Raw genomic sequence first — 57,671 nt, 5'->3', positions numbered from 1 at the left:
TGCTACATAGCCACCTACTACACCAATAGCTTTTGATAATGTACCAATTTGGAAATCAATTTCTTTTTCTAATCCAAAATGCTTCACAGTTCCTTTTCCTTTACCTGTTACACCCGAACCATGTGCATCATCCACATACGTAATTAAATCAAACTCTTTAGCTATTTCCACAATTTCAGGTAATTTAGCAATATCACCATCCATTGAAAAGACACCATCTGTGATAACCATGATTTTATTGTATAAACCTGATTCCTTTGCCGCTTTTGCCTTTGCACGTAAATCCTCCATATCAGAGTGATTAAACGCGATGATTTTTGCCTTCGATAAGCGACATCCATCAATAATAGAGGCATGGTTTAATTGATCAGATAGAATGGCATCATTTTTATCCATTACAGCAGAAATAGCTGCCATATTACAATTAAATCCAGATTGATAAGAAATAGCCGCTTCTGTTCCTTTAAATTCAGCAAGCTTTTCTTCTAATTTTACGTGCAAGTCAAGTGTCCCGTTGATTGTACGAACAGCACCTGCTCCAACACCGTATTTATCAATTGTCTCTTTGGCAATACGCTTTAATTCTTCATTTGTTGCTAAACCAAGATAGTTGTTAGAGGATAAGTTAACAAGATTTTTGCCACGGACCTGAATAATTGGACCATTTGCTCCCTCTACTGGATCGATTTCATTGTATAAGCCTTGTTCATGTAGGGCTTGTAGGTTTTCATCTAAAAATGCATTCAATACTTTTGACAAGCGTATCATCCTTTCCTAGGAAAACTGTTCTCGCTCCTAGTTTAGCACATGCAAGCCATTAGCTACATTACTTTGTTAATCTTTCGAATAGTGGCGCTGTTTTTTCGCGCCATAAAGAAGCCGACAGACAATTATCTAATAAACGACGAACAGTATATTCAGCTTCTGCATATCGTTTAGAATGGCCCATTGCATCCTGTATAGCCTCTTTGTATTGTGCTCGCACTGCCTCGATTGCAGTTTCTGCTTCCTCTGAAAGCGTACAATGTTGACCAATATCAAATATCTTATCCCCTAACCTACCATCCTCTGGATTAAAGATATGAGGCTCTGTGCTATCAAAAATACAGAAATTGAGCTCTGGGATAATGACCATATCCACAGATCCTGCATCTAAGCCACACCAAACAATTTGTGCATCAAGCCCTCTTGCATTTGCTTCATCTGCTAAGCTTTTCATTAGTGAAGATTTGCCTGTACCTGGCTTACCTTTAATCATAAAGCGAGTCGTGATACTTTTGGTGATACTATCCACTGTATTTTCCGCACCTCTAGGAGTTAACGTTCCCAGTAAACGATGTGTCCGCATACCTGTTTTATTTAGAACAATGGATTGGAACACATCCGACTTTAAATTTTCCACCTGTTCATTTAATGCCTGCCAGTCCATACAGCTTTGTGTAACAACCTCCCAGTCATCATGTAGCTTAATTGCTTGATTCAGTTTCGCTATGCATTTTTCACGCCATGTTACACGCTCTTGCATGGCCTCTGCAAGCTGTTCTCCAATCTTTTTAAGCTGTAGGTCCTCTAAACAATCGTAGAAAGACATGACACGATGCTTTGTACCGAGTAAAGTTGGCTCAATATTCCACTCAGATGCCCATACAAAAAGTCTGTTACAGCCTTTTATATAAACGGCCTCAACAACCTCCTCTAATAAAGCATGCTTAAACCACTCGACAGCAAAACCCTGTTTTACATAGAAGTATCCAAGTTCTTTTAACAGTTCTGAACCTTTAAATGTGGCAGGCCCTTGCAAAAAATAAACGAGAGACGCCTCTTCCATCATTTCTTTATATAAATGCTTCACACCTTGGCCAGTCAATGCGTGTCCAAAATAATACGTTACATTTCCGTTCAAATGTTGTTCCTCCTTTAGCTTGTGCCCTGCATTATATGAAAGAACGCTAAAAAAAATGAAAAGCTACTTCTATCCTTTACAGATCTAAGTAGCTTCTTGGTTTAATAGAATGGCTTTATGCCCTCCATATTTCCAATACATTTCATCAATATTTTACGACAATACGGTAATGAATATTGCACAATATAGCCTGAAGTTAAGGCAATCAATACTGTCCCTACTCCAACTGGTCCTCCTAGAAGCCAGCCCACAATGGTTACAAGTACTTCAATTCCCATTCTCGCTGTTTTAATAGATCCACCAAACTTTTCGACAAGTATCATCATTAAGGTATCCCTTGGTCCTGCGCCCATATTCGGTGCAATATACATCCCACAGCCAAAGCTCAAAACAAATAAGCCAATAATAAAATATGTAATTTGTAAGCCATATACATCCGTCGAGGGTAACATCCAGTTAAATACATCAATGAACGAGCCAATTAACAGCATATTGAGCCAAGTACCTATCTTTGGCCATTGACGCAATACAATGGATGTTGAAGCAACTATAAAGAGTCCTGTTACAATAGACCATGTGCCAATACTTAACCCAAAATTTTGAAATAGACCTACATGTAAAACATCCCACGGGCTTGTTCCAACAATTTTCCCCTTTATCGACATCGTGATGCCAAGTGACATCACCATTAAGCCACCAATAAAAAAGGTCCAACGCCACCCCATTATTCTACGCATTCCTTATCCTTCTCTCTATGAATAATATTGCTATTACTGTATCATACTTTCAACCAAAATTAAGATAAGTGTTTGAACTAAACCGTTTATCTTACCACATAAAAAACTACCCATTCTCTCACTCATGGGTAGTTGTAATTGAGGCAAGTTGTGCCTTTGTTATATTCTTCAGATCTTCTATTTGTACATGAATTTGCATACCAATTTTCCCGGCACTAACGATTATACTACCTTGTTCTTGAGCAGATACATCGATGACCGTTGGATATAACTTCTTCATCCCTACTGGTGAACATCCACCGCGAACATAACCAGTATGGCTAAGTAGATCTTTTACCGCTAACATTTCAATTTTCTTTTCCCCAACTACCTTCGCGGCTGCTTTTAAGTCTAGCTCTTCAGCTACTGGAATTACAAATACAAATAACCTTTGGGCACTTGCTTTTGCTACTAATGTTTTAAATACCCGAGCAACAGGCTGCCCTATTTTCTCAGCTACAGAAACACCATCTACTTGACCATCCCCTGTTTCATATTCCATCACATCAAAATGAATTTTTTGTTGTTCTAATAAACGAATCGCATTCGTTTTCGCATACTTTGCCTTTGCCATGTCAACAATCTCCTATCTACAGCATCAGGCTATCAAAGAGAACATAGAATCCTTGTCTGGACGATAGCCATTTTTCGTCATTTGAACGTGAGCCGCATATCTTTCCGATGCCTGTTTAAATACTCTTAACTTGAATGCAGTCTCATAGTTCTTACCGAAAATTGTATCTGCAAATGGGTCCAATTTCAATTCCTTCGAGTAACGTTTAGGAACCTTTACTTCAATGATGTCACGTACAAAAGATGGTTCGCTTTCATTTGTGGCAACCTCATCAAAATTTGAATTATTTAACATATGCTGTATTTGAGCATCAACACTTTGCGCCACACGTAAATCTAGAGGAGAGGGCTCTGCTGATGACAATGCTGCATTACGTACCTGCTCTAAAATGTGCAGTGTGTCACCTTGTTCTGAATCGGATATATTCGAGGAATCAGCGTTATCATTCATTCCTACTTTATAAGTTTGCTCATGGGCCCGTACATTCTTTTCTGTTTGCTGTAAATCTTCCATAATGGCTTTCTGCTGAGGAGTTACTTCTTTTGACTCTTCTTGCTGTTGATCATACAAATCTTGGTCAGTACGTCCTAATAATAAATTTTCAAGTTCAATCAATAATGGATTTTTCTTTGGTTGAAAATACATCGCATTTTTTCTATAGGCATCTCCTGCCTCTTTACGCTGAAGTATTTTTTTACGATTATGCTGGGATGAAATTCTTTCTTGCTCCATTAAATTTGATATTTTCATTGTTTTCACCTCGTCCTTCTATCTTCATATGCTAATAAGTTAATAGATATGAACATTCTTCCTCACACTCTATCTATACCATTTTAATAGTTTCTGTACACTCATTATCGGAATTTTCACTATTAAATTCAAGCACTAATTACTACTAAGCTCCTAAAGAGATACTAATTATTTTCAGAAATAGGCAGAAAGAACCTCATTCAGCTAATATTTTCATATTCATTTATTAGCTCCATACACTTTTCAATAAAATTTATTACCATATACACTAAACAAATGGTGTTAATCAATATAAAATAAAAAAACAGCCCCTTCATACTGGACTGCTTTTCTCATTTTTTGGGTCTAATCAATATACCTTTATAGGCTAAGTAACCAAGCCATGCACCAATTGTATTTAAAATTAAATCATCAATATCTGCAGAACCAACGGTAAAAATAAATTGAACGGTTTCAACAGCAAGACTAGAAATAAAGCCTAAACAAATAATAACCCACGCTTTTCGGAATTTCTTCGATAGTAATGGCAGTAAAAAGCCCATTGGAGTAAAAATTAATAAGTTGCCAAGTAAGTTAACGATTATAATTTCCCAATTAAAATACTGAGAGTAGTTTATATAACGGAGAATCGTTTCGAAGGGCATAAAATTAGTAGTTAATCGCCAGCTACTATAATCAAACAATCCTAAGTCACCTATAGAGTAATCTCCCTTTAATAAAATGACGACTACATCTACTAAGCGATCAATAACCAATTTATAAAAAGCCATAAATGAATAGATACTAAATAAAATCCAACCTGCAACCTTTAGCGGCAAATAATATGTATCAATGACATCCCGATATGGTAATGGGAGCTTGGCATTATTTTGAACATCCGCTATGTTGTTTTTAGACAAGCTTAACACCCACTTCCCTTTTATTCCTTCCCATATTTTAATATGCTCAACTATAGCTTGCAAGTAGCTGAAAAAATTATCACCCAAAAAGGCTGTCTCCTACCAGCAGAGACAGCCTTATAATAAGTATGTTTAAACTGGGTTTACCCCATGCTTACGTTGTGAGAATAATAAGTATTTTGACATATAAAGTTCTAAGCGATTTTCTAGTACCTTACGCAGCTCATTAGGCTCAATCACATCATCAATGATAAGCTCTGAAGCTAAGCGATACACATCAATTTCCTCTTGATATTCTTTACGTTTCTCGGCAATGAAGCTTGCTTGCTCTTCTTTTGGAAGTTCTGCAATTTTATTGGCATAGACTGCATTGACAGCAGCTTCTGGTCCCATTACGGCAATTTGTGCATTTGATAAGGCAATACAGCAGTCTGGTTCAAACGCAGGGCCAGCCATTGCATATAATCCTGCACCATACGCTTTACGCACAATGACTGTTAGCTTAGGAACAGTTGCCTCACTCATGGCAAAAATCATTTTAGCACCATGACGGATGATTCCTGCTTTTTCTACCTGAGTACCAATCATAAAGCCTGGAACGTCTGCTAGGAATAACAGTGGGATATTGAATGCATCACAAAGTGAAATAAATTTCGCCGCTTTATCAGCAGAATCATGGAATAGCACGCCTCCCTTAACGCGTGGTTGGTTAGCGATAATGCCGACTGATTGACCATTAATTCGGGCAAGGCCTGTAATTAATTCTGGTGCAAATAATTTCTTAACCTCACAAAACGAATCTTCATCGATAATACGATCAATTAGCTTATACATATCAAATGGAACATTTTGATTTTGAGGGATTAATTCTTCAATAGATTTATCAAATGAAGCCGGTGGTTTAGGAGCCTCTACCTTGCTACGCTCTGCATAGTTATTAGGGAAGTATCCTAAATATTTGCGCGCATAAGTAATAGCCTCCTGTTCGGATTTAACAAGCACATCTCCACAACCCGAAACGGAACAGTGCATTTTTGCGCCACCCATTGTTTCTAAATCTACTTTCTCACCGATAACCATTTCGGCCATACGAGGAGATCCTAAATACATAGAAGCATTTCCTTCTACCATCACCACGATATCGCAAAATGCAGGAATATAGGCACCACCCGCTGCGGAAGGACCAAATAATAAGCAAATTTGCGGAACTTTTCCTGACAGCTTGACTTGATTGTAGAAAATGCGTCCTGCACCTCTGCGTCCTGGGAACATTTCAAGTTGATCTGTAATACGGGCACCCGCTGAATCCACTAAATAGAGTAATGGACAATTCAACTTTTCAGCAGTTTCTTGAATGCGAATCATTTTTTCAACTGTGCGTTTTCCCCAAGAACCAGCTTTAATTGTTGAATCGTTAGCTAGCACACAAACCGTACGACCATGAATTTTACCAATACCAGTGATAACGCCATCTGCTGGTAAATCCCCTGCTAAACAGTTTGCATAGAGCCCATCCTCCGATTGAAGACCATCATCAAGTAAAAGTTCAAGACGCTCACGTACAAATAGCTTGCCTTGTTGTGCATTTTTATCATGATATTTTGGTAATCCACCTGCTAAAATTTTATCTTTCATTGTAGGTGGTGTATTTTCTGTCGAGATATTGCTCATGTTTATTTCCTCCCTTTGCCCAATCGATTACACCAAAATGATTTCTTGGCGTTTTATTTCCCTGAATATTGTGGCGCTCGCTTCTCTTGGAAGGCAAGTAAGCCCTCTAATCGGTCTTCTGTTGGGATCAGTGCACTATATGCAAGTGATTCAATTTTTAACCCGGTAGCTAAATCTACCTCAACACCTTGATTGATCGCAACTTTGGCTTGCACTAAAGAGAGTGGTGCATTTTTTGCCATTTCCAGTGCAAGCTGTTGTGCCTTATCTAATACCTCATGTCCTTCATAAACATATTCGATAATGCCATAATTTTCAGCTTCTTCGGCATTGAGCCTACGTGCTGTATAAATTAATTCCTTTGCTTTACCAAGACCAATTAAACGTGGAAGTCGCTGTGTCCCCCCAGCACCTGGAATAATACCGAGCGAAGTTTCTGTTAAGCCAAGCTTTACATGTGTAGCAGCAATTCGTAAATCACAAGCTAGTGCCAACTCCAAGCCTCCACCAAAGGCTACACCATTTAGGACAGCAATGACAGGCTGTGCAAGTGTTTCAACTTTTGCCACAGTGGCACCAATCAGCTGCACGATCTTCTTCACTTGTTGATCAGACATTCCTTTACGTTCCTTTAAATCAGCACCTGCACAAAATGCCTTTTCGCCCGCACCTGTTAGAAGGACTACACGCACTGCTGGATCTCCATTGATTTGATCAAGCGTGTCAGACAGCTCATGCAGTAATTGAACCGACATAGCGTTAGCAGCTTCTGGTCTTGAAAGTGTAATAAGTCCAATACTATCCTCTAGTAATTCAAAACGAACGAGTTGTGTCATCCCTGATTTGCACTCCTTTCATTGCGGACAATAGCCATTTGCTTTGATGCAACAGCCTTGCCTAACTTCTCTTCAATAAAGAGTGCCGCCTCTAGCACCTTTTGTCGATCTACGCCTGTTTCAATGCCCATCTCATCAAATAAATACAATAAATCTTCTGTGGCTACATTACCTGAGGCACCCTTTGCATATGGGCAGCCCCCTAGCCCACCAAGCGCACTATCAAATTTGCTAATACCCATCTCTAAGGATTTCATAATATTGGCTAATGCGGTCCCACGTGTATCATGAAAATGCATGGCAAATTTTTCAGCAGGATACCTTTTTAGTAATTCCTCTAAAAGAAACTCAACCTGCGTCGGTACACCAACACCAATTGTGTCACCAAGCGATATTTCAGTCACACCCATCTCTAATAATTTTTCCGTTACTCGTAATACCTTGTCAGGGTGCATATACCCCTCATAGGGACAACCAATAACCGTTGAGATATAACCTCGAACATGTTTCTTTGCAGCCTGAGCTCCTACTACAACTTCCTCTAATATGGGAAATGTATCATCTATGGTTTTATTAATATTACTTTGGTTATGACTTTCACTAGCAGACATAAAAATACTTACTTCATCTACTTCAACCTGCAATGCGCGTTCTAAGCCCCGCATATTGGGTACAAGTGCCGCATAGGTAATATCCTTATGTCTTTTAATGGCTTGCAGAACCTCGACTGCATCTGCCAATTGAGGAATCCATTTGGGATGCACAAAAGATGTCACTTCAATATAATTTAATCCTGTTTGACCTAATAAATTTACTAATTGCACTTTATCAGCTGTTGAAATATGCGTTTTTTCATTTTGTAAGCCATCACGGGGACCAACTTCTTTGATTGTGACTTGCTTAGGTAGCTGCATAAACAAGCCTCCTCTTATTCAATTTCTAAAATATCATCATCAACGTTAATAAAGTCTCCCTCATTGGCAATGATTTTCGTCACTACGCCATCCTCTTCTGCTGCAATTGGAATTTCCATTTTCATCGATTCTAAAATGGCTACATCTTGACCTGCTGTCACTTTCTCGCCCTCTGTTACGACGATTTTCCATACTGTTCCTGCCATGCTTGCTTTTACTGTTGCCATAATCATTCACTCCTAATTTTTTTATCATGTATTCGTCCCTCTATGGAGGCACGAATACATGATCATTGTTATTTTGTTTCTGCTAATTGCGGTAAATAATATTGCTCTACAAATTTTGTTGTCGTATGCCCTTTTAAAAATTGCTCATGTGTGATGGTATTTAAAAGCATCGGGATATTCGTTTGAATCCCCTCCACTTTATACGCCTTTAGCGCTTGTGCTAATCTTTCACAGGCAATTTCTCTTGTTTCCCCCCACACTACCAATTTACTAATCATCGGATCATAGAATGGTGTTACCACTGAACCAGACTCTACGCCACATTCATGTCGAATTCCTTCACCGGTCGGTAATTCAAGAGTCGTAATGGTACCTGGAGACGGGAAAAATGTCGAAGGATTTTCAGCGTATATGCGCACTTCAATCGCGTGCCCTTCTTTAGTAATATTTTCTCTAGTAAATGTAAGAGGTTGTTTTGCCGCAATTTTTAATTGCTCTTCTACTAAATCAAGCTTCGTAATTTCCTCCGTAACGGGATGCTCTACCTGTAGTCTTGTATTCATTTCTAAAAAATAAAAGTTTTGATCTTCATCAACCAAGTATTCGATTGTTCCAGCATTGACATAACCAATATGCATTGCCGCCTTAACTGACGCTTCTAGCATTTTTTCTCTTGTCTCTTGTGAGATGAACGGGGATGGTGCTTCTTCTACTACTTTTTGATTTCTTCGTTGAATAGAGCACTCACGTTCAAATAATGGAACAACATTGCCTTGATGATCTGCAATAATTTGCACCTCGACATGGTGAGGGTTAGCAATGAACCGCTCCATATACATCGTGCCATCACCAAAGAATGATTGTGCACGCTTTTGATTGCCCTCAAAAGCTTTGGCTAGTTCCTCGGCATTTTCAACTAGTTGCATACCGATACCGCCACCGCCTGCAGATGCCTTTAACATAATAGGATAGCCTAAACGCTCCGCTATGCTAGTGGCTTCTTCTACATCCTTCACAGGCGCTTCTACACCCTCTACAATCGGTACACCTGCAGCTTTCATTGTTTTACGTGCCTCTAATTTACTGCCCATTGAAGCAATCACATCAGCACTTGGCCCGATAAACACTAAACCCGCCTCTGCACAACGTTTCGCAAAATTTGCATTCTCTGATAGTAAACCATAGCCAGGATGAACAGCCTCTGCGCCACTTTCTAGTGCAATTTCAAGAATGCGGTCGATATTTAAATAGCTCTGTGCAACCGGTGGCTTCCCCACACAGAAAGCTTCATCTGCATCTTTCACATGTAAGCTTTCTGCATCTGCCTCTGAATAGATAGCAACCGTATGAATATTTAGGCGCTTGCATGTTCTGATCACACGTCTAGCAATCTCCCCACGATTTGCAATTAATACCTTGTTGAACATATTCACTGCCCCTCCTTACTTTACGGTCATAACGAAATCTTCTCGTAATTTATATTTTTGAACTTTTCCAGATGCAGTCATTGGATAGTTATCAATAAAGAAAATATGTCGCGGAATTTTATGTCTAGAAATTTTATCTCGACAATAATCTCGGATTTCATCCGCTGTAGCCTGCTCCCCTTCTTTTAAAACAATCCAAGCTGCCGCCTCCTCGCCATAAACAGGATCAGGGACACCTGCAACCTGAACATCTGAAATTTTCGGATGTGTATAAAGGAACTCCTCAATTTCACGAGGATATAGGTTTTCGCCACCACGGATAATCATATCCTTTAAACGACCTGTTACACGGACATAACCTGCTTCATCCATTGTTGCTAAATCACCTGTATGCAACCAACCATCCTCGTCAATAGCCAGATCTGTTTCCTCCTGGTTTTTATAATAGCCCTTCATCACATGATAGCCCCTTGTACACAGCTCTCCCTGTTCATTTGTCAGAGCTTCCTCGGTAGTTCCAGGAACAACAATCTTTACTTCTAGGTTAGGTAAAGCACGGCCAACCGTCTCCACCTTTAACACTAGCGGGTCATCCGTTCTTGTCTGTGTAATAACAGGTGATGATTCTGTTTGACCGTAGCATATTGTTATATCTTTCATGCCCATCTTCTCAATGACCGCTTTCATAACCTCAATTGGACAGTTTGATCCTGCCATGACGCCTGTACGTAAAGTTGAAAGATCGAAAGATGCAAAATTTGATAAATTAAGTTCACTAATGAACATCGTTGGCACGCCATGTAAGGCAGTGCATTGCTCTTGTTGAACGGTTCTTAGTACCTCTTCAGGTGAGAACTCCTGTACTGGTACCATCGTTCCACCACTCGTTGTGATGGCTAATGTGCCTATGACACAACCAAAGCAATGGAAGAATGGAACTGGGATACATAGACGATCCTCTGCCGTTAAACGCATACATTCAGCAATATTGACAGCATTATTGACTAAGTTAAAATGCGTTAGCATTACTCCCTTAGGAAAGCCTGTTGTACCAGAAGTATATTGAATATTAATGACATCATCATAATGGAGAGATTGCTCTCTCTGATCTAACTGTTCCTCGGTTACTTGCTCGGCAGCTGTTAAAACATCTGACCAATTAAGTACGCCGGGGTATTTGGTTTCACCGATTAAAATAACATTTTTTAATAAAGGTAGTCGCTTTGATTGCAAATTACCTGGTTCACAATGTTCAAGCTCTGGACATAACTCTTGCAGTGTATTGATAAAAGAATGGTCTCGATAATTTTCAATTAAAAAAATCGTTTTAGCATCAGATTGCTTCAATAAATACTCCAACTCACTCGCACGGTAATTCGTATTTACCGTTACAATTGGAGCACCCATCTTCCCTGTACCAAATTGAAGCTGTACCCACTCAGGAACATTCGTCGTCCATACTGCGATATGATCTCCCTTTTCAATTCCAAGAGCCATTAAACCTCTCGCTACGTATCGCGCTTGACGATTTAGCTGTTCATAAGTCATGCGTAAATTTCTGTCAGCATAGACCAGTGCTTCATTCTGCGGGTACTTTTTTGATTGTTCATCTAGCAATTGACCAATTGTTTGATACACAAGTTCTGCCATGAAGATCCCCCTTATTTATGCTATTTAACTTAACTAATGATGATTAACAGCCAATTAGACGAGAAATAACAAGACGTTGAATTTCAGATGTCCCTTCACCGATTTCCATTAATTTAATATCACGTAAATGACGTTCTACATCGTATTCTTTCATATATCCAGAACCACCATGAATTTGGATTGCTTGATTACATGTACGGAAGCCCATTTCAGAAGCAAATAGTTTAGCCATCGCAGCTTCTTTGCCAAATGGCTTCTTTTGATCTTTTAACCATGCCGCTTTATGTACTAACGTACGAGCTAGCTCTATTTCCATCGCCATGTCAGCTAATTTAAATTGGATCGCCTGTAACTTCGAAATAGGTGCACCAAATTGCTCACGTTCCTTCGCGAATTTTAGTGCCTTTTCATAAGCAGCCTGGGCAATTCCAACAGAAAGAGCAGCGATGGAAATACGACCACCGTCCAATGTATTTAAAAACTGGCTAAAGCCACGTTTTTCATCCCCTAATAGATTTGTTCTTGGGACACGAACATTTTCTAACACAATCTCACATGTATTGGAGCCACGTACACCCATTTTGTCATAATTACAGTTGATTGTTACACCTGGTGTGTTTGTTGGCACAATAATAGAAGAAATAATCTTTTTACCATCCTCACGTTTACCTGTTACCGCCGTTACAATAATTTGTCGAGCATATCCTGCATTGGTGATCCAGCATTTCTCTCCGTTAATGATGTAGTCATCACCATCAATAATAGCTGTAGTACGTGTGCCCCCTGCATCTGAACCAGCATTTGGCTCTGTTAAACCGAATGATCCTAATGTCTCACCCTTAGCTAATGGAACTAGCCACTCTTGCTTTTGTTCCTCTGTGCCGAAGTTGTAAATTGGTGAGGCTCCTAAGCTAACAGCAGCTGCATAGCTTAACCCTGTGCCCCCACATGCTCGACCAATCTCCTCTACAGCTAAAGCATAGGACACCGTATCACCACCTGATCCACCATATTCCTCAGGAAACGGGATACCCAATAAGCCTAGTTCTGCCATCTTCTTAAAGCTCTCTATTCTCATTGTTGATGTCTCATCAACCTCACGAGCATACGGTTTAATCTCCTTCTCAGCAAAATCACGCACCATGTCTCGAATCATTTCTTGCTCTTTTGTTAATTCAAAATTCATCCCTAGTCCCCCTAATGTCGAATTTGCCATAGTAAATGTAGCTTAAGAATAATTGCTTACAGTTAATACCGACTAGTCGGTTTGTAAAAACAAATAATAAAACCAGTGTTTCCTACTGGCTACCCCTTTATTATAAATTGCTTCGCTTCTTCCATGGCTTGTTTTGTCACAATTGCCCGTAATACCATATCGGTAAAAACATCTGTGATTTGCTCCATCGTTAATGGTCCTGATTGCTTAAACCATTTGTATGTCCAGTTAATCATCCCGACAATTGCCATTGTCACAATTGTACAAGGTAATTCGGTACGAAAAACCTTTGCTTCCTGACCCTCTGCTATCACTCTTTGTAAAATATCACGATAGTGATCTCGCTTTTTATGGATGATGTCACTATATTCATCTGAGAGTGAACGACTTTCTTCATAAAAAATCGTAATATGTGCTTGATACATATCAAATACTTGTGTCAGTGTTTGCAGCATGGCACACAAACGTGTGATAGGTGTATCGAATTTGTCATATGCAGCTTGCGATTGTTGAATGACATATGAAATAAAGACATCATGAATTTCATACAACAGTTCATCTTTTGATTTAAAATTATGATAAAATCCACCCTTTGATGCCCCAATGTATTCCACAATACGATCCACTGTTACATTGTGATAACCATCTTGTTGAAACAATTCAACGGAAGCGTCTACAATTCTTTGTTTTAACGTTTTCTTTACCATAGGCACCTATCATCCTTCATCTAGCTCTATACTTCATCACTCCTTATAATCAGGAAAAATCATTCAAACCCATAAAGTATTCTATTTTTTCCTAATTATAAAAATACTATGACAACATAAATATAGCATTCTCAAAATTTGGTGTCTAGCAACAAAATAGATTTTTCTCAAAATTACGAGCATAATTTTTACATAGAACAGAAATTAAAAGGCTAAAATCACATATACACCATATGAAGTTTCTTTGCTCTTCATGACAATTTTTCTTCCCTTTCTTTTCTTTGCCTATTAAATGCATTTTACATTGCAGTTAAACTGCGAACCCACTCAACCTATGCTATATTTAAAACCATGGAACTATGAAAGGGTGTTAACAATGGCAAAGAGCGTAGTAATTGCTGAAAAACCTTCTGTAGCACGTGATATTGCACGTGTACTGAAATGTAATAAAAAAGGAAATGGCTTCCTTGAGGGAGATAAATACATTGTGACTTGGGCGCTTGGACATCTTGTAACACTAGCTGACCCAGAAAGCTATGATGTGAAATATAAAACATGGAATCTTGAAGATCTACCCATGTTACCTGAACGCTTAAAACTAACGGTTATAAAGCAAACTGGAAAGCAATTTAATGCGGTCAAAAGTCAGCTTACACGTAATGATGTTAATGAAATCATCATTGCTACAGATGCTGGACGTGAAGGTGAATTAGTAGCACGCTGGATACTCGATAAAGTGAAAATTAAAAAGCCTTTGAAACGCCTATGGATTTCCTCTGTTACAGATAAGGCAATTAAAGATGGGTTTGCCAATCTCAAGCCAGGTAATGCATATGATAATCTATATGCCTCTGCTGTAGCTCGCTCAGAAGCAGATTGGTATATTGGGCTGAATGCTACTCGTGCTTTAACTACCCGCTTTAACGCACAGTTGAATTGCGGACGTGTACAAACACCAACAGTAGCGATAATTGCTGCACGTGAAGATGAGATTAAAAACTTTAAGGCACAAACTTATTATGGTATTGAAGCGCAAACAGCTGACAACTTAAAGCTCACATGGCAAGACCAAAATGGTAATAGTCGTAGCTTTGATAAAGATAAAATCGATACACTGGTGAAAAAAATAGGAAATAGCAATGCCATCGTTGCGGACATTGAAAAGAAACCTAAAAAATCATTTGCACCTGGCCTTTATGATTTAACTGAATTGCAGCGTGATGCCAATAAAATCTTCGGCTACTCAGCGAAGGAAACATTGAATATCATGCAAAAACTTTATGAGCAACATAAAGTGTTAACTTATCCACGTACGGATTCTCGCTTTATTTCACAGGATATCGTTGCTACACTACCAGAACGCTTAAAGGCCTGTGGTATTGGTGAATATCGCTCCATCGCCAATAAACTGCTCACTAAACCAATCAAGCCAACAAAGGCCTTTGTCGACGATAGTAAAGTATCCGATCATCATGCGATAATTCCAACAGAGGGCTATGTAAATTATTCAGCTTTCACAGATAAAGAACGTAAAATTTATGATCTTGTTGTAAAGCGTTTCCTAGCTGTTCTACTTCCTGCTTTTGAATATGAACAATTAACATTACGTGCAAAAATTGGCGATGAAAGCTTTATTGCTCGTGGAAAAACGATTTTATCATCTGGCTGGAAAGAAGTTTATGAACATCGCTTTGATGATGAGGACACAGCAGATGACGTAAAGGAACAAATATTACCACGCATTGATAAGGGCGATATGTTAAAAGTAAAGCTTCTTGCCCAAACTTCTGGTCAAACAAAGCCACCTGCTAGATTTAACGAAGCTACTCTTTTATCAGCCATGGAAAACCCAACAAAATATATGGCAACGAATGATAAAAAATTAGCCGACACATTAAAATCTACGGGTGGTCTTGGCACAGTCGCAACACGTGCAGATATTATTGAAAAGCTTTTCAATTCCTTCTTAATAGAAAAACGTGGTGGCAAAGATATTTATATTACCTCTAAAGGTCGTCAACTACTCGACCTAGTGCCAGAGGAATTAAAATCCCCTGCCCTGACAGCAGATTGGGAGCAAAAGCTTGAGCTTATTGCAAAGGGTAAGCTAAAAAAAGATGTATTTATTAGCGAGATGAAAAATTACACAAAGGAAATTGTTACAGAGATTAAGGGTAGTGACAAAAAGTATAAGCATGATAATATCTCTACCAAATCATGTCCTGATTGCGGTAAACCGATGCTTGAAGTGAATGGCAAGAAAGGAAAAATGCTTGTCTGTCAAGATCGCGAATGTGGTCATCGTAAAAATGTCTCACGTACCACAAATGCACGTTGTCCACAATGTCATAAAAAATTGGAGCTTCGCGGAGAAGGCGATGGTCAAATTTTTGTTTGTAAATGTGGCTATCGTGAAAAATTATCTGCCTTTGAAGCAAGACGCAAAAAAGAAGGCGGAGGCAAGGTCGACAAGCGCTCAGTACAAAAGTACTTAAAGCAACAAAACAAAGAGGAACCTGTGAACAATGCACTTGCTGAAGCGTTGAAGGGGTTAAAGTTCGATTAAAAATAAAATATAAAAGAAGAGCATGTTTTGAAAGAAATCGTCAAAACATGCTCTTCTTTTATATTAATAGAACTAGTTACCAAAAATTAAATTGATTATCGTACATAATTTTAAACGTTATAGCCAGCAAACCTATTTACTGCGCTTTCTTAAAAGTAAGTGATTTTCCTTTTGTTTCCTTCACCAGCATGATACATGAAATAGAAATGATACTTGATATAACCAAGTAAATTGAAATTGGGATGGAGCTATTAAATTTATTTAAAAGACTTAATGAAATTAATGGAGCCAATGAGCCTGCTAAAATTGGTGCTACTTGATAACATAAGGACAATGCTGTATATCTGATATGAGTTGGGAATAACTCTGTCATTAATGCTGAGTATGGAGAATACGTCATCGATTGAATGAATAAACCAAGAGTAATAGCAGACATAATGATCCAATCATTTCCTGTATCCATCATCGGAAACCCAACAAATCCCCAAAACGCTGTTAAAATGGCTCCTGTAATATAGATAGACTTTCTCCCCCAAATATCACTTAAGTGACCCATTAATGGTATGAAGAAAAAGTGAATAGCATGAGCACCAAACATTAATAATAAGATTTGGGTAGTGTCTTTATTGACGACAAGTTTTAAATAACTAATGGAGAAAGTAACCACCATATAGTATAAGATATTTTCTGCAAAACGAGCTCCAATACCTGCAATTATCGCTTTTTTGTGGTATTTAACCACTTCTATAATACCTAATTGTTGTTTTTCTAATTGCGCTTGTTTTTCTTGTGCTTCTTTGAAAACAGGGGCATCATCTACACTTTTGCGAATCCAAAGTCCAATCAGTACAACAACTGCTGAGAACCAAAATGCTACACGCCAACCCCAATCCATAAATTGCTCAGGGCTTAAGTTTTTAGATAAAAGTAAAAGGATAATTGTAGCTATTAAATTTCCCAGTGGCACACCCGCCTGTGGCCAACTTGCCCAATAACCACGACGATTGTTTGGGCTGTGCTCAGATACTAAAATAACAGCACCACCCCATTCTCCACCAAAAGCAAATCCTTGAATTAAACGTAAAGTAACAAGTAAGATAGGAGCCCAATAACCAATACTATTGAATGTGGGAATACACCCCATTAAGAAAGTCGTAATTCCAACGATGATCAAGCTAATTTGTAATAAATTTTTACGTCCGATTTTATCACCATAATGACCAAAAACAAGTCCTCCGATAGGTCTGGCTAGAAATCCTACTGCATAGAGTGCAAATGCAGCTAAGATGCCATCAATAGCATTCCCTGTTTTCTGGAAAAACAATTCTCCAAAAACGAGAGCAGATGCGGTACCATATAAGAAAAATTCATACCATTCAGCTACAGATCCAATCATTGATGCAGCAACAACTTTTTTTAGTTGCTTATTGTCTGTTTTCTCCATATACACTCCCCCATAAAAGCCGATTCAAATTATTATGACTGAACGTACCAAATTACTTTTGTTTGCACATATTGCTCAAGTGCTTCCAAGCCATTGTCTTTACCACCAAAACCTGATTGTTTAAAGCCTCCAAACGGGGTGGTGATATCGCCCTCGCTAAAGCCATTCACAGAAACAGTTCCTGCTTTTATCTCACGTGCCACACGCATCGTTCGCTGAACGTTTTGGCTATAAAAAGATGCAGCCAGACCATAGGTAGTGTTATTGGCAAGTGCAATGGCCTCTTCTTCCGTTTCAAATGTACTAACTGCTAAAATCGGACCAAATACTTCATTTTGGAACAAGGTCATGTTAGCGGTTACATTGTCAAATATAGTGGGTTCAATGTACCAACCACTGCCTATCTCACAGTGAATATTACCACCAGTAACTAAGCGACCACCTTCTTGAATAGTAATGTCGAGGAATGATTTTACTTTATTAAAGTGCGCTTCTTCAATCATGGGACCAATGGCGACCGACTCATCCATTGGATTTCCTACTTTCCAGCTCTTTAAGCCTTCCTTTAATTTTTCTAATAACACCTCTTTAATAGATTCATGTACAATCAATCGAGAACCACAGCTACAGTTTTCACTCATATTCCAGAAAGCGGCTGATAAAATATGTGGAACTGCCGCATCCAAATCTGCATCTTCAAACAATACTTGTGGACTCTTACCACCGCACTCTAAAATGATTTCTTTAAGATTACTTTCTGCTGAATATTTTAAGAAATATCTACCCACTTCTGTTGAACCAGTGAACGAGACAACATCCACATCCATATGTCTTCCCAAAGGTTCACCTACTTTTTCTCCCAAACCACACACCAAACTTAATGCTCCTTTAGGCACCCCCGCTTCATAAGCAAGTTCAATCATACGGAATGCGCTAAGTGACGTTAATTCCGCCGGTTTTACAATCACAGAATTACCTACTGCCAAAGCAGGTGCTACTTTCCAAGCAAACATTTGCGCGGGGAAATTCCAAGGTAATACTGCACCAACTACGCCAATGGGCTCAGTGACAATCAAACCCAGAGCATCTTTACCTGTAGGAGCAACTTTGCCAAAGACTTTATCAATGGCTTCAGCATACCAATAAAATGTATCAATGGTTGCTGGCATATCAGTATTCAAACATTCTGTAATAGGTTTACCTGCATCTACGCAATCCAAGGCGGCCAATTCTTCACTGTGTTTTTCTAGTAATTGTGCCCATCTAATCATTACTTTTTTTCTCTCACTCGGGGATAATTTACTCCAAGTACCTGTTTCAAATGTTTCTCTAGCTACCTTAACAGCCGCCTCTACATCCTGTGAATTACCATCGGCTATATAGCCAATTATGCTGTTGTCGATTGGAGTACGATTTTCTATTTTACAGTCTGTAGTCGAAAAACCATCAATTAAGTTACCAGCCCAAAGCTTCCCTTCTTTAGCAAGGGCAAAGATTTGTTCTTTTGATACGGTCATTTTATCTTTCCTCCAATTTATTTATTAAAAAAAGCCAAAAACTCCTCTTTTTCCTCTTCTGACAAATCAGATAAAGGTAGGCGCACTGTACCAACTTTGATTTCACCTTTCAGGCAACCTAACTTGGCCTTTTGGTTGTAGTTACCAGATTCCATCGAGTGGATAGCAGGATAGATATCCCTCATGATTTGCCGTGCTTTGTCCCAATCCCCTGCTATGGAAGCATTGAACATAGCTACTTGCTCCTCTGGGAACACATTACCTGCTCCAGCAATCCAACTTTTTGCGCCCCAAAAGAAAAAGTCAATTGGCTGATCGTCACAACCACAAATCACTTCAAAATTCTCAAATGGAGTTTGTAGCAAACGTAATGCACGGCTAAAATCACCACTACTCTCTTTAATAGCAACAATATTCTGATTTTTAGACAAATGCACCACCGTTTCATACTCAATTTCAATGCCGATACGAGCAGGGAAATTATACATGATAATAGGTAAATCAGTTGAAGCCGCCACTGTTTCGTAATGGGCAATCAAACCACTTTGGTCAGGCAAGCTATAAGGTGTGGGTGATAACATTAAACCTTCATACCCTAAATCTTTAGCCTGTTTGGCACGGTTAACTGCCCCATTAGTTGATAAATCATTAATACCTGCAATTAAGGATATTCGACCTTTAGCAACTTCCGACACCGTTCTTAAAACGGTTTCACGTTCCACTTCATTCAAGGCGTAATATTCACCAGTTGTGCCACACACCACTAAACCATTAACACCTTTGTCAATAAATGTGTTTGTCAATTGCTTTAAAGTTTCTAAATCTAGGCTTAAATCCTGTTTAAATGGAGTCACTATAGGAACCAAAATACCATGAAAATTCATCTTCATTCTCCTTTATTATTTAATAGAATACTTGATTCAACAAATACAATATTGAAGTACAGCTTCAATTATTGAAGATAATAGCACACCGAATTTTCTATGTAAACTAAATTTTCCGAATATTTTTAAATGAAATCTTCTTTTATTTATATATTACACATATTTATTTAAGTGACACTTAAACTCGAATGATCAATCTTTATTGATGATTTAGATTGATTTACACCCAAATTTTGTAACCGTTCTGAAATTAAAGCTTTTGTGTTATCCTTATCAACGTGGCTTCTTCTATTTGGTGAAATATGTAGATAAACGAACACTGCAATAAGAATCATGAGAAGGTAACTACTATTGTATGGTTACTTTAGGGTCTAATTAGTTCTCGGAGTTATTGTGGCTAGTCAAATTACAAAATAATAAAATAACCCTTAACATACACCTATGAAATAAATTTACTTAATGAATTTCACCCAAAGATATTTTTCTTGAATAGTAAATAGAACTAATATTTGTACAGGAGTGGAGAACAGTGACTGATATAATTGGAGCAAAAATAAAAAGTTTACGAAAAGAACGGAAGTTAACATTAAAACAAATAGCTGATCAAACGAATCTTTCAATTAGCTTTTTGTCCCAGGTTGAACGATCAAAATCATCCATAACGCTAGAATCATTGAAAAAAATATCTGAAGCACTTGGTGTTAATCCGAGCTATTTTTTTTCAGAGTCTGATGAAAAAATCGCACCTACAGTTATGCGTAATATTATTAGTAAAACGAACACCATGAATAACCAATTTTTTTATAGAGATTTAGCAGGAAACATTGAAAATCCACTCTTTAATCCCATCTTAGTATTATTGAATCCAGGTGCAAATCGAGAGGATTCTTATTCTCATTCTGGCCAAGAATTTCTTTATGTTTTGGAAGGCATACTAACCATTGTCATTGACAAAGAGGAGCATGATTTACATCCTTATGATTGTGTTTTCTTAGATTCAACCACCCCTCATAATTGGATAAATAAAACAGATTCAATTGTAAAGTTCCTTTGTATTTCAAGTATTCCGATATAATGTTTAGCAGGTTCATAATACACTTTGCTTGATTAAAAAAATACTCACAGCGCATTGCACACTGTGAGTATTTTTCATGTATACAGTTAATTGCAGACAGTTAGTAATAGGCAAATTCACAATTAAAGTGAATTTGCTCTTTTATTATGCATACTCATCCCTTCGAAACATATCTTGAATTGACTGAATATTCTATATCGAGGGAGGTTTTTAATGGAAGCAAAAAATTTTAGGCCACGTAATGTGATTTTTATGACGGTTGTTGTAGGTGTTTCATTGTTAATTGGCCAAGCTATTTATGTCTTGTTTATTGATGTACCTTTTCCATAAGAAAGATTTATATCTTTAACTGACTAAGTAAATATTTTTCATTATTGATTATTTCTTGATGATTCGGTTTCCATTTTTGTGCCTCTAGATTATGCTGAAAGGCATTTTCAAATAACCGTAACTCCCTGTACAAAAGGCTTAATTGTAGATGTGGAATCCATGTTGAATAAGCACGCTTTTGGATAGTCATTGTATCGGCAGGAGCTTGTTGCAAGGCTTGAGAGTACCAGTAAATAGCCTCTTTATGTTTTAATTGCTCCATAAAAAATTGGCCCATTCGGCAACATGCTTCTGACTTTGGTCGATCATATAAGAAAGATTGCAAAACAGCTTGCTGTGCTTGTTGATCATCATGTAAACGTCGATAGCATTCCCCTACATGTAAACAAGCCTCAATGCGATTATCTGTAGTGCCTAAGTTGCTATCCAAAAATAGGTTGTATTGATTAATAGCTTCTAGGTAACGGTGATGTAATTTTAGTTCATTCGCATAATGAAATGTCTCAATTGCTGAAAGAGAATGTCCATTCTTTATTAATCCCTCATAAATATTTATATTGCGATGAATATCTTTCGTTAACGGTAAATGTGTGACAGCAATATCACTATGATAGAGCTGCCCTGACACCCTTAAATTCTCATGAACAGCACCCTCCCATTGAAAATGATTCGCCCTTTTTACTAGACGAAACTTTCGTTCACTACACTCCACTTCCCCATCACAATCAAGCGTCAAATAATAATCCATTGTTACAGCATCAATAGAGGGAAATAACGATTGCTTTAGTTGGCTGAACTTGTGCTGATTTTCCTTTGTCATAACATCATCAGCATCAAGCCATAAAATATAGTCTTTTGTTGCCTGCTGAAAGGAAAAATTTCTAGCTTTAGCAAAATGATCACACCAGGAAAAGTCATAAATTCGAGAGGTAAAATTTTGGACAATCTCTTTTGTACGATCAGTTGAACCAGTATCAATAATATTAATCTCATCCACGAGGTGCTGAACCGAATCTAAGCATCTTTCAATCGTACATTGTGCATTTCTAACAATCATACATAAACTAATCGTTAACATCTGTCCCCTCCTTAGCGATGGTTTAATTTGTGCTAATGCAGTATTTTATCGAAAAAATTTTTCGATTATCACCTAACTCTGTAAATTTATAATTAAAATAAAAAAACGAACGCGATTTACGTTCGTTTTTTCTAGCAATTGAAATTGAATCAAGATAAATATTGCTCACGCCATGTTAATTGTTCTTCGTCTGTAAGTTGTTGCTCTAAATGATAATCCCATTGATTGAGTAATGTATTCCAAACTCGTACAAATACTATATCCTGTTCCTTATCATAAAGAACAAACTCTAAACATGGGCTATCATTTATTTGCTGAGCTGCTGTTTGAACAATTTTTGCGATGACTTTCTGAGAGCTCCCTTCCTCTTCTTCATCCGATTCCTGTAAAGCTGCAATCACCATGGACTCCTCAAATTGTTCCTGTTGTTCTGCCTCTTTGTCAATATAACGATAAAGCTCTGGCAATTCATCATATTCATCATTCCTCGTATCGATAGTGAGAAACGATTGATGGCAGGGACTAAAGTAAAGCGTAGAGGTTTCTTCCTCTAGTTCTTCTTCAAAAATACCTCGTTCTAGCTGCTTCTGTCCTTTTTCAGTTAGCCTATAGAAATCATCTTCATTCTTCACAAGGTTTACTCGAATCATTAAAGAAACCAAGTCTTCAATAAATAATGAGTCTACCAGCAATAGCTCGCTCAATTCCTGTGCATTGCTAAAATCCGCCTCTTGAATACTAAGCAGAAGCATTGTCATTAAGACATCCATTGTTGAACGACGAACAGGCTCATAGGTCACATCAACTGTTCGAATGGGAATACACCATTCAGCCATTTTGACAATCTTAATATTACGATTCTGCTGAAGCTCACGCATTAGTCGTTGTTGTAATTTTGACAATCTATATCACCAATCCTTCATGATTACGTAAGCCATCGTAGGATTTTACTGTTTTTAATAAATTCGCATACATCTCTCTTGTTTCTTGATGTTTTGCACGTTTTGCAAACATTTCTGCACTTCCAACAAGCAGTAGTAACTCACGTGCACGAGATAGCGCGACATTTAAACGACGATAATCTCTGGCAAAGCCAATATCCCCGCCCTTGGGTGTATTACGAACCATGCTCACTAAAATGACATCCATTTCCATCCCTTGGAATTTATCAACAGTCCCTGTTCTAAATTGCAGATGTGGTAGCTGTAATTCTTGCTGAAGAAGGCGATTAATTTTCTTTACTTGCTCACCGTAGAAACTGATGACACCAACGCTTTTTTGAGCATCCTGCGGCATACGCCCTGCTTCTTTTGCTGCCTTCACCGCTTCATTGAGATCTAGTAAAATACGTCGAATTGTGAGCAATTCTCCTTCATTAAAACGACTCGTTCCGCCTTTTACTTGCTCCTCTAAATAAGGTTTTTCTGTTGGAATATCAATCCACAGTAAATGGTCATCACGTTTTATAAACTGCCCTTCTAAGCCGTGATCTCTTGCTGCATCCGAATCTGGTAAGCCACATTGCAAGCCATTTTCTTCTTCCGCATAAAATGGTGTGATACTTTGCATGATTTTCTCATGCATGCGGTATTGCAATGCTAGCATTTGCTTATGCGTTGGTGGCAAATTATTAAATAAACGCTCAAATAATGATTCACGCAACAGATTTTTTAATTCCTGTGCGCCTTCAAAGTTTGGATTTTCTTCTAGCATTGCCTTCAATGTTTCCTCCAGCGTATCATCCCCAAGTAATGGTGGTAGCTGATGATGATCACCTACTAAAATAACTTTTTTCCCCTTTAGCATTGGTAAGAGCAATTCTGGTGGTGTTGCTTTTGAAACTTCATCAATAATAACCACATCAAAGGTCGGATAATTTTCCATAAACTCCTTACTGGCAGAAGCTACGCATGTTGTACCAATAACGTTCGCATGACGTACATACAGTTTTCGAATTTCATCTAAATCATACTCTGTTGCGTTTTGTAATTTTTCACGCCATTGTTCTTGTAGTTTTTTGTGAAGGGGTAGCTGTTTTTCCTGACGTTGGAATGCTTCGATTGCATGCTTTGCAGTTTGAATAGCTTCCTTCACCTCTTCAGCCGTTCGTTCTGGCATAGATTGTAAAAGCTTTGTATAGGTAGCTAGTTGCTTTTCTTTCTTCAATCCAGCTATATTAATATCTTTTATCTGTTCTTCTATAAGCTTTAGCTGCTGTTCTACTTCCTGCATGTTTGTTTGGACAGTCTGTAAAGAGGCTTGTTTAGGAACGAGTTGTACTTTAGCCTGCTCCACTGCCTCAAGCTGCTGCTTTGCTTGTAGAAGAGACTCTCTAGCTTGGGAGGCAAGAATTTTTAAATAGTCTACAGATTCTTCTGGTTCTTCAGTAATCTGAAAGGCGTTTGCTAATTGTTGTAACCGCTCTGTATGCTGTAAAAATGGTTGGAGCTGCCGCTGGTAACTTTGCACATCAAAGCTAGTTATTGCACACTCCTGATGAATTAAAGTTACAAGATTTTTACGAAAAGTTTCGTATTCCTGATCTTTATGCTCTTGCTGTTGCTTTAGTGCTATCCCCTTTTGCCAAACAAAATCACGACGCATATATAACCCGAGCAAATAACTTTCAATAACATCACTTGCGGGTGCTTGACCATCTTGAAAAGCCGTGTTTAATTGTGCGAATACACCAGTAAGGTTTTGCAAAGAAAACGATTGTACTGGTTGTAGTCTACTTTTAGCAAGGGCACGCTCCTTGACTTCATGCGTGACCAAAGCCTCTAGCTTCACAATTGCTTTTTGTAAACGAGCATTAATCGTTGACCATGCCTCTAAATCTTTCGCATCCTCTAAATGCTGCAAGCGACCTATTTGTTGCGAAAGTACATGAGAAGGGCGAATTTGATAATGTTGTAAAAAACGCTGAATAAGGTCAAATGAGGTTAAGGTGTATATATATTTTTGCGCTTCCTTCATGATTACTAGACGATTGCTTTCGATTTCATATTTCTGCTGTATCTCTTCAAATTGCTGTGTTAACTGGTGCTTTTGTTCTTGTAGTTCTTTATATTGAGCAGCAGCCTCTAGATGTTTCACTTTTTCAGTAGTTTTCTGAATCGTACCCTGTAGTTTCTCGACTGAAGGGTAATCAGCAAGTGTCTGTTCAAGCTGCTGTACAATTGGCTCAATTTGTGCGAGCTGTTTTTCATAATGCTCTTTTTGAGTCTCACATGTTTGTTGCTCTGTTTTAGCAACCTTCAATTCTTTTTTTAATGCTTGAATCTCCTGCTGTAAAATGGGTTCTTCAATAGCTGCCTGCTCTTTTGCAGCCATTTCCTGTGTTAATTGCTCAAGCCATTGCTCTAATTTCTCTAGCTCATCTTTTGCTTTTACAAGGTTTGCTTCTAGCTCTTGCTGACGTTCTGGAAATATTGTAATTGCTTCTTCAATCGCAGCAAGTGTCTGCGCACGCCACTGAAGCGCCACATTTTCCTCTATAAATTTTTTACCCTCTTCCTCAATACTTTCCGTTCTACCATAGCGTAAAATTCGAATTTCTTGATTGGACAGTAAGCGTCCTAATGCATTATCTACAGCTAAATTAGACTGTGAGGCAACAAGTGTTTTTAAGCCTGCTTTAACATTTTGCTGACAAATCTCTGAAATGACAGTTGTTTTCCCCGTACCAGGTGGACCCTGAATGACATACAAATCCTCAACTGATAGTGCACCTAAAACGGCTCGTCGTTGATATTCATTTAAATTATTATGAAATTCAATATCTTCGCGTAGCTTGGATGCACGAACTGTAGGGCGTCTCTCAAACAGTATTGTTTCTAAATTAGGGTTTACTGCCTCACCCTTTTCTAGCTTTGTAAAACCATTACGTAGTCGTCGAATTTGGCTTAATGTTGCAAAATTACTAAAGCTCGCTTGTTTTGAACGAAGATTCAGTCCGTCCTTACGAGCCAAATCCTGTATAAAAGGCTTTACATCAATTTCTACCGTTTGCTTTCCTGCATTAGCCTTTATAACCTGTCCTATTTCGCCTCGAATTCCTTGAATGCTAACACTTAACCCCTCTAGCTTTTTCCATTCTTTACTCTTTATGTAGGGACATACAATGGTTAAGCGTGTAAAGTCTTCATTGAAATAGCTTTGCTTAAATTCTGTATGAATATCATCGATGGTTGCATCTCGTTCTTGTATTTTTAAATAGCCTTCCCAGCTGGCTATACGTTTTTTTACATACTCTGTACGTTCTTCTGCAATCGGTAGCTGTCTTATTTTGGTGTGCAGCTCAAGTGGAATACCTGCTCCATTATTAGGCTTCGTCACAAACTGTAATCCAGCTGCTAAGCGACGATTTGTGTTAATAGGTCCACGCATATGGACAAATCGAATATTGGTTGCCAGCAATCCTTCCACCTTTAGCACACAATCCATAATAACCGTTTTCTCAGCAAGAAGATCGCTTAATTTTTCATTGTCCTCCGCATTAAAATAGATGGATAAAAAGGTTTCACCAACTGTTTTTGCTTTTCGTTTTTCAATATAGACAGTAAAAGATCTTTGTAACGCAAAAAAGGCATGCTCGTTTGCTGAGCATTCCTCTACCGCTTCCTTCGCCTTATTGGTCAAAATAAGATTACAGCGTTGTTTTTCTAGTAAAGCGATGTCCTGCATGAGCAGCCCTCCTTCCTGAGTCACTAAAGTTTTATTTTATCACATACTAAAACAATACTTACAAAGAAAAATCCCCTGCACAGTGATTTCTTACCACCGTACAAGGGCTATCTTAATGTTGGTCAATTGTTTCTTTGGGCAAGTTCTTGCTCATTTCACAGTATTGAACAAATACACGAGCTAATTCACGTAAACGACTATGAACGTCTGCGTCTACAATATTATTATCTGCATCAAAATGTGATGTATGTGTATACACATAGTTTGGCGTAACAAGCGCTCGGAAGTAGTCTAAAATAGGTTTTAGCTGATTTTCGACTACAAGGTGATGCTGATATGTGCCTCCATTTGCAACAATGGATACGGGCTTATAGCGCATTGTTTTAGGGTGTAAGAAGTCAAAGGCATTTTTCAAAACGCCTGGAATAGACGCTTGGAAAATAGGCGTTGCAATAATGTAAGCGTCTGCCTCCTCAAATTGTTGAATCATTTTTTTCATATCATCATTTAATGGAGAACCATCCACAATTTGATGCTTATATTGACTAAAATGCATCATTTCTAACTCGAAACTAGCATCTAATTCTTTAATATATTGCTCCACTTGCTCTAAAATAGCACCAGTTTTACGACCAAACATCGTGCCATCTACGAGTAAAATTTTCATCTTTACTTTGCCTCCACATTCATCTTCTACAATAATATTGTAACAAATGAAAAGTGGCTCGGAAAGGATTGTCATGACAATTGATATAAATTCAGTCTTTAGACGGAACGAGAATTTAATCCCTAAATTAATTATCCTGATCACGTTGTCGGAAATGGACTTCCTTATCAATGACCGTTTCCTCAAGTTTATATTTATCTCGATTAATGACAACCTCCCGATTAACTTTCTCGCCTTCATTCAGCTTATCCCAATTAAATAATGTTTCTCTTGAAATGTCCTCTTCTGGTACTTCCGGATAATCTAATGTTGCTAACTCATCTGATGGATAAATAGTGACTGGCTGTTGTTTACCATATAGGGCAATAATAATCATAGCCTTTGCCACTTGTGTAGCTTCAATTGCTCTAGAACGTTTTAAAGGTCCAATTAATAAAGGCTGTGCAAGCTTTAATAATTTTTCTCCTGCCTTTTCTCCTAATCGAAATTCATCACGGTTCCCTACTAAGAGTGAGGGGCGAATAATGGAAAGTCTTTGTAAGCCTAGTTCCTCTAAATCACGCTCAAGTTTGCCTTTAACTCGATTATAGTAAAATGGAGAATTCTCATTAGCTCCCATTGCCGTAATCACAAGAAAATGAGGGATTCCCCGTTTTTTTGCTAAAGATGCAATTGCTAACGGGTATTCAAAATCTACCTTTTCAAACATTTCACGAGAGCCTGCCTTTTTAATGGTTGTACCTAAGCAACAATACAATTCATGAGCAAATCCTATATCGTTTTCTTCTATTCTATCAAAATCACGAATTTTCACTTCTAACTTTGGATGCATATAAGTTAGCTTTCTTCGTGCAATAACTGTTACTGAAATATACTCATCATTTTCACATAATTGTTCAACTAGAGCGGAGCCGGTTAAACCAGTCGCCCCTACAACAATCGCTGCACGCATACTCATTTTTTCTCCCGTCCTTCTACTTATTGGTAGTATATCAATTACGGCTCACTCTAAAAGCTCGCCTTCAAATTCTTGACACCCTGCGTAGACCTTATCTTGACACATCGGAGTTAAGCAAAACATGCCATCATCTCCATTTGTAAAGAGATTTTTCTGAACCAAGATAAAGACCTTCCAGTTGTTATGTATATTTCTACAATTCGCCTTTCTATATATATCGACCATTTTTGGGTGATTAAAACTGTTTAAAGATAGCTATTTTAGAAGATTCCTCTAGAGACATTCATGAGCAAATCCTAAATTTTACACATACTTGCTCTTTCTTCGCCATAATTTAAAGAGACAGAGGAAAGGATGGGATACATTTGCAAAACGAAACACACGCAATTGAACCAAAAAAAACGATTGTTTTCATTATTGAAAGCTGTATTGATAAAGGGCTGTATCCTTTTGAACGGGTTTCAACATTAGCTAAACTACTTTCGAATGAGAAGGTTTTTATCTTTGTAAAGACTCCTTCAAATGACGGAATCCAAATTTTAATGAATGAAGGAGTTTCTCCTATTCTATTTGATCACTTTAACGAATTACCTAAGCAAATCAAAGGACTTCAACCTGATTTAATTGTTAGAGATGGGCGAAATTCTGAAGGCTGGCAAGTAGAAGAATTACGACCTTTCTGCAAAACAATTATTCATTTTGATGATTTTGGTGAAGGTGGCCAAGCCTGTGATTGTGTACTACTAGCACTCTATCAAGAAGTGAAAGATTATTTACCAGCACATTATATTGGTGGAAGCTTTGTTTTTGCCCTGCCAGATGCTTATCAGCATTTCGATAATATATCTGATAGTAAAACACCTGAAAATCCGCCTCATATCGTTGTCGCTTTCGAGGATGGGGACGAGCATAATTTAACGTATCGAACACTTCGACACCTAACTCAACTACAAATACCACTACAAATTACAGTTATGATTGACGAAAGCTATCGCCATGCAACGGATGACTTGCAAATGATGGTACTTAGTCGTCGCAATACTGCTATTCTTCGAGATAAAAATGCACTCCTCAAACTACTACCTAAAGCAGATGTCATTATTTGTAATGCTAACTATACACCTTATAAAATTGCCTCTTTTGGTGTGCCATGCATTACACTTGCGCAAACTGAAGCTGAGCTTTTACATGCTTTCCCTCGTGAGCATAATGGCTTTATCCATCTAGGACTTGGTCGAAAAATGAAGCAATCACAAATCCAAAATGCTGTCATGGAATTTCTTTTACACGAAGCTCGCAGTGAACGAGCAGTGAGAAAACAGCGACAACTCAATCTCGCTGATAATAATGAAACACTTCAAGCATTACTCTTAGATTTTGCTTATGATCGTCATAATATCGCTTCTACTTAGTGCTACTTCCAAGATGATTATGATACAATATATAAGAATTTTTCACTCCAACACCTCTTACAGAAGTTGGACATAAGTAAATTCAACAAGTACCCGATTGATTTTAAAGAATAAGCGGTGGGGGATTCTTAAAACCTCCATCGCTTTTACACGCATTCACTATAAAAATAGTCTCAAAAGGAGTAGTCTTCATGCCAACAAAAAGTGATATTGAATACCAAATTAGAGAGTTAAAAATGGACTATATGAATTTACAAGGTGATATAGAAAAGTTGGAGTCTACTGGGCACAACGATCAGGTAGCTAAGGCAGAGCAACGTCTTGCGAATATGGAAGCTCAATTAGCAGAACTTAACAAGCAGCTTGCAGAACTATAAAATGTAAACAAGAAAGATAGTTGGAGGAACAGAAATGGCAATATTAACAGTAGAAAATTTAGGTCATTCTTTCGGTGATCGTACACTCTTTAAAGATGTATCGTTTCGCTTAGTGGAAGGTGATCATATTGGACTTGTAGGAGCTAATGGTGTTGGTAAGTCTACATTAATGGGCATCATTACAGGTCAAACGATCCACGATACAGGAAAAGTTGAGTGGTTGCCTGGTACGCACTATGGTTATCTAGACCAACATACCGTACTAACGGCTGGTAGAACAATGCGTGAAGTGTTACGCGATGCCTTTTTACCATTATATAAAAAAGAAGAAGAGCTGAATGAAATTACAGGCAAGATGGCAGACGCAACGCCTGAAGAATTAGAAGTACTTTTAGAACAAATGGCAGAAGTACAAGATGCATTAGATGCAGGAGATTTTTATACATTAGATATGAAAATTGAAGAGGTGGCACGTGGACTTGGACTTGATGCCATTGGCTTAGAGCGTGATGTAGCTGCTCTTTCTGGTGGACAGCGCACAAAGGTACTCCTCGCTAAGCTTTTATTAGAAAAACCTAAAGTACTTTTACTAGATGAGCCGACGAACTATCTTGATGAGGAACATATTACTTGGTTGAAAATTTATTTAAAGAACTATCCATACGCTTTCCTTCTAATCTCACATGATACAGAATTTATGAACGAAACAGTGGATGTCATCTTCCAATTGGAATTTTCAAAATTAACTCGTTATACTGCAACATACGAAAAATTCCTTGAACTTGCTGAAATCAATAAACGTCAGCATATTGAAGCCTATGAAAAGCAACAGGAATTCATCAAGAAGCAAGAAGATTTTATAGCTAAAAACAAGGCACGTTACTCCACTACTGGTCGTGCAAAATCACGTGCTAAGCAACTTGATCGTTTAGAGCGAATTGATCGCCCAGAAACAGCTGTAAAACCAGAATTCGGTTTTAAAGAAGCCCGTTCATCTAGCCGCTACGTTGTAGAGGCTGAGAACTTAGTGATTGGTTACGATAAAGACAAGCCATTACTTCCTCCACTATCTTTTGCGATTGAACGAGGAGAAAAAATTGCTTTAGTCGGTATGAATGGTGTGGGTAAATCCACATTATTAAAAACAATGTTAGGTAAAATTAATGCGCTTGGTGGGAAAGTAGTCCGCGGAGACTACCTATATCCTTCCTATTTTGAACAGGAAGTAAAAGCTGAGAAAATCACGCCAATTGATGATGTTTGGAATGCTTTCCCTTCTATGGAACAAGCCCAAGTACGCGCAGCTTTAGCAAGAGCTGGCCTAAAAACTGACCATATTACACGTCCGCTTAATTCATTATCTGGTGGCGAGCAAGCCAAAGTGCGTTTATGTAAATTAATGATGGAGGAAGCTAACTGGCTTCTCTTCGACGAACCGACAAACCATTTAGATGTAGATGCAAAAAATGAATTAAAACGTGCCATGAAAGAATTTAAAGGTACCATTGTGCTAGTAAGTCACGAACCTGATTTCTATGAAGGACTCGTAACAAAAGTCTGGAATGTTCAAGATTGGTTTACTTCTGGACAACAAGGCCAAGACTAATTATTTCAAGGGCAGCCCCAACATGTTATGGGGCTGCTCTTTTAAATTTTTTAACTTCGATGTATAAATAGCCTCATATAAACATACTATAATCAGTGGACTAACAATTTTACTCCTACTTCCAACTAACTCTCTCCTACGAGACAATTTAGAATTCTAGTAGTCCCTATTAACTCATCATCGATTTTATGCTTAAAAAGACAAATTCTAAAGAGTTAACATAAACTTACATCATTGTAAGCTGAATAAACGAAACTTTTTACGCTTATCTTCGTATATTTTAATATAACTGAAAAAATAATAATACGATTGAGAAATTTTTTCAATTAACTATTGATTTATATATAGCTTACTAGTAAGATATATATATATAAACTATTAACTTACTAATAAGCTATTTGTAAAATATAATCTAAAAAAGAAAGCGAGGAATGAAGAATGACAGTTACAATTTACTCACAAGCGAGCTGTTCTTCATCCAGAAAAGCACTTAAATGGTTAAAAGATCACAACATAGAATATAAAGAAAAACGTATTACATCTCACCCACTTACACTTGCAGAATTCAAAGAAATTCTAAGCATGACTGAAGATGGCACAGATGAAATCATTGCAACAAACTCAAATGACTTTAAAAACTTAAATATCGACATCGACCAACTTTCTATTCAAGAGCTATTTGCTATCATTCAGGCACACCCAAGAATGTTGCGAAGCCCTATTATAATAGATGAAAAACGTATTCAAGTTGGTTACAATGAGATGGACATCCGTCGTTTTATCCCACGTAAAGTACGTGCTTACGAATTAAATGCGATGACAAGATTGGCACAAGAAAGTTAAAACAGTTTTGGAGATGACCTTCTATGGACCAAGAAAAACAAAAAGCCATTACCTCGTTGTTTGAAGTCGTTTCATCTATTGAGCGTAAGTGGGCAAACGAGTGGAATAATCATAATGTACTCGGCTTTTCAAAATCCCATATTTTAATTTTAGACTACTTATCGCAGGAGGGCCCAAAACGCCCTTCTGCTATTGCTGAGCGGTTAAAAGTAACTACTGGTGGCGTCACTGTTTTAACAACCAAGCTGATAAATGGTGGCTTTATTGAAAAAACACAGCATGCCACAGACCGCCGTGCTTCTCAACTAGTCATTACGGCTGACGGTGAAAACATATTAAAGGAATCTCGTCAACAAGTGAGTGAAATCATTAATAATATGTTTGGTATGCTAACAGCGGAGGAACTGCAAACCTTACGAACTATTTTTTCTAAATGTTTATTGGATGTGGAGACAAATCGGCCAGATTGAAGCACAATAAAAAGATGCATTTGCAATTATTTGCGAATGCATCTTTTTTGATTAGTCGACCAAATACTTCCGTCTAAGTACCGTGATGTGCGACCAATCTGCTTTATTAAGCTGGTAGCACAGATTCCACTATAGCTGTATCTGACATGAGCATTTCTTTTAATCGAGCCTTTGCACGGAATAAACGAGATTTCACAGTACCAATGGAAACTTTCATAATTGTAGAGATTTCTGCAAGTGAATATTGGTCTATGTAGAAATACCATAAAGTCTTTCTATAAATGGCATCTAATTGCTCCATTTTATCTTGGACTAGTTTTGTCACAATGTCCTTTTCAATTTTTTCTTCTGTAGAAATATCGTTATTGGGAACCAAATCTAGAATCGGTACGTCTAATGTTTCAGGTTGGTTCATCATATACTTGCTACGTCGTACTTTTTTACGATAGCGATCTCTAAATGTATTCATTGTAATAGTTGTCAGCCAAGCTTTAATATGCTCTACTTCGGCCACGCTATCTTCATAGCGTACAACCTTAACCCAAACTTCTTGCATTAAGTCTTCCGCTTCTATATTATTGCGAGTTAGTTTTAAACATAAATGATATATATAACGATTGTATTCCTCGTATACGCCTTCTAATTTTTCATTCATTGTGTATGCCTCCGCTTCTTGTTCTTGCTTCTATACACATTCTCGCAAAATAATGTATTACACTCTATCGCATTGGCTTTCAATTTCATTACAATCGTGTAAGCTTAATCGCTTTCACTTGTAATATTCGTAAAAATTGTTTTACTACTATACTGCTTTCCCTTCAAAAAAGCTTTTGATGACAATAGTTATCTATTAATTAAACTATATTTTTAATAGTATTTATTGTCTGAATATTAATTAGCATTTGAAGAAACAAAAAATGCACTCCTAATAGAAGTGCATTGGGGTGTTAGCTTAGCAGCCCTAGACGAAAGGCTGAGGCAACGACCTGTGTTCGATTCTTTGCTTTGAGCTTTGTCATCAGACTGCTTACATAATCCCTGACAGTATGCTCACTTAAAAATAATAAACCAGCAATTTTTTTATTATCATATCCTTCGGCAAGCAGGCCAAGTATCATCGATTCCCTGTCAGTTAAATGAAGCACTGTATTCTTTTCTACCTTCTCGCCCTTACGTGATAAAAATAAACCTAAACGCTTCCCTACTTCCTCAAGGAGTGTTAATTCTTCCTTTGTACAATCAAATTCCTCCCCTAGCTGATCAAATGTTAGCCATCCAAATAATTGATCTTCACACAAAATGGGAATAAAAATAATCGAGGATAAATTAAATAATTGGATATGCTCTTCTTTCACGTAATTTTTAGGATTTTTTAAATAAATGGGTTTTCTTGAACTAAGTATCGTGTTTTCTCCAGTCAACTCCCCTTTCATGCTTTGCACCTTAGGTAGCTCTGCGCCAATAACTCCATAAAATTGATTGGACCATGGGACATATGCGTAAAATACACATCTTTTATAACTAAAATACTCTTCACATTTTTTTAAAATAAGGGCTAAATCCTGATAACCTGAAGAACTAATGAGCAATTTATCAAGCCTATCTAATAGCTGTAGATGCCTAATTTTTTGATTTTCAGTAGTTATGTTACCAGTTTGGTTATCTCCCTCACAGCCATAGTATAGCTCTACAAGTAACGTAAATGTCGATAATATATACATGAAGATGGCGTTCGTTCGACTACTCTTCTGTTGAATCATAAAAGTAATCAATGATTTCTCAAAAATTAATTGAAATAAATTAAAGCTCTTCCTATCAATAATGGACAACTGTGATTGAAGCCATGTGTTAAAAAAATACTTATCATCATTATTTAGTTCATCGATATTTGCATGTGTCATTAAACGCAAAAATGAATCTAATAGCATTGCTGCTCTTTTTCGATCTGCCCCAGTTATAGAAGGTTCTAGATTAAGGTAAATAATTGTATTCTCTTCAATTTGCTTATGATGAATTTTAATAAACAACACAAACTCTTGAATTGTTACTTCTTCAATTGATTGAAATGGATGCGTCATAGGAAATTCTTCTCCTTCACACTAAAAATACCCCTATAAATGGAGGATATTCATTCACTATATTATACAGCATCTTATAGGATAGTATTTCAAATTGAAAGGAGTAAGATGAAGGTATCGCTAGACAATGCGAATACTTTTGAATCCTCAGGCAACCATATAACCAGAAAAAATGAAAGGTGCGTGCTTGAAATAAGATTAGAAAACAAAGTGGCCATTATTACAGGTGGAGGTACAGGAATCGGGAAAGAAACTGCATTATTATTTGCTAAAGAGGGAGCAAAAATAGTTATACTGATATAAATGAACAATCTGGGAACGAAACAGTCCGTGATATTCAAACTATCGGCGGTGAGGCAGTATTTTTCCACCACGATGTAAGTAATGAAGAAGACTGGAAAAAGGGAGCAGATGAATCAATAAAAACATTTAATAAAGTGGATATTCTTTTCAATAATGCAGGTATCTATATCATAAAACCTCTTGCAGAAATCGAGCTTTCTGACTGGAACCGCTTAATGTCCATCAATGTGACAGGTGTGTTCTTAGGTATGAAGCATATTATGCCGCTTATGACAAAGCAACATAATGGTTCTGTTATTATGCTTCCTCTATTGCAGGCTTAACAGGGGCAGCTGGTCACGTATTATACGGCGCGAGTAAAGGGGCTGTTCGTATTATGACAAAAGATGCTGCTATGGAGTATGCTCCATACGGCGTACGTGTCAACTCCATTCATCCCGGCTACATTGATACAGGTATGGCAGACTATGCATCAGCAACAACAGGAAGCTCAAAAGTTGAATTAGGTAAAAACTTATTCCCATTAGGACGTTTAGGCTCTGTAAAGGAAGTAGCGCAAACTGTATTATTTTTAGCTTCTGATGAATCTTCCTTTTCAACAGGTGCAGAATTCGTTATTGATGGCGGTGCAACAGCAAAATAACATTACTAAAGGTGGTCATTTATATGAAACTAAAAGATAAAGTAGCAATTGTTACAGGTGGAGCTAGTGGGATTGGTGAAGCCACAGTTCGTCTCTTTGTTGAAGAAGGAGCTAAAGTCGTTATTGCCGATTTTTCTGATCGTGGACAAAGCGTTTCTGAAGAATTAAATAACAATGGTTTTGATACACTCTTCGTGAAAACAGATGTAACAAATGAAGCGGACATTCAAAACATGATAAAGGAAACCGTTACTAAATACGGTAAACTTGATATTATGTATGCAAATGCAGGCGTAGCTGACGATGCACCAGCACACGAGCTTTCTTTTGAAAAATGGAAAAGAACAATTGATATTAATTTATCAGGTGTATTTCTTTCTGATAAATACGCCATTGAACAATTCCTTGCTCAAGGAACAGGCGGCGTCATTGTTAACGCTGGTTCCATTCATAGCTTCGTTGCCTTACCAAACCCTACAGCCTACTCATCTGCAAAAGGTGGCGTTAAATTATTAACACAAAACCTATGTACTGCTTACGCTAAACACGGTATTCGTGTAAATGCAGTGTGTCCTGGCTATATCGACACTCCCCTATTAGCTGAGGTCGATGCTCAGAAGAAAGAATATTTAGCTTCCCTTCACCCACAAGGTCGACTTGGTAAACCAGAAGAAATAGCTAAAGCCGTTCTCTTCTTAGCTAGCGATGACGCAAGCTTTGTTAATGGTACAACCCTTCTTGTTGATGGTGGTTATACTGCTCACTAATGAGGCTTTGAATAGACTTGCCTGATAGCTAGCGCATTTTAGTGATGCATTCTAGCTGTTAATAGTACGAAGCGATCTGGCTGTTGTATCTGAACACTTCACTGAAAAAATTTATAACCCACTCAAGTAATACTCAACCACAATTGCTATTTAGCACTTGTGGTTTATTTTGTAGGTGCTATGTGTAATCTTTCAAGACAATTTAAGTTTCCTAAAAGCAAATTATGCTATACTATTTCTATTATCGAAATATTAGAAAGAAGGATGCTAAATGACTAATTTACAGCAAATTGATGCTTATTTTGCAGAACATCGTGAGGCACATTTAAATGAACTGAATGAATTTTTACGTATTCCAAGTATCAGTTCTTTATCCGAGCATAAAGAGGATATTCAACATGCAGCTGAGTGGCTAGCCAGTGCGTTTGAAAAACTAAATCTTGAAAATATCTCCATTACACAAACAGCTGGGCACCCTGTTGTTTATGCAGACTGGCTACATGCTGAAGGTAAACCAACTATTTTATTTTATGGTCATTATGATGTTCAACCTGTTGATCCATTAAATTTATGGGACAGTGAGCCTTTCAATCCTACAATTCGAGACAATAAATTATTTGCTCGTGGTGCAAGTGATGATAAAGGACAAGTCTTTATGCACTTAAAAATGATTGAGGCATTGTTTGCTACAACAGGGACATTACCAGTTAATGTTAAATTCATTTATGAAGGTGAAGAAGAAATTGGTAGTCCACATCTACCTGCCTATGTTGAGCAAAATAAAGAAAAACTAGCCGCCGATTTAATTTTAATTTCCGATACAGGTCTTTATGGTCCTGGGAAGCCTGCGGTATGCTATGGTTTACGAGGCTTAACGGGCATTCAAATTGATGTGCGTGGAGCTAAGGGAGATTTACACTCCGGTCTTTATGGTGGTGGCGTACAAAATGCTATTCATGCATTAGCTGAAATTTTAGCATCCTTCCGTGATGAGCATGGTACGATTCAAGTTGAAGGTTTCTACGACAAAGTGTTGCCATTAACAGAAGAGGAACGTGAGGCTTATCTTGCGCTTGGCTTCGATGAAGAATCTGTTAAACAGGAAGTTGGCGTAAAAGAATTATTCGGTGAACAAGGATATTCTTATTTAGAACGTACTTGGGCACGCCCAACCCTAGAGGTTAACGGTGTATTTGGTGGTTTCTCAGGTGAAGGCATCAAAACAGTACTACCCGCTGAAGCTGGCGCTAAAATCACATGCCGCCTTGTACCAAATCAAGAGCCAGATGAAATTGTAGCACTTTTAAAAGCACATGTTGAAAAGCACAAACCTGCTGGTGTGGAAATCAGCATTTCTGAATTCGATAAAGGCCGTCCATTCCTAACGCCTTTCGATCATCCATTTATCCAGGCTGCTGGACGCTCTTATGAAAAAGTGTATAATGTACCAACAGCATACACACGAGGCGGTGGATCCATCCCTATCGTCGCTGCGTTTGATGAAATTTTAGAATTACCTGTAGTGTTAATGGGCTTCGGTCTATCAAGTGAAAACTTCCATGCCCCAAATGAACACTTCCATTTAGAAAACTTTGATAAAGGCTTACGTGTTCTGAGTGATTATTTATATGAGGTTTCAGAATTACAAAAATAAATATCGATTAATAAAAAAATCCCCTCACTTTTAAAGTGAAGGGATTTTTTGTTTGATTACTCACCAAAAATTGTAACGATATCAGCTGCTTGTTTGCGTTCTTTGCCTTTTGGCACCTCATCAAAATAACCAACTTGTAGCATAGCAATGACACGCTCACCTGGCTGTACCTTTAAAGCTTCACGGAATTTTGGGTTATCTAGGAAGCCTGGTGTTTTCCAGCAAGAGCCTATGCCCCTATCCCATGCCAGTAACTGCATGTTTTGAATAAATGTACTTGCCGCTGCATAATCTTCTAAACGTTCTTTTTGACGCGCATCCTCTGGAACGATAACAAAGGCATAGCCACCTGGTAATGTAAATTTCAACATCTGCTTCGCTAAATCTTCGCTTGAAAGCTCCTGCCATTTAGGAATTGTTAAGTCCCGTAATAGCTGATGAAGGCTTGTTAATTCCTTTCCACAGGCAATAACTAATCGCCACGGCTCGCGATTACCATGGTTGGGAGCCCATACTGCATCGTCAATAATAGCCATTAAATCCTCACGTTCTACTGGCTGGCCATTAAACTTTTTAATGGAACGGCGTTGAATAATTGCATCTCTAACAGATAAAATTTGTTCGCTCATATATCAATTCTCCTTCTACCATAAGACAACATATTAGAGTTTATCTCTTCTATCTTTCACATTATCATATATTTGTATGCTTTAAAACTACCTGTTCCTAAGCAAAACTGTCATCTATATGATAGAAAAAGTAGGTCATGCTTGGTGTATAGGCGGTGGAATCCTCGTAAAAATAAGGTCTATTAATACTATCTGAGGTATGGGCATTCACATAAGGAATACCATTTTGAATACTTGTAACAATAACGGAGTGGTCAATTCTCCCATTCCCTTGAAAATCATAAAAAATGACATCTCCAAGCTCTAGTTCCTCTGCATATTGAACACGTCTTCCCTTCAATCCAGTTGTAGATCCTTCTAAATACCATCGTAATGAATGGGCAACAGACCAGCTAAAGCTCCAATTCCCTTGCTGAATCCACCAGCCTTTCTCTCTACTTGGTGCACCTCGCATCGGTGCCCCCCCTGCAAGTAAACACTGAGATATATAGTTTGTGCAATCTACATCAAAATTTGGAAAAGCAGGATTGCGTCTGTTCCACCACAAATTAGCATATTGAACTGCAGCCTGCCTATTATACATTTTTGCCATACCATAACCTCCTCATGCCATCATATGTCTATTTAAGCATTTCTATTAGTTAGGTCCTTCCTCATAATTCTTATTGAAATCCATTATATTCAGCATGTTCCTTTCCAATTTCAAGAACATTTTTGCTACAATAGGGTTTAAAGATATGTCAATTTTATTTTATGACCAGAAGGGATGTTGAATGTGAGGCAGCATGCTGAGAAAGAGATTTTACAGCCAACTCTTTTATGCGACAAAAAAGGTAATTTAAATCCAGCAGCCATCGGATTTGCACGCAAACCACTTATTAATAGCAATTTAAGCGGCCATCTCATGCGCAAAAAGAAATGGAACTATTGGTGTGTCTACGGTGATGAAATCTTGTTTTCAGCTACGATTAGTCATCTAGATTACGCAGCAGTCTGCTTCGTTTATTTCCTTGAATATGAAACACAGCGCTATTTTGAAAAAACGATCACAATCCCCTTCGGTGGTAAACTAAAAATGCCTACACAGGTTTTAGAATCTGTTTCATTTAAAAATAGTGAAATGATGATTGATTTATTATATATACAAAATGAAACACATCTATCTGTTTCCATACCAAACTTTGACGGAGATGTTTTACGAGCAAAGCTTATCATTCAGCACCCACCAGCTGACGAAACCCTAAATGTAGTCATTCCTTGGAATCGGAAAACATTTCAGTTCACAGGCAAGCATCACATATTGCCAACATCAGGTGTTGTCACAATTGGTACTCGACGGTTTAATTTCTCAGCTGAGGAGAATTTTGCTGTGTTGGATTATGGACGAGGTGTATGGCCACGTGAAGCATTATGGAATTGGGGAATGGCCTCTCAACGAGTACGCGGACGACGGATCGGGCTTAATTTAGGAGGTAAATGGACAGATGGCACAGGCATGACTGAAAATGCTGTTTTTGTTGATGGTAAAATGACAAAAATACATGAGGATTTATTATTTCACTATGATTCCGAAGATTATATGCAGCGTTGGAAAGTAAAAACTAAATTTTCCAATCAGGTCTCCTTAACCTTTTCACCCTTTTTTGAGCGTATAGCCCAAACGAATGCCAAACTAGTTAAATCAGAGGTACATCAGCTATTTGGCTATTACGATGGTTCTATTTTACTCGACAATGGTGAAACACTGGTTATTCAACAAATGCTCGGATGTATTGAGGAGCATCGTGCAAAATGGTAAAAACCCTCTAGAAGACGTTGCTTTCCGTGGGTATTTTGAAAATGCAAATGATTCCACGGAAGCTTTTGTCTCTTAGCTGTCCACTTCTTCTCTAACTAAGGGCTCTTACTATTTTTTCTGGATCATCTGTAAATATCGCCTGTACACCGAGCTCTTGTAAACGTCGAGCATCACGTTGTTCATTGACTGTATACACACGGACAGTTGCGCCTTCAGCGAGAGCTAGTTTAACTGATTTACGAAAGGAAGTTGGCAAACTTACATGTAACGCCTTAGCGGGTATAAGAGCAATGTAAGTTGGGAAATCCACCAGCACCTCTGCAAACAATGCTGCACTTTCTATATAGGGCGCTATTTTTGATATTGTTTGCAATGATTCATGATTGAAAGATGAAATGATCACTCGCTCTGTCATTTGCTGTGCTGCTACTTCTTTGAGCACGAGCGCTTCTATTCCTTCATAGGCAATAATGTCTGTTTTCAGTTCAATGTTGATACGGTGATTGGTACCTGCAAATAACTCCAACACTTCCCCTAACGTAGGAATTACTTCATCTCCGAACTCCCGTGAAAACCACGAACCAAAATCAAATGTACGTAATTGCTGTAATGTAAAGTCTTTTACATAGCCTGAGCCATTGGAGGTACGATCAATGGTCTCATCATGAATCACCACTACCTCTTTATCTGCGGTTAAATGAACATCTAGCTCTATCCCTGCTATAGGGAGCTTTGATGCTGCTTGAAAGGCAGCCATCGTATTTTCTGGATAGTTTATCGAAACACCTCTATGTGCAAATATGTCCAAATTCAATAACCTCCTCTATTATTATCAAAGAAAAACCTTCCAGCCCCATGTAATAGTAGCACAATTAACTTTTTGCTTTCACTTGCTGGTAAATATTATATATAGTAGTATGATAATCTACTTTGAAATTGTAAGTACCTAGGAGGTGCTAAAAAATGACTGTACAACATCCAGATTTTCAGGCTGAAGTAGAGCGGTTAGCGTATACCCAGGGCTATATGCAACAAATATTAGACGAATCACAACGAGATTTAAAATCTGCTCAAGAAAATATCCGTAAATCTATGGCCGATCTTGATTACTTAGATTCGAGTTTAAGTTATTTAAATATCTTAACAAATGCCAGATTTTTTGAAATGGCACGTAATCAAAAAGAAGGTCTAGAGGCCGTTCGCAAGAAGCCCTATTTCGCTAGAATCCATTTCCAAAAAACCGGTGACCCAGAAGAATTCCTTTATATTGGGAAGACATCACTATTTCATCGTGAAACCCATGAGCCCATTATTGTTGATTGGCGCTCACCCGTAGCTAATGTTTATTATGATGGACGTCTTGGTGACATGGAGTATGATGTCCGTGGTGAAGTTCATAAGGGACATCTCTATGCTAAAAGGCAATACAAGATCGAAAATGGCGAATTACTCGATATAAGAGATATTGATCTAACAACAAATGATGAACTACTCCAAGAAGCATTGGCTGGAAAAGCTGATGTTCGTCTAACTGAAATTGTTTCAACAATTCAAAAGGAACAAAATGAAATTATTCGAGCACATCTTCGTCAACCAATTATTGTGCAAGGTGCTGCTGGCAGTGGAAAAACAACCATTGCTCTACACAGAATATCCTATTTCCTTTATACAATGGGTGAACATTTTAATCCTGAACAGCTCATGATTTTAGCACCGAATAAGCTATTTATTGATTATATAGGCGATGTTTTACCAGAGCTTGGCGTCGATAAAATATGCCAAACTACTTTTACAGACTACGTTCTTTCTGCCACAAAGTTAAAGCTTAAGCTTCAAAATCCAAATGAGCAATTAGAGTTACTCGTTGCTGGAAGTAGTCATCAGCCTACTGCCTGGATTGCTGAAATGAAAGGCTCACTTTACTATCGCGATGTCATCGAACGCTACGTACAAAAGCTGGAACAAAAGTTCGCAGAGCAATTCGAAGATGTCTATATTGAAAAATACTGTATCATGCGTGCTTCCCACCTGAAGAAGCTGTTTTTATATGAATTTTCATATATGCCTATCGAAAAGCGACTTGAGCATATTAAAAAGGTCTTAGCAAGCCATGTACGTCAAAAAAAACAGGCTGTTTTAGCTACACTCCATAAAAAGTATGATGAGGCATTGGGTAAAGCCTTAAATGGAATTCGAGATGATGAAAAACGGCGACGTGTTGTCACAAAATTCATTGATGAGCGTGATGAACGAATTCCTGCCATTGAAAAAGAAACGAAGACAACGGCATCAGCTTATATGCGTCGCTTTCCAAAACATAATATTAAAACACTCTATCGTTCCCTTCTCACCGATGCAGAACTATTAGCAGAACTCGCCCCTGAATGGCATTACCTTGAACAGCAACAATTTTTGCAGGCACATCGTAAAGAACAATGGGCACTCGAAGATTTAGCTGCACTATACTATTTACAAGCACGTTTAAAAGGCATTGCAGATGAATGGAAGATGCGTGTTGTCTTTATCGATGAGGTCCAAGATTACAGTTTATTTCAGCTTGCTGCTTTAAAAGCAGGTCTTGATACAGATATGTTTACTATGGTCGGTGATTTAGCACAAGGTATCCATAGCTATCGCTCATTAACAGCCTGGGAGCCTGTCCAAAGCTTATTTCCTCGTGCAAGCTTCCGCACTTTGCAAAAAAGCTATCGAACAACAATTGAAATTATGGAAGTCGCGAATCAAATTCTAGCGCAAATGAATGAACAGCTACCTTTAGTAGAACCCGTTGTGCGTCACGGTAACGTACCAAGTTTTATTCAAGAGGAGCAATTCGATGCCTTCAAAATTAAAGAGATCTTTGAAGCCATTCGTCAAAATGGTCACCGATCCATCGCTTTAATTTGCAAAACTACTGCAGAAGCCATTACTATGCAACAGGCATTAAAAGATAATGACATTGCTTCACAACTACTAACAGAAAATGAATCTATTAATCAAGAAATGTTACTTGTTGTCCCAAGTCACTTAGCTAAGGGACTTGAATTTGATGCCGTCATTGTAGCTGCCTACGATACACCATTTTACGATACACCAATTGATCGAAAGCTACTTTATGTAGCTCTTACACGAGCTATGCACGAGCTATACTTAATCGGGCCATCCCAAAAGACATTTTTATTAGAAAATTAAAAAGTCGCTAAAAGGCGACTTTTTTCTTTGCATTATTAATTTCTTGGTGGTAACTTATAAAATTTTCCTTTGGATAAATAAGCTTTAACAACTTTCCACCATGAACTAGGGGCTTCCTTTGGAGGCGACTTCTTTTTTGGCAATGCTGGCATGCGCATGATCACGACTCCTTTCTTAAAGCTTATTAATATTATATGAAGATAGTAGGTGATTATGATAAAAAAGGGCGATGAGTTAATATTAAATACCACTCATCACCCTTTTTCTATTGTTTTACATAATAATCAATTTGCTGTGCTTTCATAAAGCCTGCTTTCTCATAGACAGAAAGTGCTTTTTTATTGTCTACTTCTACATCTAGCATGACAAACGCTGCACCAACCTTACTCGCATAATCCTTTGAAAAGGAAAGAAGGGCTGTCCCAATACCTTGTCCTTCACAATTTGGATGTACAGCAAGTGCTGTTACCCACTGGATTTCATTTTCCTTAGCTGTAGTCACTGTTCCAACAACTGCACCATCTCTGTAAGCAATCCAAAGCTCTCTTCCATTTGTTGATGTATTAAAAGCAATAAGCTCTTCTGATTCTTCAGGTAGATCCCCAAAAGCCTCACAATAAATAGTAATCAGTTCAGCTTGCTCTCCGTTATAGGCTTGAATATTTATATCATCTCGCAATGTAACGGGCTCTGCTTTTGTTTCTAGAGTCGTTTCTGAAAAACTATAGGTAAACCCTTTGTTTTCAATAAATGTGTGCCCATAAGGGGAACCATCAATTACTACAGCTAATTGACCCTCTGCCCCTCTTTCTTTTAGCCCTACTTGTATACCCTCAACTAACACAGTTCCAATACCCTTTTGTCGATATGCAGGTGTCACCACTAATGACCACTCATATGTATGAAGCCCCATTAAGTCGATAGCACTAGCAGCACCAACTAGTAAATCCTTATCATCCTCATATGCTAGTACCATAAAGCCTTTATTCTCGAAAGAGCTAGCCATTGGTACATTCATAATGGTTTCATATACTCGATAATCTTGAACTGTTGCTTCTTCACATAATAACTTTACTTCTTTCAATGTTTCTCCATCTAATGGAAAAGACACTGTCATCACTGAAATATTCATCATTTACTCCGTTCCTGTAACAGACTATTGCCCTATTGTAGCAAGAATGAAAATAAGCTGGCAACAAAATATATTAATACCCGCTATTAATCAGAATTTTACTTCAAATATTGGAAAAATAAAAGGATTTATACTATAAAAATTCAGTAAAATGACTGAAATTTACTAGAAATAATAGCTAAAAAATAATATACTAATTTTTCGAAAATAGAGATATTTATTCTGTTGCAACCTGTTACTTTTAAACTATATACCACTTCCTGATTTAATAAAAATTTTACTATCTATTCAAATTAATAACATTTTAATTCAATAAAAAAGAGCAACTTCAAATGAAATTACTCTTTTTCCATCTATTCCTCAAGATGGTGTGAGGATGAATGCAGCATTTGTGCATAAAGACCACCTGATTCGATTAGCTTTTGCTGAGGTCCAGCCTCCACTAATTCCCCTTTATGCATCACTAAGACCATATCGGCATTATGGACAGTATTTAAACGATGTGCGATCACAAAGCTGGTGCGCCCTTGCATTAACGTATCGAGTGCCTCTTGTATCGCCAGTTCTGTCACAGTATCGATACTGCTTGTCGCTTCATCCAATAGTAAAATTTTCGGATCAGCAATAAGTGCCCTTGCTATAGAAAGTAATTGCTTTTGGCCTTGGGAAATCTCGCGTCCATCCGCAGCAAGAATAGTATCATACCCATCCTTTAGTTTCATAATGAAATCATGTGCATTAGCTCGCTTGGCCGCTTCCTCAATCTCTGCATCACTCGCATCAAGTCTACCATATCGGATATTCTCGCGAACAGAAGCCTCAAACAAAAATGGATCCTGTAAGACAAAAGCCATCTGTGAACGAAGGGATTGTCGATCAATTTGCTGTACATTTATACCATCAAATAATACCTCTCCCTTTGAGACGTCATAAAATCTTGCAATAAGTTGAAGGATTGTCGTTTTACCAGCCCCAGTTGCACCAACAAGGGCTACCGTTTGACCAGGTTCCACTTTAAAGTTTACATTTTTTAGTGTGTACCCTTCTTCTTCTAGTTCATATTTAAAGTACACCTGTTTAAACGTTACATGTCCCAATAGTTGATGCTTTTGTGCTGACACATTTTCTGCCTCTGGTTGTTCATCAAGCAAGGCAAATACACGTTCTGCACCAGCAATAGCTGACAGTACCGTATTAAACTGGTTTGCTAAATCATTTAAAGGACGTGTAAATTGTCGTGCATATTCAGTGAATATAACAATTACCCCTATCGATACATGTCCATATAACGCAAGGACTCCTCCTACACCTGCTACAATGGTAAAGCTCATATTATTTAAGAAGTTCATAACTTTAGGAATATAACCTGAGTATGTCTGTGCCCAAAAACCAGTTCTTTTTAAGCGCAAACTTTTTTCACGAAATTCTGTTTTCATTCGCTCCTCTTGTGAAAATGCCTTCACAATCCGCTGTCCTGAAATTGTTTCTTCTATCATCCCATTTAAAGCGCCAATAGCTGCCTGCTGTTCTTTAAACAGCGGTGCTGTACGACGTGTAATCCATCGCATCGCCCAAAACATCATTGGAATAATGATCATCGTCAGAACTGTCAGCAATGGGCTTAAACTGAGCATAATAATGACGGTTCCCCCAAGCGTAAGTACACTTGAAAATACCTGAATAAAGGAACTGTTCAATGTTGAGCTGACAGCTTCAATATCATTCGTCATTCTACTCATCAATTCGCCATGCTGACGACGATCAAAGAATGCCACTGGCAGTCTTTGAAAATGAGTGAATACACTTGTCCTTAATCTATAGATCGTTTGCTGGGCGATGCCAATCATCCAATAGTTTTGTAGGAAAAGTGAAACGGCTAATAACACATAAATACCAATTAATAAGCCAATCCCCTTACCTAAGCCTGAAAGCTTGCCATGCATAACATAGTGATCAATCATTTGACCGATTACATAAGGGCCAACTAAAGCTAGTATGGAGCTAATCATCACTAATAAGAGCACCACAATGAGCAGTGCACGTTGTTCGTCGACAATTTTCCATAACCGCAGCAATGTACTTTTCCAATCAGCTGCACGTGGCCCCTTCTTTTTCTTCACAGCCTGTTTCAGATCATCTTTTGTCAAAAGCGGTTCATAGCCAAAAGGTTTCTGGAAAAATCCCATTTTAATCCTCCACCTCCTGTTGAGAGATAGCTATTTTTTTATAAAGCGAGGAAGTCTCTAATAGCTCTTCATGTGTACCATAAGCAACTACTTTTCCAGCATCAATCAGTAGAATGCGATCCGCACCTTTAGCTGTACGTATTTTTTGCGTCACAACAAGCATCGTTGCTTTTTCGTCACTCAGTGCCTCCCACAAAGACTGTTCAGTTTTAACATCTAAAGCACTGGTGCTATCATCAAGCATTAAAATATGTCCTTTTCTCAAAAGAGCTCTAGCTATAGATAACCTCTGTTTTTGCCCCCCCGATAAATTAACACCTTTTTGCCCAACCTTTGTATCATAACCATTTGGAAAATCTTCAACAGATGCATGAATTTGCGCTTGCATTGTAGCCTGTAATACAGCATCCATTTTAGCCTGTGTATCTCCCCAACGCACATTATCTGCAATACTTCCTGTAAATAACAATGACTGCTGAGGGACATAGCCAATCACTTCCCGCAACTCTTGTAAATCCCAATGTTGAACATCCTGACCTTCCACAAGTATTCGGCCTTGCGTTACTTCATAGAACCGAGGAATGAGCTGTAATAATGTTGATTTCCCTGCACCAGTTGCCCCCATGATCGCTAGTTTCTCGCCAGACTTAACTTGAAAGCTTACATCTGACAGAACAGGAACATCTCCTCCTGGATAAGTAAAACTAACATGGTCAAAGGTTAATTCTCCATATTGTGTTGCATGATCTACTTCTTCTAAAAGGGACGTATCTTCAACCTCATTTTCAATGGAAAGGATTTCAGCCATACGTTCTGCAGATGCCTTCGCACGTGCATAGAAGATAATAATAAAAGCGAACATTGAAAATGAGCCTGTCATACGCATTGCATAATTCACAATAGCCACAATATCACCAAGTGGCGTTGTTCCTGTAGCAATTTGTTTTGTACCAAACCATAAAACTGCTAGCAGGCTCATATTCATAATGAACAAAAGAACAGGCATAATATATTCCATTATGCGTAAGGCCTTCACAGTATCAACCTTTAACCGTGATGCAACTTCATCAAAGCGTGTAGCTTCATATGCCCCTCTTAAGTAAGCCTTTACTAATCGTATCGCCTGTAAATTCTCCTGTAAAACTCTGTTTAAACGATCCACCCTCTTTTGTACACGCCCAAAATAAGTCACACCTTTTGCCACCATAAAAAGAAGAAAAATAAAAATGATGGGTGCACCTATAACTAAAAATAATGCTAATTTCGGATTTACGACAAAAGCCATAATAATGCTTCCTATCACAGCAAGTGGCGCTCGAAGCATTATACGCAAGCTCATAAACAGCACCGTTTGTACTTGTGTGACATCATTTGTTAATCGAGTAATAAGCGATGCAGTGGAGAATTTTTGATAGGTTGCTAGCGTAAAGGATTGAATCCTAGCAAACATGGCATTTCGAAGATCATACGAAAAGCTTTGAGCTGTATGGGAAGAAAAATAAGAATTGATAATGCCCGCCAGAAAGGCAACGAAAGATAGCCCAAGTAAAACAGCCCCCCATTGCAAAACCATTCCTTGATTTTGTGCCCTTACTCCCTCGTCGATTATTTTTGCCATAATGAGTGGCTGCACAAGCTCAACAAATAACTCTAAAAGCATTAAACATAAAGCAAAAATAGCTGTCCATTTATATGGCTTTACATAGGAAAAAACTTCTTTCATATTCTTTCCCCCTTGTTGGTAGATAAAATTTAAAGATAGTCAAAAACTACTAACACTATAGTATATTTATGCTTTCTCTCCCGCTATTGAAAGCCACGTTACACAAACAAGCATAACGAATACTCCTATTAGTTGCCAAAAACCTAAAGAAGTACCGAAAATAATAACAGAAATAACCATTGCTGTTAATGGCTCAATACTAGAAAGAATGCTCGTTTCAACTGCTGTAATGTATTTCATGCTACTTAAAAATAATATAAAAGCTACTGTTCCAAAAAATATTAAAGCAACTAATAACATTAAAATTTTAAAATCTACTAGAACAACCCATTGAGTGGACTGCTGCCAAACACGGCTTACTAAGCCTAAAGTGAAGCCACCCACCAGCATCCCCCAGCCCACTACTAAAAGCACACTCCACTCCTTCATTAAGCGTGCAGGATACAAGGTGTAAAATGCAAATGTTAAGCCTACTCCTATTCCCCATAACAAGGCTTTTGAACTAATAAGCAAACTTTCAAATGATGCATTCGTTAGTAACAGAAATAACCCTATAAGGGTACCAATAATACCTAACACTTGATATTTTGGTGGCCATTTCTTTAAACTAAGAGAGACATACGCGACAACAAATATTGGCGCTAAAAACTGTAGTAAGGTAGCAAGCACAGCATTACTTTCATTAATTGCAGCAACAAATGCAAATTGTACACCAAGCATACCTGCAATACCAAAAACGATGAGTTGCCTCCCCCATAGCTTGTGCTGCCAAATTCCAAAAATATTTTTTCCTGTTAACAATAAATATGTAAGTAGTAATATACCTGCAACCGATAAACGAATTGTTAACATAAAGGATACTGTCAAAGGTGTATGATTAAGCAACCACTCCATTAAAGGGCCAGTTGCTCCCCATAACATAGCACCTGAGACGATAAATATTATTCCTTTTAAACGTTTCATACCAATCCTGCTTCCTATATACGTACTAAAAATTGTTACTTTTCTTCAAATCATTTCTTGTATTTCACTAGAAAAGTCCTATTATTTTTTACTATCAAATATTTACAAATATATTCATAATGACTAATTCCCGATTATTATCTATAATATTAGTATATATTGATTACCCAAGGAGATCGAATAATCATGAGTCATATGCATAAATCATTTACGATTGATGAACATTATTTAAATTCACTTCCTTTTCCTGCAATTATCATTAATCAAGATGGACAAGCAACAGTCTGGGGAAAGAATGCTGAACATCTGATTGGCTTATTAGCTAATGATATTAAAGGAAATACTACTCCATCTATACACGAAAATCTACTGCGTCAGCTTCCTGTCGAAACATTTCAATCTATTTTACAAAATGAGGACAGTACGTATCTAGAAAAAATTCAAGTACACACAACTTCAAATGTAGAAATAACAACCGCTCTGCTAGCTAAACCTTTTACAGATGAGGGAGAGCGTTTTATTCTATTGATTTTTATGCTACCAGAATTAATGACGCAGGCTATCTCTCAATGCAATACCTTTGTAAATCTTAAGCAAGGTTTAGATGCGACCTTTATGACTGTTACACTCGATCACGATGGATTTATCTTGGAATGTAATAATGAATTTCTAAAAACAAGCCAATGGACACCAAAGCGTGTTATCGGCAAAACCTTTTGGCAACTGTTCCCTGATAATGAAGTGAGTGAAAAAATAACACATACGATCTGGCGTAATTTAAATAATGGTCATACATGGCAGGGAGAAGTTGAAAAAATCACAAAAACGGGGCAATCCTATTGGGTGCTACTAACGGCTATCCCCCTCGTTAATCTTGAAACAAATGAACAACAATTTATCCTAATTGAAAAGGATGTAACGAAATCAAAAACGATTCAACACCAACTTGAAAAAATTGCTTACATCGATACAGAAACTGGTTTGATGAATGCACATCGACTTGAAAAAGTAATCACCAATATGATTGACGATGAGAGACACTTTTCATTTGTTTATCTAAGTATTGATAAATTTTATACACTTAAAGAATTACATGATCAACAAATCGATCAAAGCCTGATTGTTGAATTTACAAATCGTATAAAAATGTATTTCCAAGATAGCACGATGGCTCGTATAAATGAAAATGATTTTGTTGTCATCACGCCTTTAAGTGAATGGTTTATTCAAGGCTTTTTATCTTACTTACAACAACATCCGATTTATAGCGACAATATTGCTGTACCAATTTCTATTAGTGGCGGCATAACTAGATATCCTGAGGATCAATCAACATTCTCACAGCTTATGAAGGCATCCATTGCTACTATTTCAACAGTACGTGAGGCTGGCGGAGATAAAATTGTTTCTTTATCAACAGCAACACATAAAGCTTTAAATCGTAAAGCATTAATTGAAAAGCGCTTACTCCAAGCACTTGACCAAAAGAACTTGAAGGTACTCTATCAGCCACAAATCGACGTGTATTCTGGAAAAGTTACTGCTGTTGAAGCACTTGTACGTTGGGAAGATGAGGTAATAGGTGTCGTAACGCCTGATGAGTTAATTCCTATCGCTGAAGAAACAGGTTTAATTAATAATATTGGGTCCTTCATGCTGGAAAAGGCTTGTGAACAAGCCTTACTTTGGAAAAAGGCAGGCTATGATTTAAAAGTATCTATTAACTCTTCTGTACGCGAATTCCGTGATAAGAATATGGCAAAATCTATACTTGAAATGATTACAAAAACAGGTTGTCCAGCGAACCTATTACAAATTGAGATTACTGAAAAATTTGCTTTAGAAGCTGAAGCCGCAACGTCTATTGCACAGCAAATGCGTAAGCTTGAAAACGAAGGCATTTCCTTTGTTTTAGATGATTTCGGTACTGGCTACGGCTCATTTAGATATATGCAAATTTTACCAATAAGTACATTAAAAATCGATCAAACGTTTACAAATTCACTCTTGAAATCCGAAAAGAGCCAAAAGCTTATGAATGGTATGGTACAACTAGGTAAATCCATGGAATTGAAAGTAGTCGCTGAAGGTGTAGAAACAGCTGAACAAGCAGATCTATTAATCACTTACGGCTGCGATGCCATTCAGGGCTATTATATTAGCAAACCTGTTACACCTGAAGAGATTGAACTATTACTGACTAAACAATAATAAATGAAGAAGGAGGCTGCGTTTATTTTACACGCAGCCTCCTTCTATTTTTTATAAACCTTTTGTAATTTTACTTTACTTGAACGAACTGAGCGGAATATGAGTTGAATAATTACTTCTGCAAAAACTAGTCCAATCACAATAGCACCTGTAATTAAAAATGCCTTTAAGCCATATTGCAGGCCTTGTAAGTAATCATCTTCTACCACATTTCTCATTGCATTATAAGCCATGCCCCCTGGCACTAATGGTATAATTCCACCAACAATGAAAATAATCATGGGTATTTTAAAGCGTCGGGCATATAAATGAGCAACAATGGCAATAACAAATGAGCCAAAGAAAGAAGCTTTGACAACATCCATCCCTTGCTCTGTTAGAACATAGTATATAATCCAGCCAATTACTCCAACGAGTCCGCAATGAAGTAGTGTTTTTCTAGGAACATTAAAAATAATGGCAATCCCAGCTGTCGCAAAAAAACTAACTATTAATTGTATAATAATGTCCATCATCTGCATTTTGTCCGCCTCCTAAAATCCTAGTGTGACGGCAATTGCTGCACCAATAGCAAAGGCTGTTAAAAAGGCCTCTGCTCCCTTTGCCATCCCTGACATAAAATGACCTGCCATTAAATCACGAACAGCATTTGTAATCAAGATACCTGGTACGAGTGGCATGACGGAACTAATAATAATTTTATCAAGTTCAGTACCATAACCATACTTTACTGCAAAGAAGGCAACAAAGCCGAGGACGAGTGATGCTGTAAATTCAGAAAAAAACTTTACCCTTGTTAAATGATTAATGATTACAAGTACTAGGAAACCTAGCCCGCCTGCTAAAAAAGCTATCGGAAAATCCGACCATCCACCCTTAAACATAATAAGGAAACAACCACTAGCAAGCGCAGCTGCCAAAACTTGCAAATAAGTTGGTAAAAAATAATTTGTTTTTTGTATCGACTTTAACTCGTCATAAGCTTCTTCTAATGTTATGATTTGAGATGTGAGTCTACGAGATACTGAATTTACCAAGGCGATTTTTTGCAAATCTGTAACCCTACTGGGAATTGATGTAATTCTTGTTGGCTGTGTCTTGCCTAACGAAAAAATGATGCCAGTTGGTGTGGCATAACATTGAGCATTTGGCATATTTTGAGAATGTGCCATACGCAGCATCGTATCCTCTACGCGGTATGTTTCTGCACCACTTTCAATCATAATGCGTCCTGCAAGCAACAAACAGTCAATCGTAAGTTCATTATCCGCATCTTGTAAGACCATTGCAGCTATCTGCCTCCTTCAAAAGGTTCCTTGCCAATATTAACGAACTGCCAATAAAAACTCAACTGAAAATTTTTCATAAGCAATGGATTATCTTTCAATTTATTTTTACAGTTACACTAATATTACGCATGTGTTTTTTCTATTTTAGTAGGTATTTTACAACCTCTTAAATAGAAGTACAACTACAATTAATTCGCTGATTCTTGAAGAAAAAGTGATCTTAATAAATTTCCACAAAGATACATAAAAAGATTCTAGATTTGTATAACTTTTTTAATGACTGGCACGTCTGATTGTATAGAAAATAAAAAAGAGGGGAGCGTATCCAAAACCATGCAGGAACGCAGAAAAAGACGCGGTCCAATAATTGATTTCTTATTACTAAGCCTTATTGTGACCTTAACAACTATTATACTTTTTATTATCCTTTCAAAGGATGACTTCAAGTTTCAAAAGATTAGTGCTTCAAAAGAATCCGAGACGGAATCGGTGAATAGTCATTTATCGACCGAAAGTTCTGCGTTTCCAGGCATACGTATTGTTACAGACGTTTCAAATGACAAACGAACACCATTTGCTATTCATTACCCGCAAACAGATAACGAGGTTTTTAATGATGCCGTATTACAGTACATATCGGATTCAAAAGAAAACTATCTAACATCGATGAAGAAAAATAAAGATAAAGAAGCTATGGGTGAATTAAATATTAGTCTTGAAACTTTTCCATACCGAGAGCATTACTATTCCTTTGTGCTAACAAAAATGCTATATGTAGGTGGAGCAAATCACGAAGTCTCCACAAAAACATTCTTCATTAACAACGAAACGGGCGAACAAGTTACGATCCAAACGCTCTTACAAAATGATGAGAATAACTTATCTACGTTGGCTGTAAACGTCCGAAAAGATTTGCAAAAAAACCTCCAATTAAAGGATGAGCTTTTCAACGATGAATTATTAAAAGCTACAGAACCAAAATGGTCTAACTTCAATCGCTTTGCTATTGTTGACGATTCATTACAAATCTATTTCGATGAATATGAGATTGCTAGTGGAGCAGCAGGTACCCCAATAGTGAAACTACCCCTTTCGCTTATTAACCCATTGTTAGCCTCCGAATTTCAAATCGCAATGGAAAATGTAAAACCCATTAATCCACCACCAACTGGTGATCCGAATAAAAAACGTATTGCTTTAACATTTGATGATGGTCCACATCCAAAAGTGACGGAGCAAATTTTAAATATTCTTGATAAGTATCACGCAAAGGCTACTTTCTTCATGCTCGGTAGTCGTGTACAATACTATCCTGACATCGTAAAGGATGTTCTTGCGCGCGGTCATGAAATTGGAAACCATTCGTGGAACCACCCTGTCTTAACAAAGCTTACGCAGGAACAAGTGATGAAAGAATATAACACTACTGCCACTGAAATTGAGAAGGCAATCAATCAAGGTGCCACAGTTTTTAGACCACCATACGGTGCAACTAATGACACCATTAATGCTGAGATTCCTATCCCTGTAGTGCTATGGTCAATCGACACATTGGATTGGAAACATCGAAATGCACAGCAGCTATTGCCACACGTGAAAAATAATTTACACAATAATGCCATTGTCTTAATGCATGATATTCATCAATCTACTGCAGACGGACTTGACGCTGTTCTCTCATATTTACAAGAGCAGGGCTATGAATTTGTGACTGTATCCGAAATACTGCCATATCGCCAATAGTATTTACAAAGAAAAGTCCAATGAATTTCGATATTCATTGGACTTTTCTTTTTGTTGAAAAAAGATGATGTCAACGGTAGAAAAAGCAACTTTGCAAGGTGAGAGGTTGATTTCCGTTCCGCCAGCGTCCTTTACAGGGGGCGTCCGATGAGCCGCTTCACTCACTTACGTTCACTCCAGGGTCTCATCTGTGACGCTACCCCTAGGAGTGACGCTGGCTCCACTCCAATGAACCATTCTGCAAAAGACTTTCCTTTTCAAAGTAGCATAGTGATCAAATAGCCCATTATCTGTATTCTTAGCGTGAATAAACTCTTATTTTCAATGCAGAGAAGTGATGGGTGACAACATCTCTTCATAAAGAATAATGAACACCTTCACTATCGTTGAAAACCGTTGCTAAAAAGATAACAGGATTAGAGTAGAAGGCTACTTGATACCTTTCAATTGACTGTTTCGTTTTTCTTATTATTTTATTGTTAATGTATCTAAAGGCTTGAAGTCACTTAACTGATAGCTCTTTACTTCGTTACGTGCTATTGTATATAGCGTATCATCTATATAGACAACGCGTTGTACAACCCGCTCCCAACTTTCATAGGACTCATTATTATTACGATTGATTATATTTCCTTTCAATACAATTCCTTTCTCTGCAGTAATCTCATAAATTTGAGCACCATGACCTTGATAGACAACTTCGTCTCCCTTACCTGCCTCATACAGTACTACAGGGAAGCCAAAATAGTTGAATTCCTTATTGCGGAATAGCGCTTTAGGATTGTATTGCACTTCAGAGGAAGAACCTTTCCCACCAATTTTTACGGTTGATTGCTCTTTCGGATTTCGGAAGTCTGATACATCGAATAGGGACATCTTCATATTGGTTGTCACAGTAAAATTACGTTTCGTATACGAATCATAGCGTTGCTCCGTATCATAACCAATACCAATTAAATGCGTATCATCTAATGGATGCAGGTAATTACTGAAGCCAGGAATCTTCAATTCCCCTAGTACAGCAGGCTTTTTCGGATTCGCTACATCAATGACAAATAGTGGATCCACTTGTTTAAATGTCACCACATATGCTTTTTCTCCCATAAATCTAGCTGAATATATCTTTTCTCCAGGCGCCATATCTTTTACTGAACCAAGCGTTTTCAAATGTTCATCCAAAATAAAGAGATGGTTATAGGAAGTACTTTTCTCATTCCACGTATTACCTTCTGTTGTAAAGATTCGGAAGTTCCCCTTATATTCATCCATTGAATACTGATTTAACACAGTTCCCTTTACTTCCGTACTTCCGACAAAGTTCAAAGTCGTTCCATCTACATTCCACTTGAAAATTTGAGTGTCGGCTGACCTCGGTAACCAAATCATATCCATGTCGCGCTTTTCTGATGAAACATCAATATTACTTTCATACATTGGTGTCGTTAAATACAGGGCATTCTCTGACATATAAAGACCACTACTTCCACCTAAGTACCCTTTCGTATTGGCCGTTGTCTTAGCTCCATTTTTTAAATCGACAGCTGTAATTAAACTATAGGTACCATCCATCGTATTTGGTAAGATTGAGATTTTTTCTAAAGGCAGACTTTTGTACTCTGTTCCTGCTATACTATCAAATGTTTTAGGCTTTAAATCGGTTTTCTTGTCTTCTTGTAGCATCCAGTAATTAGGATACATATTACCAATTAAATATAATGTATCTTTTGTTATGCGAATATCCTGCAAGAAGCCTTCCTGCCCAACATCACGTACATGCTTTGGATTGCTTGGATTGGAAATATCATAAATTGAGGCTGTTACCATAGCTGTGCCTGCTTTTTCAATATATTGATCCCCGATAGCAATTAATAGATTATCATATAGCGCAAGCTTAGAG

At 37.7% G+C, this 57,671-nt stretch carries 48 protein-coding genes and 1 pseudogene (2 of these 49 only partly in view); 14 read left to right on the top strand and 35 right to left on the bottom strand.

All coding sequences use genetic code 11. The features are described 5' to 3' along the window. The 14 genes from NP781_RS24920 to NP781_RS24855 all read right to left on the bottom strand — a co-directional run. On the bottom strand, window positions 1–768 hold the 5' portion of the coding sequence (locus NP781_RS24920) for a glycine C-acetyltransferase (protein ID WP_257521072.1). It extends 432 nt beyond the left edge of the window; only the first 768 of its 1,200 coding nucleotides appear in the window; it begins with the start codon at window positions 766–768; its stop codon lies off the left edge, out of view. A gap of 58 nt (window positions 769–826) precedes the next feature. Continuing rightward, window positions 827–1,903, bottom strand: a complete 1,077-nt coding sequence (locus NP781_RS24915; protein WP_257521071.1) for a nucleotide kinase — start codon at window positions 1,901–1,903, stop codon at window positions 827–829. Window positions 1,904–2,004: 101 nt separating this feature from the next. Continuing rightward, a complete protein-coding gene (locus tag NP781_RS24910) occupies window positions 2,005–2,640 on the bottom strand; it encodes a YczE/YyaS/YitT family protein (RefSeq protein ID WP_004225524.1) in 636 nt (211 codons plus the stop codon). A 118-nt stretch (window positions 2,641–2,758) separates the two neighbouring features. Then, window positions 2,759–3,253 carry a Cys-tRNA(Pro) deacylase gene (gene ybaK, locus NP781_RS24905; protein ID WP_004225525.1) on the bottom strand — a complete coding sequence of 165 codons (495 nt, stop codon included), beginning with the start codon at window positions 3,251–3,253 and terminating at the stop codon, window positions 2,759–2,761. Window positions 3,254–3,277: 24 nt separating this feature from the next. Further along, the gene (locus NP781_RS24900; RefSeq protein WP_257521070.1) at window positions 3,278–4,003 is read right to left on the bottom strand and encodes a hypothetical protein; all 726 of its coding nucleotides are present in this window, start codon (window positions 4,001–4,003) and stop codon (window positions 3,278–3,280) included. A 332-nt stretch (window positions 4,004–4,335) separates the two neighbouring features. Beyond that, on the bottom strand, window positions 4,336–4,989 hold the full coding sequence (locus tag NP781_RS24895) for a VanZ family protein (protein WP_257521069.1): 654 nt from the start codon (window positions 4,987–4,989) through the stop codon (window positions 4,336–4,338). A gap of 45 nt (window positions 4,990–5,034) precedes the next feature. Next, window positions 5,035–6,573, bottom strand: a complete 1,539-nt coding sequence (locus NP781_RS24890) for an acyl-CoA carboxylase subunit beta (protein WP_004225528.1) — start codon at window positions 6,571–6,573, stop codon at window positions 5,035–5,037. A 53-nt stretch (window positions 6,574–6,626) separates the two neighbouring features. After that, window positions 6,627–7,409 carry an enoyl-CoA hydratase gene (locus NP781_RS24885; RefSeq protein ID WP_257521068.1) on the bottom strand — a complete coding sequence of 261 codons (783 nt, stop codon included), beginning with the start codon at window positions 7,407–7,409 and terminating at the stop codon, window positions 6,627–6,629. After that, complete coding sequence (locus tag NP781_RS24880; RefSeq protein WP_257521067.1) at window positions 7,406–8,323, bottom strand: hydroxymethylglutaryl-CoA lyase; 918 nt, start codon at window positions 8,321–8,323, stop codon at window positions 7,406–7,408. The genes NP781_RS24885 and NP781_RS24880 overlap by 4 nt, the downstream gene beginning before the upstream one ends. 14 nt (window positions 8,324–8,337) lie before the next feature. Continuing rightward, window positions 8,338–8,550, bottom strand: coding sequence for an acetyl-CoA carboxylase biotin carboxyl carrier protein subunit (locus NP781_RS24875; RefSeq protein WP_004225532.1), 213 nt, complete (start codon window positions 8,548–8,550; stop codon window positions 8,338–8,340). 68 nt (window positions 8,551–8,618) lie between these two features. Beyond that, window positions 8,619–9,977: an acetyl-CoA carboxylase biotin carboxylase subunit gene (locus NP781_RS24870; protein ID WP_257521066.1), complete on the bottom strand. Its 1,359-nt coding sequence runs from the start codon at window positions 9,975–9,977 to the stop codon at window positions 8,619–8,621. A 15-nt stretch (window positions 9,978–9,992) separates the two neighbouring features. Then, window positions 9,993–11,627 carry an AMP-binding protein gene (locus NP781_RS24865; protein ID WP_257521065.1) on the bottom strand — a complete coding sequence of 545 codons (1,635 nt, stop codon included), beginning with the start codon at window positions 11,625–11,627 and terminating at the stop codon, window positions 9,993–9,995. Window positions 11,628–11,670: 43 nt separating this feature from the next. Next, window positions 11,671–12,813: an acyl-CoA dehydrogenase gene (locus NP781_RS24860; protein WP_004225536.1), complete on the bottom strand. Its 1,143-nt coding sequence runs from the start codon at window positions 12,811–12,813 to the stop codon at window positions 11,671–11,673. A gap of 119 nt (window positions 12,814–12,932) precedes the next feature. Next, window positions 12,933–13,550 (bottom strand): TetR/AcrR family transcriptional regulator, encoded by a 618-nt coding sequence (locus NP781_RS24855; RefSeq protein WP_257521064.1) that lies wholly within the window; start codon window positions 13,548–13,550, stop codon window positions 12,933–12,935. Window positions 13,551–13,926: 376 nt separating this feature from the next. Between NP781_RS24855 and NP781_RS24850 the strand changes: the two genes are divergently transcribed. Continuing rightward, on the top strand, window positions 13,927–16,116 hold the full coding sequence (locus NP781_RS24850; protein ID WP_221679108.1) for a DNA topoisomerase III: 2,190 nt from the start codon (window positions 13,927–13,929) through the stop codon (window positions 16,114–16,116). 136 nt (window positions 16,117–16,252) lie between these two features. On the opposite strand, the gene abaF is transcribed toward NP781_RS24850, so the two are convergent. Genes abaF through dapA form a run of 3 tightly spaced genes read right to left on the bottom strand, consistent with a single transcriptional unit; the run spans window position 16,253 to window position 19,961 of the window. Beyond that, window positions 16,253–17,560 carry a fosfomycin efflux MFS transporter AbaF gene (gene abaF / locus NP781_RS24845; protein WP_221679107.1) on the bottom strand — a complete coding sequence of 436 codons (1,308 nt, stop codon included), beginning with the start codon at window positions 17,558–17,560 and terminating at the stop codon, window positions 16,253–16,255. Window positions 17,561–17,592: 32 nt separating this feature from the next. Then, window positions 17,593–19,077 (bottom strand): aldehyde dehydrogenase, encoded by a 1,485-nt coding sequence (locus tag NP781_RS24840; RefSeq protein ID WP_257521063.1) that lies wholly within the window; start codon window positions 19,075–19,077, stop codon window positions 17,593–17,595. A 17-nt stretch (window positions 19,078–19,094) separates the two neighbouring features. Next, entirely contained in the window at window positions 19,095–19,961 is an 867-nt protein-coding gene (gene dapA, locus NP781_RS24835; protein WP_257521062.1) for a 4-hydroxy-tetrahydrodipicolinate synthase, read from the bottom strand. 529 nt (window positions 19,962–20,490) lie between these two features. Between dapA and NP781_RS24830 the strand changes: the two genes are divergently transcribed. Beyond that, window positions 20,491–21,036 carry a helix-turn-helix domain-containing protein gene (locus NP781_RS24830; RefSeq protein ID WP_221679104.1) on the top strand — a complete coding sequence of 182 codons (546 nt, stop codon included), beginning with the start codon at window positions 20,491–20,493 and terminating at the stop codon, window positions 21,034–21,036. Window positions 21,037–21,373: 337 nt separating this feature from the next. Here NP781_RS24830 and NP781_RS24825 read toward each other — a convergent pair whose 3' ends face one another. From NP781_RS24825 to NP781_RS24805, 5 genes are all read right to left on the bottom strand, one after another. Then, the gene (locus NP781_RS24825; protein ID WP_257521061.1) at window positions 21,374–22,444 is read right to left on the bottom strand and encodes a glycosyltransferase family 2 protein; all 1,071 of its coding nucleotides are present in this window, start codon (window positions 22,442–22,444) and stop codon (window positions 21,374–21,376) included. Window positions 22,445–22,593: 149 nt separating this feature from the next. Next, window positions 22,594–23,346, bottom strand: coding sequence for a hypothetical protein (locus NP781_RS24820; protein ID WP_221679102.1), 753 nt, complete (start codon window positions 23,344–23,346; stop codon window positions 22,594–22,596). A 1-nt stretch (window position 23,347) separates the two neighbouring features. Continuing rightward, a complete protein-coding gene (locus NP781_RS24815; RefSeq protein WP_257521060.1) occupies window positions 23,348–27,130 on the bottom strand; it encodes a DEAD/DEAH box helicase in 3,783 nt (1,260 codons plus the stop codon). Window positions 27,131–27,242: 112 nt separating this feature from the next. Beyond that, window positions 27,243–27,797 (bottom strand): NADPH-dependent FMN reductase, encoded by a 555-nt coding sequence (locus tag NP781_RS24810; RefSeq protein WP_221679100.1) that lies wholly within the window; start codon window positions 27,795–27,797, stop codon window positions 27,243–27,245. A gap of 127 nt (window positions 27,798–27,924) precedes the next feature. Further along, window positions 27,925–28,755, bottom strand: a complete 831-nt coding sequence (locus NP781_RS24805; protein ID WP_221679099.1) for an oxidoreductase — start codon at window positions 28,753–28,755, stop codon at window positions 27,925–27,927. Window positions 28,756–29,120: 365 nt separating this feature from the next. Between NP781_RS24805 and NP781_RS24800 the strand changes: the two genes are divergently transcribed. The 5 genes from NP781_RS24800 (at window position 29,121) to NP781_RS24780 (ending at window position 33,463) form a co-directional block, all read left to right on the top strand. Further along, complete coding sequence (locus NP781_RS24800) at window positions 29,121–30,167, top strand: PseG/SpsG family protein (RefSeq protein ID WP_221679098.1); 1,047 nt, start codon at window positions 29,121–29,123, stop codon at window positions 30,165–30,167. A gap of 191 nt (window positions 30,168–30,358) precedes the next feature. Continuing rightward, complete coding sequence (locus NP781_RS24795; RefSeq protein ID WP_004225556.1) at window positions 30,359–30,544, top strand: SE1832 family protein; 186 nt, start codon at window positions 30,359–30,361, stop codon at window positions 30,542–30,544. A gap of 34 nt (window positions 30,545–30,578) precedes the next feature. Continuing rightward, window positions 30,579–32,150: an ABC-F family ATP-binding cassette domain-containing protein gene (locus NP781_RS24790; protein WP_004225557.1), complete on the top strand. Its 1,572-nt coding sequence runs from the start codon at window positions 30,579–30,581 to the stop codon at window positions 32,148–32,150. A gap of 438 nt (window positions 32,151–32,588) precedes the next feature. After that, the gene (gene spx / locus NP781_RS24785) at window positions 32,589–32,993 is read left to right on the top strand and encodes a transcriptional regulator Spx (protein WP_004225558.1); all 405 of its coding nucleotides are present in this window, start codon (window positions 32,589–32,591) and stop codon (window positions 32,991–32,993) included. A gap of 23 nt (window positions 32,994–33,016) precedes the next feature. After that, complete coding sequence (locus NP781_RS24780; protein ID WP_009371643.1) at window positions 33,017–33,463, top strand: MarR family winged helix-turn-helix transcriptional regulator; 447 nt, start codon at window positions 33,017–33,019, stop codon at window positions 33,461–33,463. Window positions 33,464–33,569: 106 nt separating this feature from the next. On the opposite strand, the gene NP781_RS24775 is transcribed toward NP781_RS24780, so the two are convergent. Both NP781_RS24775 and NP781_RS24770 read right to left on the bottom strand, forming a co-directional pair. Further along, window positions 33,570–34,118, bottom strand: coding sequence for an RNA polymerase sigma factor (locus NP781_RS24775; protein WP_036078118.1), 549 nt, complete (start codon window positions 34,116–34,118; stop codon window positions 33,570–33,572). A 292-nt stretch (window positions 34,119–34,410) separates the two neighbouring features. Beyond that, entirely contained in the window at window positions 34,411–35,541 is a 1,131-nt protein-coding gene (locus tag NP781_RS24770; protein ID WP_257521059.1) for a LuxR C-terminal-related transcriptional regulator, read from the bottom strand. Between the two features lie 192 nt (window positions 35,542–35,733). Here NP781_RS24770 and NP781_RS24760 point away from each other — a divergent pair. The 3 genes and pseudogenes from NP781_RS24760 (at window position 35,734) to NP781_RS24750 (ending at window position 38,908) form a co-directional block, all read left to right on the top strand. After that, window positions 35,734–36,487, top strand: a pseudogene (locus tag NP781_RS24760) (SDR family NAD(P)-dependent oxidoreductase). Window positions 36,488–36,510: 23 nt separating this feature from the next. Continuing rightward, entirely contained in the window at window positions 36,511–37,254 is a 744-nt protein-coding gene (locus NP781_RS24755) for an SDR family NAD(P)-dependent oxidoreductase (protein WP_257521057.1), read from the top strand. Between the two features lie 271 nt (window positions 37,255–37,525). Further along, complete coding sequence (locus NP781_RS24750) at window positions 37,526–38,908, top strand: dipeptidase (protein WP_257521056.1); 1,383 nt, start codon at window positions 37,526–37,528, stop codon at window positions 38,906–38,908. A gap of 56 nt (window positions 38,909–38,964) precedes the next feature. Here NP781_RS24750 and NP781_RS24745 read toward each other — a convergent pair whose 3' ends face one another. Together NP781_RS24745 and NP781_RS24740 are read right to left on the bottom strand one after the other, a co-directional pair. Beyond that, a complete protein-coding gene (locus NP781_RS24745) occupies window positions 38,965–39,537 on the bottom strand; it encodes a nitroreductase family protein (protein ID WP_221679095.1) in 573 nt (190 codons plus the stop codon). Window positions 39,538–39,634: 97 nt separating this feature from the next. Continuing rightward, entirely contained in the window at window positions 39,635–40,129 is a 495-nt protein-coding gene (locus tag NP781_RS24740) for an amidase domain-containing protein (protein ID WP_004229655.1), read from the bottom strand. A 183-nt stretch (window positions 40,130–40,312) separates the two neighbouring features. On the opposite strand from NP781_RS24740, the gene NP781_RS24735 reads away from it, so the two are divergent. Next, window positions 40,313–41,335, top strand: a complete 1,023-nt coding sequence (locus NP781_RS24735) for a DUF2804 domain-containing protein (protein WP_004229659.1) — start codon at window positions 40,313–40,315, stop codon at window positions 41,333–41,335. A gap of 91 nt (window positions 41,336–41,426) precedes the next feature. Here NP781_RS24735 and NP781_RS24730 read toward each other — a convergent pair whose 3' ends face one another. Then, entirely contained in the window at window positions 41,427–42,143 is a 717-nt protein-coding gene (locus NP781_RS24730) for a glycerophosphodiester phosphodiesterase (protein ID WP_257521055.1), read from the bottom strand. Between the two features lie 155 nt (window positions 42,144–42,298). Between NP781_RS24730 and helD the strand changes: the two genes are divergently transcribed. Continuing rightward, on the top strand, window positions 42,299–44,527 hold the full coding sequence (gene helD, locus NP781_RS24725) for an RNA polymerase recycling motor HelD (protein WP_257521054.1): 2,229 nt from the start codon (window positions 42,299–42,301) through the stop codon (window positions 44,525–44,527). 265 nt (window positions 44,528–44,792) lie between these two features. On the opposite strand, the gene NP781_RS24720 is transcribed toward helD, so the two are convergent. The 4 genes from NP781_RS24720 to NP781_RS24705 all read right to left on the bottom strand — a co-directional run bounded on the left by NP781_RS24720 (window position 44,793) and on the right by NP781_RS24705 (window position 50,531). Further along, complete coding sequence (locus NP781_RS24720; RefSeq protein ID WP_257521053.1) at window positions 44,793–45,662, bottom strand: GNAT family N-acetyltransferase; 870 nt, start codon at window positions 45,660–45,662, stop codon at window positions 44,793–44,795. Window positions 45,663–46,012: 350 nt separating this feature from the next. Further along, window positions 46,013–47,845 (bottom strand): ABC transporter ATP-binding protein, encoded by a 1,833-nt coding sequence (locus NP781_RS24715; protein WP_257521052.1) that lies wholly within the window; start codon window positions 47,843–47,845, stop codon window positions 46,013–46,015. A 1-nt stretch (window position 47,846) separates the two neighbouring features. Next, a complete protein-coding gene (locus NP781_RS24710) occupies window positions 47,847–49,568 on the bottom strand; it encodes an ABC transporter ATP-binding protein (RefSeq protein WP_221679091.1) in 1,722 nt (573 codons plus the stop codon). Between the two features lie 66 nt (window positions 49,569–49,634). Beyond that, complete coding sequence (locus tag NP781_RS24705) at window positions 49,635–50,531, bottom strand: DMT family transporter (protein WP_221679090.1); 897 nt, start codon at window positions 50,529–50,531, stop codon at window positions 49,635–49,637. 186 nt (window positions 50,532–50,717) lie between these two features. On the opposite strand from NP781_RS24705, the gene NP781_RS24700 reads away from it, so the two are divergent. Beyond that, on the top strand, window positions 50,718–52,742 hold the full coding sequence (locus NP781_RS24700; protein ID WP_221679089.1) for a GGDEF domain-containing phosphodiesterase: 2,025 nt from the start codon (window positions 50,718–50,720) through the stop codon (window positions 52,740–52,742). Between the two features lie 44 nt (window positions 52,743–52,786). Here NP781_RS24700 and NP781_RS24695 read toward each other — a convergent pair whose 3' ends face one another. Further along, window positions 52,787–53,263 carry a threonine/serine exporter family protein gene (locus NP781_RS24695; protein ID WP_081010948.1) on the bottom strand — a complete coding sequence of 159 codons (477 nt, stop codon included), beginning with the start codon at window positions 53,261–53,263 and terminating at the stop codon, window positions 52,787–52,789. A 12-nt stretch (window positions 53,264–53,275) separates the two neighbouring features. After that, entirely contained in the window at window positions 53,276–54,028 is a 753-nt protein-coding gene (locus tag NP781_RS24690) for a threonine/serine exporter family protein (RefSeq protein ID WP_009371811.1), read from the bottom strand. 336 nt (window positions 54,029–54,364) lie between these two features. Here NP781_RS24690 and NP781_RS24685 point away from each other — a divergent pair, with 336 nt between their 5' ends. After that, window positions 54,365–55,774, top strand: a complete 1,410-nt coding sequence (locus NP781_RS24685; protein ID WP_257521050.1) for a polysaccharide deacetylase family protein — start codon at window positions 54,365–54,367, stop codon at window positions 55,772–55,774. Between the two features lie 3 nt (window positions 55,775–55,777). On the opposite strand, the gene NP781_RS24680 is transcribed toward NP781_RS24685, so the two are convergent. After that, entirely contained in the window at window positions 55,778–55,939 is a 162-nt protein-coding gene (locus tag NP781_RS24680) for a hypothetical protein (RefSeq protein WP_257521049.1), read from the bottom strand. 303 nt (window positions 55,940–56,242) lie between these two features. Next, window positions 56,243–57,671, bottom strand: partial view of a beta-propeller domain-containing protein gene (locus tag NP781_RS24675; RefSeq protein ID WP_257521048.1) — the 3' portion only. 671 nt of this gene lie beyond the right edge of the window; 1,429 of the gene's 2,100 nt are visible here — the last part of the coding sequence; its start codon lies off the right edge, out of view; the stop codon is at window positions 56,243–56,245.

The sequence above is a fragment of the Lysinibacillus sp. FN11 genome, from assembly GCF_024628845.1.
In the GTDB taxonomy this organism is placed as follows: domain Bacteria; phylum Bacillota; class Bacilli; order Bacillales_A; family Planococcaceae; genus Lysinibacillus; species Lysinibacillus capsici.
The sequence above is the reverse complement of the archived record's forward strand: the minus strand, read 5'-3'. Positions and strand labels throughout refer to the sequence as shown.

What these genes read in the sequence shown, in the direction of transcription:
- NP781_RS24690 (WP_009371811.1), bottom strand. Translation starts at nt 54,028, where the DNA reads ATGGTCTTACAAGATGCGGATAATGAACTTACGATTGACTGTTTGTTG.
- NP781_RS24860 (WP_004225536.1), bottom strand. Translation starts at nt 12,813, where the DNA reads ATGAATTTTGAATTAACAAAAGAGCAAGAAATGATTCGAGACATGGTG.
- NP781_RS24840 (WP_257521063.1), bottom strand. Translation starts at nt 19,077, where the DNA reads ATGACCGTATCAAAAGAACAAATCTTTGCCCTTGCTAAAGAAGGGAAG.
- NP781_RS24700 (WP_221679089.1), top strand. Translation starts at nt 50,718, where the DNA reads ATGAGTCATATGCATAAATCATTTACGATTGATGAACATTATTTAAAT.
- NP781_RS24770 (WP_257521059.1), bottom strand. Translation starts at nt 35,541, where the DNA reads ATGACGCATCCATTTCAATCAATTGAAGAAGTAACAATTCAAGAGTTT.
- NP781_RS24910 (WP_004225524.1), bottom strand. Translation starts at nt 2,640, where the DNA reads ATGCGTAGAATAATGGGGTGGCGTTGGACCTTTTTTATTGGTGGCTTA.
- NP781_RS24890 (WP_004225528.1), bottom strand. Translation starts at nt 6,573, where the DNA reads ATGAGCAATATCTCGACAGAAAATACACCACCTACAATGAAAGATAAA.
- dapA (WP_257521062.1), bottom strand. Translation starts at nt 19,961, where the DNA reads ATGAATTTTCATGGTATTTTGGTTCCTATAGTGACTCCATTTAAACAG.
- NP781_RS24795 (WP_004225556.1), top strand. Translation starts at nt 30,359, where the DNA reads ATGCCAACAAAAAGTGATATTGAATACCAAATTAGAGAGTTAAAAATG.
- spx (WP_004225558.1), top strand. Translation starts at nt 32,589, where the DNA reads ATGACAGTTACAATTTACTCACAAGCGAGCTGTTCTTCATCCAGAAAA.
- abaF (WP_221679107.1), bottom strand. Translation starts at nt 17,560, where the DNA reads ATGGAGAAAACAGACAATAAGCAACTAAAAAAAGTTGTTGCTGCATCA.
- NP781_RS24870 (WP_257521066.1), bottom strand. Translation starts at nt 9,977, where the DNA reads ATGTTCAACAAGGTATTAATTGCAAATCGTGGGGAGATTGCTAGACGT.
- NP781_RS24880 (WP_257521067.1), bottom strand. Translation starts at nt 8,323, where the DNA reads ATGCAGCTACCTAAGCAAGTCACAATCAAAGAAGTTGGTCCCCGTGAT.
- ybaK (WP_004225525.1), bottom strand. Translation starts at nt 3,253, where the DNA reads ATGGCAAAGGCAAAGTATGCGAAAACGAATGCGATTCGTTTATTAGAA.
- NP781_RS24855 (WP_257521064.1), bottom strand. Translation starts at nt 13,550, where the DNA reads ATGGTAAAGAAAACGTTAAAACAAAGAATTGTAGACGCTTCCGTTGAA.
- NP781_RS24865 (WP_257521065.1), bottom strand. Translation starts at nt 11,627, where the DNA reads ATGGCAGAACTTGTGTATCAAACAATTGGTCAATTGCTAGATGAACAA.
- NP781_RS24900 (WP_257521070.1), bottom strand. Translation starts at nt 4,003, where the DNA reads ATGAAAATATCAAATTTAATGGAGCAAGAAAGAATTTCATCCCAGCAT.
- NP781_RS24720 (WP_257521053.1), bottom strand. Translation starts at nt 45,662, where the DNA reads ATGATGAATATTTCAGTGATGACAGTGTCTTTTCCATTAGATGGAGAA.
- NP781_RS24750 (WP_257521056.1), top strand. Translation starts at nt 37,526, where the DNA reads ATGACTAATTTACAGCAAATTGATGCTTATTTTGCAGAACATCGTGAG.
- NP781_RS24710 (WP_221679091.1), bottom strand. Translation starts at nt 49,568, where the DNA reads ATGAAAGAAGTTTTTTCCTATGTAAAGCCATATAAATGGACAGCTATT.
- NP781_RS24885 (WP_257521068.1), bottom strand. Translation starts at nt 7,409, where the DNA reads ATGACACAACTCGTTCGTTTTGAATTACTAGAGGATAGTATTGGACTT.
- NP781_RS24715 (WP_257521052.1), bottom strand. Translation starts at nt 47,845, where the DNA reads ATGGGATTTTTCCAGAAACCTTTTGGCTATGAACCGCTTTTGACAAAA.
- NP781_RS24815 (WP_257521060.1), bottom strand. Translation starts at nt 27,130, where the DNA reads ATGCAGGACATCGCTTTACTAGAAAAACAACGCTGTAATCTTATTTTG.
- helD (WP_257521054.1), top strand. Translation starts at nt 42,299, where the DNA reads ATGACTGTACAACATCCAGATTTTCAGGCTGAAGTAGAGCGGTTAGCG.
- NP781_RS24790 (WP_004225557.1), top strand. Translation starts at nt 30,579, where the DNA reads ATGGCAATATTAACAGTAGAAAATTTAGGTCATTCTTTCGGTGATCGT.
- NP781_RS24775 (WP_036078118.1), bottom strand. Translation starts at nt 34,118, where the DNA reads ATGAATGAAAAATTAGAAGGCGTATACGAGGAATACAATCGTTATATA.
- NP781_RS24850 (WP_221679108.1), top strand. Translation starts at nt 13,927, where the DNA reads ATGGCAAAGAGCGTAGTAATTGCTGAAAAACCTTCTGTAGCACGTGAT.
- NP781_RS24780 (WP_009371643.1), top strand. Translation starts at nt 33,017, where the DNA reads ATGGACCAAGAAAAACAAAAAGCCATTACCTCGTTGTTTGAAGTCGTT.
- NP781_RS24705 (WP_221679090.1), bottom strand. Translation starts at nt 50,531, where the DNA reads ATGAAACGTTTAAAAGGAATAATATTTATCGTCTCAGGTGCTATGTTA.
- NP781_RS24745 (WP_221679095.1), bottom strand. Translation starts at nt 39,537, where the DNA reads ATGAGCGAACAAATTTTATCTGTTAGAGATGCAATTATTCAACGCCGT.
- NP781_RS24875 (WP_004225532.1), bottom strand. Translation starts at nt 8,550, where the DNA reads ATGGCAACAGTAAAAGCAAGCATGGCAGGAACAGTATGGAAAATCGTC.
- NP781_RS24685 (WP_257521050.1), top strand. Translation starts at nt 54,365, where the DNA reads ATGCAGGAACGCAGAAAAAGACGCGGTCCAATAATTGATTTCTTATTA.
- NP781_RS24740 (WP_004229655.1), bottom strand. Translation starts at nt 40,129, where the DNA reads ATGGCAAAAATGTATAATAGGCAGGCTGCAGTTCAATATGCTAATTTG.
- NP781_RS24825 (WP_257521061.1), bottom strand. Translation starts at nt 22,444, where the DNA reads ATGTTAACGATTAGTTTATGTATGATTGTTAGAAATGCACAATGTACG.
- NP781_RS24810 (WP_221679100.1), bottom strand. Translation starts at nt 27,797, where the DNA reads ATGAAAATTTTACTCGTAGATGGCACGATGTTTGGTCGTAAAACTGGT.
- NP781_RS24695 (WP_081010948.1), bottom strand. Translation starts at nt 53,263, where the DNA reads ATGCAGATGATGGACATTATTATACAATTAATAGTTAGTTTTTTTGCG.
- NP781_RS24755 (WP_257521057.1), top strand. Translation starts at nt 36,511, where the DNA reads ATGAAACTAAAAGATAAAGTAGCAATTGTTACAGGTGGAGCTAGTGGG.
- NP781_RS24805 (WP_221679099.1), bottom strand. Translation starts at nt 28,755, where the DNA reads ATGAGTATGCGTGCAGCGATTGTTGTAGGGGCGACTGGTTTAACCGGC.